This window comes from Thalassobius vesicularis, assembly GCF_004799325.1.
GTDB classification, from domain to species: Bacteria; Pseudomonadota; Alphaproteobacteria; order Rhodobacterales; family Rhodobacteraceae; genus Thalassobius; species Thalassobius vesicularis.
In genome coordinates this window covers 1-56,270 of the sequence record NZ_SSMD01000004.1, presented here as the reverse complement: position 1 = coordinate 56,270, position 56,270 = coordinate 1, and the positions used below count along the sequence as shown (strand labels likewise).

Genomic DNA, 56,270 nt, shown 5'->3' with positions numbered 1-56,270 from the left:
TGCTGACAAAGGCGGTATAGCCGCTGTCCGGATCGGCCAGCATCTTGCGGGCATAGGCCTCGAATTCCGAGACATAGAACTGGTAGTTGGTGAACAGCACGTGGTTCTGGAAATGCTTGGGGTCCGTCGCCGTGTAATGCGACAGCCGCGCCAGTGAATAGTCCACCCGCTGCGCCGTGAACGGTGCCAGCGGCCGCGTCCCATCCGGCGGCAGCGCGTAGGTGCCATTGACGATATCGTCATTCGTGGTGCTCAGGTCCGGCACGTCGAACACGTCGCGCAGCGTGAAACTGGCCGCCCCTTCCTGAGGCACACTCGCCCCCTCGGCCGTCATGGCGAAATGCACCGGCATTGGCGTGTCCGACACGCCCACCACCACCGGCACCCCGTGATTGTGGATCAACAGTCCGATCTGCTGCTCCAGATACCAGCGGAACAGGTCGGGCCGCGTGACCGTCGTCGCATAGGTACCCGGCTCGGCCACGTGGCCAAAGCTCAGACGGCTGTCGATCTTGGCAAAGCTGGTCGTGGTGATCCGCACCTCGGGGTAGAACGCCCGATAGCGCCGGTCCGCGTCCCCCGCCTTCATCGCCTGCGCGAACCGCTCCTGCAGGAACCCGACCGCCCCGCGATACAGCTCCTCCAGCCGGTCCACGGCGGCCTTGGCGTCGTCAAACGCCTCGGGCGCGGGCAGGTCGGGCGTTTCGATCACGGGGTTCAACGGCGTGGGGGTCATGCTCTGTCCTTTTTTGGTGACGTTGACACGGGACAGGCGGCTGTTCAACACTTGCCGCATGAGCGCCCCACCCCCGCATGATCTGAACCGCTTTGTCCTGGCGCAGGCCCGCAACTTTTCCGATGCCGAGCGCGAGGTCGCCACAGGCGCCAAGATCACCCACTGGATGTGGTACGTCTTCCCGCAACTGCGCGGTCTGGGCATATCGAACTTCGCCCAGCTCTACGGTCTGGATGGCGCGCCCGAGGCCCACGCCTACCTCGCGCACCCCATCCTCGGCCCCCGCCTGATCCACATGTGCCACCTGATGCTTTCCCACGCCGGCGCCCCGCCGCAGGACATTCTTGGCCAGATCGACGCGATGAAACTGCGCTCCTGCGCGACGCTGTTCGCCAGCCTCGTCGGCACCGACCCTGTGTTCCAACGCATCCTGGACAGGCTCTACGACGGCCAGCCCTGCACAAAGACTCTGGCGCTTCTGGCCTGACCGGTCCATCCTGCCGATAACGGAGGCACCCATGGACTTCATGACCCTGATCTGGATTTTCTTCCTGGTGACGGCCCTGCAGCCGATGCTGCAAAAACGCCTGCAAGAGGCCCTGCGCCAACGTAAGATCGACGAGATCCAGCGCAAGCGCGGCAGCCGCGTCATCGTGCTGGTGCACCGCCAGGAAACCATGAGCCTGCTCGGCATCCCGCTGGTCCGCTACATCGACGTGCAAGACAGCGAACAAATCCTGCGCGTCATCGACAACACCGAGGACACGACCCCCATCGACCTCGTCCTGCACACGCCCGGTGGCCTGGTGCTGGCGGCAACCCAAATCAGCCGCGCCCTGCGCAAACACAAATCCGACGTGCGCGTGCTGGTGCCCCACTATGCCATGTCCGGCGGCACCCTGATGGCGCTGGCCGCCGACCAGATCGTGATGAATCGCCACGCCGTGCTGGGCCCCATCGACCCCCAGATCGGCGACAGCCCCGCCGCCTCGATCCTGTCCGTCGTGGTGCAAAAATCCCCCGAAAAGGTCGAGGACGACACCCTGATCCTGGCCGACATCGCGCAGAAATCGCTCAACCAGGTCTGGGACGAGGCGGTCGAACTGCTGACCTCGCACATGGACCGCGACAAGGCCGAAAAGGTAGCCGAACAGCTGTCCTCGGGCCAATGGACCCACGACTACCCGATCTCAGCCGAAGAGGCGCTGGAGATGGGCCTGCCGATCAGCACCGACATGCCACAAGAGGTGATGGACCTGATGCGCCTCTACCCGCAGCCCACCAACAAACAAGGCGGGGTCGAGTACTTGCCCCGCAGCAAATAGGGGGGCTGTCTGCCCCCCTCTGCGTTTTCAACGCATTCACCCCCCGAGGATATTTTCAAAAAGAAGAAGGGGCACGTTAAGGTTAACGCACCCCCTTTGCTTCTTTCTGATCCAAATACTCACGGCACCCCGTCACCACGGGCGCGCGGGCCGAGAAGGAGGCTCAGGCGGCGTCGAAATCCAGCACCAGCTTTTCGCTGGTCGGGCGCGCTTGGCAGCCCAGGGTAAAGCCGGCTTCCAGCTCCCACGGCTCCAGCGAGTAGTTGATCGCCATTTCGGCGCTGCCTTCCTCGACCTTGCAGCGGCAGGTGCAGCACATGCCACCCTTGCACGAGTACGGCAGTTCCAGCCCCTGACGCGCGGCGGCATCGACGATGGTTTCGTCCTGCGCACCGAATTCAAAAATGCGGCGGGTGCCGTCCAGGATCACCTCGACCGTGACGCCCTTTTCGGCGGCGGCGGCGGCGGCGGCGGATTTCGGGGCGCGGGGGGCGTCGCCGTCCTCATAGAACCGCTCGAAGTGGATCTTGTCGCGCGCCACACCGGCGCCTTCCAGCGTTGCGGTGACGTCGTCGATCATGTCGCCGGGGCCGCACAGATACACGCCATCGGCGCCCGTCAGATCAATCGCCCCGGCTTTGCCCAGCGCGGCGACTTTCTCGCCCGAGATACGACCGTTCAGCAGGTCCACGTCTTGCGGTTCACGCGACAGGATATGGATCAGCGTAAAGCGATCGGTGTAGCGGTCCTTCAGCGCGTCCAGCGCCTCGCGGAACATGATCGAGCCGGTCGCCCGGTTGCCGTAGACCAGCGTCACCTCGTGCCCCTTGGCCAGTTCATCCGCGGCAATCGACACCATCGGCGTGATGCCCGAGCCTGCCGCGATCAGCACCAGGCGTGCCTCGCCGCGCGGGGTGAAACGGCCCTCGGGCGGCATCACCTGCAGCGTGTCGCCTGCCTTCAGCCCCTGAGCGAAGGTAGAGAATTTGCCGTCCTCGACCTGCTTCACGCCCACGGTCAGCGCCTTGCCGGGCAGGCTGGCGATGGAATACGAGCGGCGCAGGTCCTCGCCGTTGATTTCGGTGCGCAGGGTCAGGTATTGCCCCGGTTTCCAGTCGAACGCGCCGTTCAGGTCGGTCGGCACATCAAAGGTGATCGCCACCGAATCCGGGGTTTCCTTGGCGACGTTCTGGATAGTCAGCTGGTGAAACATCTCGCCAGTCCTCTCAGATACATTTGAAATAGTCGAAGGGTTCGGCACAGGCCTTGCAGCGGTATTGCGCCTTGCAGGCGGTCGAGCCGAACTCGCTCAGTCGTTCCGTATGGGTGCTGCCGCAGCGTGGGCAATGCACGGTGGTTTCGCCGAACAGCTTCAGCCCCTTGCCGGTGGCCTCTTCTGGCGGAGCGATCCCGTACTCGCGCAGCTTGGCGCGGCCCTCGGCGCTGATCCAGTCGGTGGTCCAGGCCGGGGACAGGACGCGCTCGATCTGCACGCGTTCGATGCCCGCATCCAGGATCGCGGTCTCGATCGCCAGTTCGATCGCCAGGGTCGCGGGGCAGCCGGAATAGGTGGGGGTGACCCCCACCCGGCAGACACCGTTTTCGACCCTAACCCAGCGCAAAATGCCCAGATCGGCGACCGTGACACAGGGGACCTCGGGGTCGGGAACCTGTGCTGCGGCCTCCCAGGCGCGCGCCTCCTCCTGCGCGGCCAGGGACATTACCAGCTGGCCCCGGGATGAGCGCGATACAGCGCCTGCATCACCGACAGCATGTGGCCCAGGTCCTCGCCGTGCAGGCCATCGCGGCCGCCGGTCTGGGGATAGGCCACCTCGGGCGTGGTCAGCATCGCTTCGGCGAAGATGTGGTTGATCACCGCATCAAAAGCCGGGCGCATGTCGGCACGTTTCGGCAGGATGCCCGCCGCTTCGGCCTCTGCCGCCGCAGCCGAGCTGACGAACAGCTCGTCCACATACATGGCCAGCGCCTGCACCGCGTCCTTCATCCGGGCGGCGCTTTCCTCGGTGCCGTCACCCAGGCGGATCACCCATTCACCCGCGTGACGGATGTGATAGGCCATCTCTTTCACGGCCTTGCCGGCCACGCCACGGATCACTTCGTCCGAGCTGTTCGCCGCGGCGTCCCAGAACGGCTTCATGAAGGCCGCGAAATACAGCTGGCGCAGCATGGTGTGGGCGAAATCGTCATTGCGACGCTCGACCAGCAGGCAGTTGCGATATTCGCGTTCGTCCCGCAGATAGGCCATGTCGTCCTCGGACTGGCCCTTGCCTTCCAGCTTGCCCGCATAGTCGTACAGCGTGCGCGCGGTGCCGATCAGATCCAGCGCCATGTTGGGCATGGCCAGGTCTTCTTCCAGCAGGGGCGCATGGCCGCACCATTCCGACACCCGGTGACCCAGCACCAGGTTGTCGTCGGCCAGCTCCAAAATCGCCTGATAAAGAGCCATCACATATGCCCCACTTCTTCGGGGATGTCGTAGAAGGTCGGGTGGCGATAGATCTTGTCGGCGGTCGGCTCGAAATTCTCGGCCGCCTGATCGGGGTCGCTGGCGACGATGTCGGCGGACTTCACCACCCAGATCGAGGTGCCCTCACCCCGGCGCGTATACACGTCGCGTGCGGCCTGGATCGCCAGAACCTCGTCCGCAGCGTGGATCGAGCCCACATGTTTATGCGAAAGCCCGTTACGGGGCCGAATGAACACTTCCCAAAGCGGAGTCGTCGTGACCATCTCGCTCTCCTCTCTATGTCTTAGAAACCTTACGGGACGGTGGGCGGGGCGAGGTTGCCAGCGGCAACCAGCGCCCGACCCCGTTCCTTACTCAGCCGCCATCTTGCGCGCGCGGCGCTTCTCGGCATGGGCCAGCGCAGCATCGCGCACCCATTCGCCTTTTTCCCACGCTGCCTTGCGGTCCCGGATACGGTCGCGGTTCATCACGCCCCCACCCTTCACCACGCGCCAGAATTCGCTCCAGTCGATGGGTCCGTGATCGTACCCACCCTTTTCCTCGTTCCACTTGCAATCCGCATCCGGAACAGTCAGCCCCAGGAACTCGGCCTGCGGCACGGTCGCGTCGATGAACTTCTGACGCAGCTCGTCATTGCTGAAGCGCTTGATCTTCCATTTCATCGACTGGTCCGAATGCTCGCTGTCCGCGTCATGCGGGCCGAACATCATCAGGGCGGGCCACCACCAGCGGTTCAGACTGTCCTGCGCCATCGCCTTCTGTTCCGGGGTGCCGCGGGCCAGCGTCATCACGATCTCATAGCCCTGACGCTGGTGGAACGACTCTTCCTTGCAGACGCGGATCATCGCGCGGGCATAGGGCCCGAACGAGCACCGGCACAGCGGGATCTGGTTCATGATCGCCGCGCCATCCACCAGCCAGCCGATGGTGCCGATATCGGCCCAGCTCAGCGTCGGGTAGTTGAAGATCGACGAATACTTGGCTTTGCCCGAGTGCAGTTCCTCGGTCATTTCCTCACGGCTGACGCCCAGCGTCTCGGCGGCCGAGTACAGGTACAGGCCATGCCCGCCCTCGTCCTGCACCTTGGCCAGCAGCGCGGCCTTGCGGCGCAGCGTCGGCGCGCGGGTGATCCAGTTGCCCTCGGGCAGCATCCCCACGATTTCCGAGTGCGCGTGCTGGCCGATCTGGCGCACCAGCGTGCGGCGATAGCCTTCGGGCATCGCGTCGGTCGGTTCGATCTTTTCCTCGGCGTCGATACGCGCCTGGAAACGGTCCAGAAAATCTTGGGATTCGTCGGTGCTTCCGTCAGCACCGATCAGGCCTTGCGAATACATAAGCTAGGTCTCCTCCTGTCGCTTAACCTGTTATATGTTACGAAATTTCGGAAATAAAGAATTTTCGTAACACTTGCTGTCAGAAAGTTTTCAGCGCACTGTCCGCGCATGGCTAAGACATTGATCTCTTTCGGGCATGGCTATTCGGCGGCAGGGCTGGCGCAGCGCCTGTTGCCCCTTGGCTGGACCATATTCGGCACCACCCGCAGCGCAGAACGCGCCGCCGCGATTCGTGAAACCGGGGTTCATCCGGTCGTGCTGGCCGATCCGAACGACCTCGACCAGCAGATCGCCTCTGCCACGCACCTGTTGATCTCGGCTGGCCCCGACGCGAACGGCGACCCGACTCTGGCGCGGTTCCGCGACGCCATCACCTCTGCGCGGCACCTCGAATGGGTGGGCTACCTGTCCACCACCGGCGTTTACGGCGACCATCAGGGCGGCTGGGTCGATGAAAGCACCCCGCTGACCCCCTCCACCCGGCGCGGCCAGTGGCGTGTCGATGCCGAGGCCGAGTGGCAAGCCCTGTCTCTGCCGCTCCACATCTTCCGTCTGGCGGGCATCTACGGCCCTACCCGCGGCCCCTTTGCCAAGGTCCGCAACGGCACCGCCCGCCGCATCATCAAGGACAATCAGGTTTTCAGCCGCATCCATGTCGACGACATCGCGCAGGTGCTGCACGCCTCGATCCAGCGCCCCAATCCCGGCGCCATCTACAATGTCTGCGATAACGAAGCCGCCCCGCCCGAGGACGTCATCGCCCACGCCGCGGTGTTGCTGGGCCTGCCGATCCCCCCGGCCGAACCCTATGAGACCGCCGAGATGACCCCGATGGCCCGCAGTTTCTATGCGGAATCCAAGCGCGTCCGAAACGACCGGATCAAGCAGGAGCTGGGGGTCGAGCTGCTCTACCCCGACTACCGCGCCGGGCTGCAGGCATTGCTGGATCAGGACTAGGCCTTAGCGTAATGCGGCCCCAACGAGCAGTACAACCAGCACCGCCGGCAGGATAATCCCCGTCACGCTACTGGATGCCGTATCGTGCTCGATGATTTCTGGCGTAATGATGGTTGGCGAGACCGTGCTGGACCCGTCCGCCAAGACCGGTCCGTTGCTCAAGAATAGGCCCGCCAGAGCGGCGGACAGCAAAATCCGTTTCATCGAAATACCTCCCACAAAGTTACCTTAGGTAACTCAGGGTCGTCCGATTCCCGGATTCGTGCAAGTTTTTAGGCAAAACGGGGGTTGCCCCCCGCAGAGCTTAGTCAGCCGCGATTGCGACGGCCAGCAGGAACCACAGGCCCATTGCCCAGGTGCCGTTGGACGAGCTGCTTGCCTCGGCTTTCACGACATCGGGTTCGACGCGTGCGGGCGCGGGCGAGCCTGCAAAGGCGGGGGCGGCCAGGGTCACGGCCAGCGACAGGGCGATCAGCTTTTTCATCCGGGTACTCCGATCCGTTCTAAGTGGTCGGGGAAACTATGCGCGCAAAACCGCTTATGGCAACCCTGCGCAGGCGTATTGCGCGGCTGTGACGCGAAAAACCGGCCTAAATCCCGGTGCAAAAGGCCGAATAGGCCTGCGAAGCGGCCAGAAACCCGTCTTCGACCAGCCGCCCGGGCCCTTCATAGACGCGCGGACCCGCGACTCGGATCGTGAAATCCCCGTCACCGGCGGCATCGACTCGGCGGGCATCCTCGGCGTGGTCCCAGGTTCCGGCGGCCACGCTGGCCCGGTCGCGCGCCAGGAAATCCCCGGCCAGTTTGTAGTGCTTCAGCACCAGACTGACATCCGCCACCACGACCCCGCTAGCCGCATGAGGATGCGTCATCAGCCGCACCCCGGCCACGTTGCGCACCAGCGAATGCTTGGTCAGCATGCAGTCCTCGTTGAACAGCAACCGCCGCACCCCGCCTGACAGCATCTGGATCCCCTCGGCCCCAGAGTTGTCGCGCAGGAACCATCCGATCGGGTTGTCCGGCAGGTGATAGGGGTGCCGTTGCAGCCCCTCAAGCGTGTAGCGATCCATCACCGCCCGCGACTGCGCATAATCCAGCCCGCGCGTCTGCGACAGCGGCAGCGGCGCGAACATGTCCAGCATCTGCGAGGTCACAGCCGTGAACCCCTGCCCGTTGCAATAGCGCAGCAACGCATGCAGCCCGAATGGCACCTCGGCCATCTCGTCCGAGTCGACGAACAGCACCCAACCGCCCCGCAGCACCATCCGCGCCGCCACCGCGCGCAGGGGGCATTCGTATTGCTTGGCCGGCAGGGTGTTTTGCAGCACCGTCACGCGGTCGAATCCCCGCGCGATCTCGACCGTCCGGTCGCTGGAGCCATTATCCATGATGATGACATGCGCCGCGCCCAGCGCCTGATGGTGCCGGATGAAATCGGCGACCCAGTATTCGGCGTTCTTCATCAGCGACACGACACCGGCCTGATCCTGCGCCAGATTAACCCGCGCAGGGCCATGCAGCACCTGCATCCGGGCGCGTACCAAGCGATCCGTCCGCGCCTCGCGCAGCTTCAACCGCAAGGCACCCAGCAGACCCATCAGCCCACCTGCCGCCCGATTTGCGCGATGCCCAGCACCTCCAGCACCTTGGCCTCGATGTCTGGGGCGTTCATGCGCGCGACGGCATACATGTCTTCCTGGCTGGCCTGGTCGATGAAGGTATCCGGCAGTACCATCGAGCGGAACTTCAGCCCGGTATCGAACACGCCCTCATCCGCCAACAACTGCGCCACATGGCTGCCAAACCCACCGACCGAGCCTTCCTCGACCGTAATAACCGCCTCATGATCCGCCGCCAGTTGCAGGATCAGCTCGCGGTCCAGCGGCTTGGCGAAACGCGCATCCGCGACAGTCGGCGTGATCCCCTTGGCGCTCAGCGCCTCGGCGGCTTTCATCACTTCGGACAGGCGCGTCCCAAACGACAGGATCGCCACGCGCTTGCCCTGCTGGATCATCCGGCCCTTGCCGATCTCCAGCACCTGCGGTTCCTCAGGCATCTCGACGCCCACGCCTTCGCCACGCGGATAGCGGAAGGCAATCGGGCCTTCGTCATGCGCCGCAGCGGTGGCGACCATATGCGCCAGCTCGGCCTCGTCCGCGGCGGCCATCACCACCATGCCCGGCAGGTTCGCCAGATAGGCCACGTCGAACGCCCCCGCATGGGTCGCGCCATCGGCCCCCACCAGCCCGGCCCGGTCAATCGCGAACCGCACCGGCAGGCGCTGGATCGCCACGTCATGCACCACCTGGTCATAGCCCCGCTGCAGGAACGTGGAATACATCGCGCAGAACGGTTTCAACCCGCCCGCCGCCAGACCGGCGCTAAAGGTCACGCCATGCTGTTCCGCGATCCCCACGTCGAAACAGCGGCTGGGGTAACGCTCGGCAAACAGGTTCAGCCCGGTGCCATCCGGCATCGCCGCCGTCACCGCGCAAATCTTGTCGTCCTTCGCCGCCAGCTTCAGCAGCGTATCGGCAAACACCTTGGTATAGCTCGGCGCGTTCGAGGGCGTCTTTTTCTGCTCGCCCGTCAGCACGTCGAACTTGGCCGTCGCATGGCCCTTGTCCCGTGCGCGCTCGGCCGGGCCATAGCCCTTGCCCTTTTTCGTCAGCACGTGGATCAGAATCGGCCCGTTCGCCCGCGCCTTGACCGTCCGCAGCACCGGCAGCAGCTGGTTCAGGTCGTGCCCATCAATCGGCCCGACGTAAGAGAACCCCAGCTCCTCGAACAGCGTTCCGCCCACGGCCATGCCTTTCAGCATCTCCTTGGCGCGCTTGGCGCCTTCGCGGAACGGTTCCGGCAACAGGCTGACCGCGCCCTTGGCGGCGGCCTTGAACTCCTGGAACGGTTCGCCCGCATACAGCCGCGTCAGGTAGGACGAAAACGCCCCCACCGGCGGCGCAATCGACATCTCATTATCGTTCAGAATCACGAACAGCCGCTTTTTCAGGTGCCCGGCGTTGTTCATCGCCTCGAACGCCATCCCCGCCGACATCGAGCCATCGCCGATCACCGCGATCGCATCGCCCAGCCCGCCATCCGCACTGCCACCCAGATCATGCGCCACCGCAAACCCCAGCGCCGCACTGATCGAGGTCGAGCTATGCCCCGCGCCGAACGGGTCATACACGCTCTCGGATCGCTTGGTGAATCCGCTCAGGCCCCCCTTGGTGCGCAGCGTTCGGATACGGTCGCGCCGCCCGGTCAGGATCTTGTGCGGATAGGACTGGTGCGAGACGTCCCAGATCAGCTTGTCCTTGGGCGTGTCGAACACCGCGTGCAGCGCCACGGTCAGTTCCACCACGCCCAGCCCCGCGCCCAGATGCCCGCCGGTGACAGACACCGCGCTGACCGTTTCGGCGCGCAATTCATCCGCGACCTGCCGCAGCTGAGCATCACTCAGGCGTTTCAGATCCGCAGGCGCGTGCACCTGGTCCAGCAATGGCGTCTTGGGTCGCTCGGACATGGCCCCTCCGGGCTGGCAATTAGCTTTGACGCGAGATAACGAAACGCGCCGCTTCCCGCAAGGTTTCCGCCTCTTCCGCATAGGGTGCCAGCGCCTGGCACGCTTCGTCAATCAAAGCCTGCGCACGGGCCTTGGCGCCCTCCAGCCCCAGCAAGGACACGAATGTCGCCTTGCCGGCCTCGGCATCCTTGCCCACGGCCTTGCCCACGGTTTCGGCATCGCCCTCGACATCCAATATGTCGTCCGCGATCTGAAAGGCCAGCCCCAGCGCCCGTGAATAGGCCCGCAGCGGCGCAACATCCGCCCCCGCCATCACCGGCCCCACCGTCGCCGACCACTCGATCAGCGCGCCCGTCTTGCCCGCCTGCAATTCCGTGATCTGCGCCAACGTCAGCGGCGTGTCAGCGGTTTCGGCAGCAATGTCCAGCGCCTGCCCCAACACCATCCCCTGCGCCCCCACGGCCCGCGCCATGCCCAGCACCAGATCGGCGCGCTGTTGGGCCTCGCCCATCTCGGGGCGCGACAGCAGCTCGAACGCCAGCGATTGCAGCGCATCGCCCGCCAGAACGGCCGTCGCCTCGTCCCATTGCCTGTGCACGGTGGGCAGCCCCCGGCGCAAATCGTCGTCATCCATGCAGGGCAGATCGTCATGCACCAGCGAGTAGGCATGCAACGCCTCGACCGCCGCCGCCGCCCAGATCGCCTGCTCCGGCCCGATCCCGTGCAGCCGCGCCGATTCCAGCACCAGAAAGGCGCGCAACCGCTTGCCCCCCGCGCTGGCATAGCGCATCGCGTCCACGACCGGCACATCGCCCATCGGCGCCATCACGGCGTCCAGATGCGCCTGCACCCGGCTGGCCGCGTCCCTCAGAACCGTCTGGAACACTTAAAAATCGTCCACCTTTTTCAGACCGACCGCATTGCCATCCGCATCCTGAGTGATGACGGCGACCTTTTCCTCGGCCTCATTCAGCGTGGTCGTGCAGCGTTCCTTTAGTTCAGCCCCACGCTGGTACAGCTTGATCGAGTTCTCCAACGTGGCCCTGCCCTGCTCCAGCTCCTCCACGACTTTCTCAAGCTCGGCCATCGCGTCTTCGAACGACATTTCAGTTACGGGGCGGTCGGTCATAAAAGCCTCCTGACAGGTTTCGCCGCCACCATAACGGCGCGGGCGGGCAGGTTCAATTCGCCATCAACGCCTGAACATGCGCCGCCACGCTTGCGCCCAGCGCCTCCAGATCATAGCCGCCCTCCAGCACCGACACGACCCGCCCCCCGGCGACATCGCGCAGCCGCTCGGTCAGCCAGACGTAATCCTCGACCTCCCAGTTCAGCTGCGCCAGCGGATCGGCCCGATGCGCATCGAACCCGGCCGAGATCAACAGCAACCCCGGATCAAACGCCTCCAGCATCGGGAACACCCGCGCCTCGTAGACCCGCCGCATCTCGGCCCCGCCCGAGCCCGGCGCCAACGGCAAGTTCACCACCTGGTCATAGGCCCCACGCTCACCCTCGGCCCCGGTCCCCGGCCACAACGGCGACTGGTGCGAGGAAAAGAACAGCGCGCCCTGCTCATTCCACAGCAGATCCTGCGTGCCATTGCCGTGATGCACGTCGAAATCCACGATGGCGACCCGCTCCACCCCCTGCGCCAAGGCGTGCTTCGCCCCGATCGCGACATTGCCGAACAAACAGAACCCCATCTGCCGCTCGGTCTCGGCATGGTGCCCCGGCGGCCGGCACGCCACAAAGGCATTGCGCATCTCGCCCGCCAGCACCGCATCGACGGCCGCACAAACGCCCCCCACCGCGCGCCGCGCCGCTTGCATGGACCCCGCCGACATCCAGGTATCCTCGTCCAGCGCAACCACGCCGCTCTCCGGCTCCGCCGCCTCGATCCGCCGCAAATACGCCTCGGGATGACACAGCAAGATCTGCGCGTCCGTCCCCAACGGGGCCTCCCTCCGCTCCAGCGCCAACCCCTCCAGCGCCGCCTTGACGGCCCCCAGACGCGCCACCTGCTCGGGATGCCCACGCGGAGTCACATGCCCCAAACAATCGCTATGCATGAACAGACCAGTCGCCAAACCGCCCCTCCCTTCTTTCTGATGAAAAATACTCAATCCGACGGCCGTCGCCCGCTCAGCCCTGCTCGTTCTGGCAGTCGATCGCCCCTTCCAGCGCCACCATCGTGCCGGTCAGGTCGATCACCATCACCTCTCCGCTGTCGTTATACAGCGTCATGGTCTGGCGCGCCGCGATGTCCCACAGGAAATCCGAGTTGTCGAACAGGATGTCCGCACCCGGCACGCCGTCCAGATACATCCCCTTGGCCACGCCGTCATAGGACTGTCCGTCCAGATCGAACGAGATGTCGTACATCTCGCCCTCGACGATATCGCCCCAGTTTTCGTGGAACGCGGTCAGATAGCCCATGCCCTCCAGCCGGTCGAACCCGATCCGCACCAGTACGCCGTTGGTGAACTCGGCCTGGATCAGGCAGCCATTGCCCAGGCTTGGGTCGACCAGAATATCCCAGCCGCCGCCCTCGCCCCAGAACACCAGCTCTTGCGCCTGCACCGGCGCGCACAGCGCCGAGGCCACGGACAGAGCCGCGACGAAACGTTTGAATTCCATGACTTCCTCCCCCTGATCGGGGCGCGCGTGCATGTGCTGGCCCCGTGGGGCCAATCTAGCACGTCTGCCGCAGCCGCAGGGAAAAACCTGCTCAGTCGGGGGCCAGCATATAGCCCGCGCCGCGCACCGTCTGCAAATAGCGCGGCTGCTTGGGGTCGCCCTCGATCTTGCGCCGCAGCCGGGTGATCTGCACGTCCACCGCCCGTTCCTGAGCCTGCCCCCGGTCGCGCCCCAGCTCCTCGACCAGCTTGGTGCGGGTGATCGGCTCGTTCGGGCGGGCGGCAAAGATTCGCATCAGCTGGCTTTCCGTCGCCGTCAGCCGCACCGGGGCGTCGCCCTGCCACAGCTCTCCTCGGTCGATGTCATAGCGGAACGGCCCCAAGGTCAGCACCTTGGGCGCGGTGTCGGCCACCATGACCTCGGGCATCCGCCGCAGAATCGCGTTGATCCGCAGCAACAGCTCTTTTGGCTCGAACGGCTTGGCCAGGTAGTCGTCCGCCCCGGCCTCCAGCCCCTTGATGCGATCCTCGGTCTCGCCCCGCGCGGTCAGCAGCAGGATCGGCGTGCGGATGTCCTGCCGCAAGGCGCGGGTCAGGCTGATCCCGTCCTCGCCCGGCATCATCACGTCCATCACGATCAGGTCGAACTCCAGCCCCGACAGCAGACGCCGCGCATGCGCCGCGTCGCGCGCAGCCGAGACCAGAAAACCGTTCCGGATCAAGTATTTCTGCAACAATCCCCGAATACGCTCATCGTCATCAACGATCAGCAGGTGGGGCTCCACATCACTCATGCACCACTCTCCCTGAGGGCATGATACTTGCGCCGCATGTCGGGGTCCATCATCGCTTCCAGCACCTGACGGAAGCCCGCCACCGCCTGCGGCCCCGCCGCGCGATAGGCCGCCCGCATCCGCGCGCGTTGTGCGTCCGACAGCTTGCGCTCCAGCGCCTCTCCGGCGTCGGTCAGGAACAGGTGCCGCTCGCGCTTGTCGGCAACGCCCACGCGGCTTTCGACCAGCCCGTCCTCGACCAACGAGCGCAGCACGCGGTTCAGCGACTGTTTCGTCACCCCCAACAGGATCAGCAGGTTGTTGACGGTCGTCCCCGGCGCGCGATTGATGAAGTGGATCGCCCGGTGATGCGCCCGCCCATAAGCCAGCCCCGCCAGAATGCGGTCCGGGTCGGCCGTGAACCCCCTGTAGGCGAAATACATCGCCTCGATCCCCTGCCGTAGCTGTTCGTCGGTCAGGAAAAGAAGGTTTTCACCGGTCGTGACGTCAGACATGACTGCCCCTTTTATCGCATACGTGTTCAAATCCTCGCGCCCGGGTCAGCTTAAGTCAGTCTTATTGACATTCCAAGTCTAACTTGATACCGAGTCCAAGGTTTGGCGCAATAAAATGTCCCGTCTGGACGTTACAAGCGCAATTTTCGAAAAGTCTCGCTGCGCTGGAGGAGTGTTTATGTCGACATATGATGATCGTGACGGAAAGATCTGGATGGATGGGCAGATGGTGGATTGGCGCGACGCCAAGGTCCATATCCTGACCCACGCGCTGCACTACGCCTCGTCGGTGTTCGAGGGCGAGCGTTGCTACAACGGCAAGATCTTCCTGTCGCGCAAACACTCCGAGCGTCTGCTGCGTTCCGGTGAAATGATGGACATGCCGATCCCCTACACCGTCGATGAAATCGAGGCCGCCAAGCGCGCGGTGCTGGACGCCAACGGCCTGACCGACGCCTATGTGCGCGTCGTCGCATGGCGTGGTGCCGGCGAAGACATGGGCGTGTCCGCCCGCCGCAACAAGGTCCGCATGGCCGTCACCGCCTGGGAATGGGGCAGCTATTACGGCGACGCCAAGATGAAGGGCGCCAAGCTGGACGTGGCCAAGTGGAAACGCCCCTCGCCCGAGACCATCCCGACTTCGGCCAAGGCTGCCGGTCTTTACATGATCTGCACCATGTCCAAGCACGCCGCCGAGGCCAAGGGCTGCTCGGACGCGATGTTCTTTGACTACCGCGGCTACGTCGCCGAAGCGACCGGCGCCAACATCTTCTTCGTCAAGGACGGAGAGGTCCACACCCCGCTGCCCGACGCGATCCTGAACGGCCTGACCCGCCAGACCGTCATCGGCATGCTGAAGGAAAAGGGCATCACCGTCCACGAGCGCCACATCCTCCCCGAGGAGCTGGACAGCTTCGAGCAGTGCTGGCTGACCGGCTCGGCCGCCGAGGTCACCCCCGTGGGCCAGATCGGCGACTGGACGTTCGAGGTCGGCGCGCTGACCCGCGAAATCTCGGACGCGTACGAGAAACTGGTGCGCAGCTGATCGCACCTGATCCCGACAGCGCCGGCCCCCATGGCCGGCGTTTTCATTTGTAGGTCATAGACCAACAAACTTAGCAGATAGGTTGGATTTCGGTTTTCACTGCCAATATCGACATTGGCGAGTTTAGCGAGCGCTCGAACCAGTTCTGCACCCACTCTTGGGAATGAGAAGTACAAATAAGCCATGTACTCTCAGACAGTTGCTTCCATCCAGAAAAACTACGCACACACTTTTGGGTTTGTGCTTCTGACGTACGCTGAGTTTCTTTCAATACCACGACATATTTTTGCATGGTCATAACCTCTTTGTTCACGCAACCACCCGGTGCGCGTTTGGTTTTACCAATCCTTGACCTTGCAACACGTTTCTGAGCAAACTCAGAACTGTGCCTGGATAGCACTTAGCCAAGGATTGGCGACATTACGTCGGGGGCTTTGCCCTCGACGTTTTTGTTTCCGAGCATCCTACAACGCTGAGACCCTATGTCTTGTGGTGCACTCAGCCCGAGTCACAATTTAGGCGTCCGGGACCTACTCGACAACTTGTAATATGTGGGCATACCCTGTGGTTGCAATCAAGATAACGAGGCGTGACAGCCTCGTTCCCACTCAGAAATCGACGCCGCGCTGCGCCTTGATTCCGGCCTGATAGGGATGCTTCACCTCGGTCATTTCGGTGACCAGATCGGCGTAATCACACAGCAGTTGCGGCGCGTCGCGCCCCGTCAGGATCACGCTGGTCCGGCCCGCGCGGCGCTGCAACCCCTCCAGCACTTGTTCCGGCGTAAGGTACTGATACCGCAGGGCAATATTGATCTCGTCCAGCACGATCAGGTCGTAATTGCCGCTTTCCATCATCTCGCACGCTTTGGCAAAGGCCGCCGTCGCAGCGGCGATATCACGGTCGCGGTCCTGCGTGTCCCAGGTGAAACCCTCGCCCATCGTGTGCCAGTCGATTCCGCCAAGCCGTTGAAAAAATTGGCGTTCTCCGGTGATCCAGCTGCCCTTGATGAACTGCACGACACCCACGGTTTTCTTCCAACCCAGCGCCCGAACGATCACGCCAAAGGCCGACGAGGACTTGCCTTTGCCGTTTCCGGTGTGGATCAGCACCAGCCCGCGATCGGGGTCCTGGGCCTCAGCCACCTTGTCGCGGTGGGCCTTTTGCATCGCCTGCATCTTCTGCTTGTGATCGTCGCTCATGTCGGTCTCCTGTGTCGCGCTGCCCTGATACAACAAAGGCCGGGGATTGCCACCCCGGCCTTCATCTTTTTGAAAACGCTTGGAAAATCAGGACGGGCTCATGCCACGCAGACGTTCCGAGCGGCGGCGCAGCAGCTCGACCGTGGCCAACAGCGCGATCGAGATCAGCACCAGGATCGTCGCCACGGACAGGATCGCCGGGCTGATTTGCTCGCGGATACCGTTCCACATCTGGCGCGGGATCGTTTGTTCATCCAAGCCGCCGACGAACAGCACCACCACCACTTCGTCGAACGAGGTGACGAAGGCGAACAGCGCGCCCGAGATCACGCCCGGCAGGATCAGCGGCATCTGCACGCGGCGGAACGTGGTCACCGGATCGGCGCCCATGCTGGCCGCGGCGCGGGTCAGCGAGTGGTCAAAGCCCACCAGCGTGGCCGTTACCGTGATGATAACAAAGGGAATCCCCAGCGTGGCGTGGGCCAGAACGACGCCCAGATAGGGGATGCCCCAATCCTGGATCGAGATCGCCGAGTAGAAGAAGAACAGACCCGTCGCGACGATGATGATTGGCACGATCATCGGCGAGATCAGGATCGCCATGATGACCCGGCGTGCCGGCATCTCGGGGCGGGACAGGCCCAGTGCGGCCACGGTGCCCAGACCCGTCGCCAGGATCGTCGAGAAGAAACCGATGATGACCGAGTTCTTTGCAGCATTGATCCACGCGGCGTTTTCCCAGGCATCCGCCCACCAACTGGTGTCGCGCGGGGCGTCGGGGGCCAGCATCCCAAAGGTCAGCAGCAGGTCGTACCAGCGCGTCGAGTATCCCTCGGCGTCAAAGGCCAACATCTTGTCGGTAAAGGTAAAATACGGTTCCGCGTTGAAGCTGAGCGGGATCACCACCAGGATCGGCGCGATCAGGAACAGGAAGATCAGACCGCAGATCACCAGGTAGGCGTAGTGCCAGGCTTTCTCCAGCGGATCGGCATAAGACGGAAGTGCCATACGTGTCTCTCCTTAGCCCAGTTTCAGGTTATCGATGCCGATCAGTCGATCGTACAGCCAGTACAGAACCATGACGCAACCCAGCAGGATCGCCGCCAGCGCGGCCGCAAGGGACCAGTTCAGCGATTTCTGCATGTGGAACGCGATCAGGTTCGAGATCAGCTGACCATCCGCGCCACCGACCAGCGCCGGGGTGATGTAGTAGCCAACCGCCAGAATGAACACCAACAGCGCGCCCGCACCGATCCCCGGTGCCGTCTGCGGAAAGTAGATCCGGCGGAACGCGGTCCAGCTGGTTGCACCCAGACTGCGCGCGGCGCGCACATAGGACGGGTTGATCGGACGCATCACCGAGTACAGCGGCAGAACCATGAAAGGCAGCAGGATATGCGTCATCGCAACCATCGTGCCCATCTGGTTATACATCATCTGCAGGCGGTTCTCGTCGCCAAGCAGGCCCATGCCGACCAGGGCATCGTTCACAACCCCTTGGGATTGCAGCAAAATCATCCAGCTTGTTGTTCGCACCAGCAACGAGGTCCAGAACGGCAGCAACACCAGGATCATCAGCAGGTTCGAGTAGCGCAGCGGCAGTGTCGCCAGCAGATGCGCGATCGGATACGCCAGGATAAAGGTCATCAGCGTGATCATGATCGACAGTTTCAGCGTGCGCCAGAACAGCTTCACATAGACCTGACGCGCTTCCTCCACGTTCACGATATTGCCGTTCACATCCTTGGTGCGGTCGATAGCGGCCAGATAGAAATTCGCGGTATAGGCCGAGGTCGCATCGCGCATCACGCGCCACAGCTCGGGGTCGGCCCAGTCTTTGTCCAGCTTGATGATCGCCTCTTTGAAGGGCGGTTTCAGCTTTTCGGCCCCACGCGCGGCCTTGGTGAACATCGAGCGCGAGCCGGATTTTTCATAGTTGATCCGGGTGCCGGCCTGGCCAGCAGCGCGCAGATCCTTCAGGACAACCAAGTCGGCGGCCAGCGCAGCATAGGCGGCCTCGTCCGGTTCGGTGCCCAACGGGTTCGCATCGAACCACGTTTTCAAATTCGTCATGATCGGGGTGCGAACGCCCGAGCCGATATCCTCGTTGACGGTAAACCCTTCGTTATAAAAGGATTTATGCAGCATTTGACCGATCGGCATCACGAACGTGATCAGGATGAAGGCCAGAAGCGGCAGCACCAGAAAGAAAGCCCGGCGTTTTGCATGGGCCTGCGCCTTTGCCAGCGCCCGCTTCAGCGGTTTGCCGTCGGCAGTAGTCAGAAGCTGTCCGTTCGCACTTGCGTCGGTCATCTTGGATTGCACCTTTCCCCGTGGTGGGCCGGGCCTTTGTCGGCCCGTGCCCTGCAGTGATGGGTGCCCCCGGTCAGGCCGGGGGCCTCCGTGCGATTACTTCGCCAGCCAGGCGTTGAAGCGCTCGTTCAGCTCGGCGTCCTTGTCGACCCAGAACTCGAAGTTGTTGACCAGAGCGTTGCTCAGGTTCGCAGCTGCGGTCGGCATGTGGGGTGCCATCTCGGTCTTGCCGTCCGAGTACTTGCCCACCATTGCGCCCGACGACTTACGTGCAGGACCGTACGAGATCCACGAAGCCTGATCGGCCAGACGCTGGGTGTCGGTTGCGAAGGCGATGAACTTCATCGCGTTTTCCTTGTTCGGGGCGCCTTTGGGCACAACGAACAGGTCGAAGTCCATCATCTGGCCGTCCCAGATCACGACCAGCGGCTGGTTTTCAGCAACGGCAGCGTTGAAGATACGGCCGTTATACGCGGTCGACATGGCGACTTCGCCGTCGGCCAGCAGCTGCGGCGGCTGTGCGCCGGCTTCCCACCAGACGATGTCCGACTTGATCTTGTCCAGTGCAGCAAAGGCACGGTCGACGCCTGCATCAGTTTCCAGCAGGGCGTAAACTTCGCCAGCGGGGACGCCATCGCCCATCAGAGCCATTTCCAGGGTCGCCTTGGCCGACTTACGCAGGCCGCGCTTGCCGGGGAACTTGGCGGTGTCGAAGAAATCCGCGATGGTGGTCGGCTTGTCGCCCGAGAACGCGTTCGCGTTGTACGACACGACGGTCGACCACACGATGTTCGCAACAGCGCAATCGGTCAGAGCGCCATCGATGAAGTCTTCGGAGGCGGGGGTGCCATCTGGTGCCGGCGGCAGCATCGACAGATCGATGGTTTCCAGCAGGCCTTCGTCGCACAGACGAACGGCGTCCGAGTATTCCACGTCAGCCACGTCGACCGACACGTTGCCGGCTTCGACCTGTGCCTTGATCGGGGTGCCGGGGTTGTCGGCGTCGATCGAGACGACCTTGATGCCGGTCTCTGCGGTGAACGGCTTGTGGTAGGCTTCCACCTGCGACTTCGTGTAGGCGCCGCCCCACGACATCACGGTGACTTCCTGAGCCTGCGCGGCAAAGGCAACGGCGGTCAGTGCCGATGCCAGAAGTGCAGTCTTGAGCTTCATTATCATAACTCCCTTTGATGCCCGTCGATTGGATTTCAGAGGCGGCGAAACGGGCAACATGTCCACCCCTCCTTGAACATCGCGAACCCGGGCTAGCCGGGTCCGCGAGAAACTCAGGCGTCCAGTGCCCGGCAATCGCCCGGCAGCCAGCCGATCTGGATCTGCTGACCGGGGGTCAGGCGAACCTGGTCGGGGGCGTTACGGGTCTTGACGACGAAATCGTCATTGCCAGCAACCCGCAGACGCGTGCGGAAGATATCGCCCATGTAGATGAACTCCAGCACCTCGGCTTTCAGCGTGTGCGCGCCGGGCTGCAGGCGGTCCTTGTTGAACTCGACACGTTCCGGGCGGATCGAGACGCGGGTCTTTTCGCCCGGCTTCGATACGTTGACCGGCTTGGCGTCGATCAGCTCTCCGTCGGTCAGTTTGACCACGCAGCGATCGGTGCCCTTCATCTCGACAACGGTGCCTTCCAGCGTGTTGTTCTCGCCGATGAACTGCGCGACAAAGCTGTTCTGCGGTTCTTCGTACAGGACATCCGGCGGGGCCAGCTGTTGAATACGGCCATCGTCAAACACGGCGACGCGGTCCGACATGGTCAGCGCCTCGGTCTGGTCGTGGGTCACGTAGACGGTGGTGATGCCCAGCTCGTGCGCCAGACGGGTGATTTCGAACTGCATGTGTTCGCGCAGCTGTTTGTCCAGTGCGCCCAGCGGTTCGTCCATCAGCACCAGCTCGGGCTGGAACACCAGCGCACGGGCCAGCGCGATACGTTGCTGCTGACCGCCCGACAGTTGAGCGGGGCGGCGGTTGCCAAAGGCCCCCATCTGCACCATGTCCAGCGCGCGCTTGATCTTTTCCTCGCGCTCGGACTTGCCCATGCCCCGCACTTCCAGCGGGAAGGACAGGTTTTCGGCCACGGTCATGTGCGGGAACAGAGCATAGTTCTGGAACACCATCCCGATACCGCGCTTGTGCGGCGGGATGTTGTTGATCGGTTTTCCATCCAGCAGGATTTCGCCATGCGTGGCGGTTTCGAACCCGGCCAACATCATCAGACAAGTTGTCTTGCCCGAGCCCGACGGTCCAAGCATCGTCAGGAATTCGCCCTTGGGCATGGATAGGTTCAAATCTTTGACGACAAGTGTTTCGCCGTCATAGCTTTTTTGGACACGGTCAAAGATGACGAAACCGTCTTTCGGCGTTGTGTCAGGCAAGAGACCCCCCGTGGGTTCTGTTTTTTGTTTATTTGCTGAGCATCAGCCAACACGAAGCACGACCGATTTTCAACACCCAAAGCGACCGAATTTCGTGAACTTGCAGGACATCCGCCCGAAAATAGAACGATAAGCAGCCAATTCTCCTGCCACGGCAACGACTCGCCCGGACGGCGTTCTTTGCGCCGTTTTTCCGGACCCACCGCAGGCCGAAGAACAGCGTCAGATTGGCACCCCTTACCCGACGTTCAGGGGTTCGCCGCGACGCTTTTAGGCAATTTCCGACATTTTTTCGCGACACCCTTTGGCCGGGGCAAAGCCTGACCACCCCCACGCAAGGGGCGCTCATGTTTTGGGCGCTTACGCAAGGTTATCTCAGGGGCGCAGCACACCCAGCCGGGACTCGGTCAGCGAGGACACGAAAACGCTGCCGTCAGCGGCCGTCACGGCCCCCGTGGTCAGCGCATAGCCGCCCGAGGGGTCCTGCAATGTCTCCAGCACGGTGCCATCTGCCGCGATTCGCAGCACGAATCCGTAGCGCTCCGGCGCGGGTTTCATCGAGTCAGGCAGCCGCAGAATCGCCCGTCGCAGGCCGGGACGGTCCGAGAGTTTGTCCATCAGAGCGTTGCGCGGGCTGACCAGACCAACCCAGAACGAACCATCCTGTGCCGGGTTGATGTTGTCTGGAAAGCCCGGCAACCGGCCGATTACCAGCTCGCGCTGACTGCCATCGGGGGCATAGCGCCAGACGCTGTAGGTGCCCGTCTCGACGACATAGACGCTGCCGTCTGGCCCCACCGCCAGGCCATTGGGAAAGGTCAGGCCGTCGCTGAACAGCGTCGTCTGCTCGGTCACCGGGTCGTATTTCAACACGCGCCCGTTGTCCGAATGTTCCAACAGGTCCAGCACCGAGGCGCGCAGCGTGCCGCCATTCGCCTCGGCCCCGAAACGGGTCGAGGCATCGGTGAAATAGACGGTGCCATCCTCGGCCACGTCCACATCATCGGCGTAAAGGATTGGCGTGCCATCCGCATGGTCGGCCAGCAGGCGAACGGCCCCGTCCGGCGTGATCGCCAGCAGCCCGCGATAGGCATCCGCAACATAGAGCGTGCCATTCGGCCCGAACTCCAGCCCCAGCGGCCGCCCGTTCGTCTGCGCGAACACCTCGGCCGCGCCGCCGGATTGGGCAAGGCGCAGGATCTCTCCGTCATGGGTGGCGACATACAGCAGGCCGTCAGGCCCGATGGCCACGTCCTCGGGGCCTTTGCGCCCGGCCAGGTCCAGGAATTCCAACTGACCCAGCCGGTCGTTCGGGGCAAACGCGTCGATGTATCCGGGGTTATGGGGGGCTTCCCAGCTTTCTGGCTGCGCAGGCACCGGCCAATAAGCCAAATATCCCGCACAGACCGCCGCGACGATCCCCCAAAGCCCCAAAACAGACCGCATCAACCACTCCTTCAACGGGAGGGCGGTTGTGTGCTTAGTTGGCCGCCTCCCACAAGCCTGCATCCTTAACGCGAGCCATCCCCTCGTCAAGCGACTTTACCGCGCGCTCGATCAGAACATCGACCTCGGCGCGAGTGATCACCAGCGGCGGGCTGATGATCATACGGTCACCGACGTGGCGCATGATCAGGTTGTTGGCAAAGCACCGCTCGCGGCAAATGTAACCCACAGAGCCCGCATCGGCGGCGAACTTGGCGCGGCTTTCTTTGTGCGGCGTCAGCGCGATCGAGCCCATCATGCCCACGATCTTGGCTTCGCCCACCATCGGGTGGTCGGCCAGAGCCTCCCACTTCTGTTTCAGATAGGGGGCGATGTCGTCACGGACGTACTCGACGACCTTTTCCTCTTGCAGGATGTTGATGTTTTCCAGCGCTACGGCAGCGGCCACCGGGTGGGCGTTATAGGTATAGCCGTGGTTGAACTCGCAGGCGCCGATCACACTGGCGACCTCGTCATTCACGATCGAGCCGCCGATCGGCTGATACCCCGAGGACAGCCCCTTGGCGATGGTCATGATATCCGGGGTCCAGCCCACGGTCTCAGAGCCGAACCAGTTGCCGGTACGGCCGAAACCACAGATCACCTCGTCCGCGATCAGCAGGATTTCGTACTTGTCACAAATGCGTTTGATTTCCGGCCAGTAGGTCTCGGGCGGGACGATCACGCCGCCCGCGCCCTGCACCGGTTCCGCGATGAAGGCCGCAACGTTGTCCTCGCCCAGATCGTGGATCGCTTGCTCCAGCTGGCGCGCGCGTTCCAGCCCGAATTCCTCGGGGGACATGTCGCCGCCTTCGGCCCACCAGTTGGGCTGGTCGATGTGATAAACGTCGGGAATCGGCAGGCCGCCTTGTGCGTGCATTCCGCCCATACCGCCCAGCGAGGCCCCGCCCAGAGTCGAGCCATGATAGGCATTCTTCCGGCTGATGATGATTTTTTTGGTCGGTTTGCCTTTTTCCGCCCAGTAGGTGCGCACCATGCGGATGTTGGTGTCATTCGCCTCGGATCCCGAGCCCGCGTAGAACACGTGGTTCAGGTCGCCCGGCGCGACTTCGGCCAGCTTCTGGCTCAGCGCGATGGCGGGGACGTGGGTCGTCATGAAGAAGGTGTTATAATACGGCAGCTCGGCCATCTGGCGGGCGGCGGCCTGCACCAGGCGGTCACGGCCATAGCCCACGTTCACGCACCACAGACCGGCCATGCCGTCGATGATCTTGTTGCCTTCGCTGTCCTGAATCCACACGCCATCGGCGCTGGTAATGACACGCGCGCCCTTGGCGGCCAGCTCGTTCTGGGTCGAGAACGGGTGCATGTGGTGGGCCGCGTCCAGCTTCTGCAGTTCCGCGGTGGGCATGTGATTGGTGATGATCGTCATCTCGGGCCTCGTCTAGTGGGGGATGCGCGAATCCGGCCGCACTGGCCGGTTCGGCGCGCTTGACCCTAGAATATGATCAAATTTGCGACTGTCAATCGAATCAGTCAGAGACCGCATTAGGGGTCAGTACGCCCCTGACTTGCTCCATCCCTTGCAACATGTCCTGCTGACAGGCGCGGGCGGCAGCTTCGGCATCACCGGCGCGCATCGCGGCCAAAAGGTCCTTGTGCAGGTCGGGCAAATTCTGGGTGCCCAAGCGCCCGCAAACCACCCGCAACGAGGGGCCGAACCGCAGCCACAACCCCTCGGCCATTGAGGCCAGGATCGGCGCGTCCGCCATCTGGTAAATGCGGGCGTGGAAACGGTAGTTATACTCCAGATATGCCTGCAGATCGCCCCGGCTGATGGCCTGATCCAGGGCCGCATCCAGACGGGTCAGATCGGCCAGGTCGGCAGGCGTGGCACGCTGCGTGGCACGCGCGCCAAGATCGGACTCAAGCCATTGACGGGCATAGATAATTTCTGCGATATTCTCGGCAGTCAGCAGGGGTACGATGACCCGGCGGTTGCCCTGGAAATCCAGCGCACCCTCGGCGATCAGGCGGCGGATGGCTTCGCGCACCGGGGTCATGCCGGCCTCCAGCCTTTCGGTCAGGCCCTGAATGGTCACCGGCTGACCCGGAGCGATCTCTCCGAACAGGATCTGTTCGCGCAATTTCCGATAGATCAGTTCATGCGCCGGAGGGCGCGCGGACCCTGTTTCTTTGCCGATCACTTTTTGGGCGTTGCCATCCATGCTGCCACTTTTCTCCGCATATGCATCAAACCACTTCTTGCGAGTTTAATGGACCCGTGAAAACATTACCATATTGCCTTGACCGGCAATTTTTGATCAAATTTGGATGAACGGGAAAAAACAGTCCCGAAATCCAAGGGGAGTATACCAATGATGAAACGCCTGCTGACTATGACGGCCGCTGCCGCGCTGTTCGCCGGGGCCGCCACTGCAGAAGAAGTGCGCGTGTACAACTGGTCGGACTATATCGACGAAGAACTGCTGGCCAAATTCGAAGCCGAAACCGGCATCAAACTGATCTACGACGTGTTCGACAGCAACGAAGTCCTCGAGACCAAGCTGCTGGCCGGCGGGTCGGGCTATGACGTGGTGGTGCCCACCGGCACCTTCCTGCAACGCCAGATCCAGGCGGGCGCGTTCCAGAAACTGGACATGGCGCAGCTGCCGAACATCGGCAACATGTGGGACGTGGTCGCCAAGCGCACCGCACAATACGATCCCGGCAACGAATACTCGATCAACTACATGTGGGGCACCACCGGCCTGGGCGTGAACCTGGGCAAGGTCAAAGAGGCCCTGGGCGAAGACGCCCCGATCGACAGCTGGGACCTGGTGTTCAAGCCCGAGAACATGGAAAAGCTGGCCGGCTGCGGCGTGCACTTCCTGGATGCGCCGTCCGAGATGATCCCGGCCGCGCTGAAATACATCGGCGAAGACCCCAACAGCCACGATCCGGACGTGATCGCCAAGGCCGAGGCCGTCTACATGGCCATTCGTCCCTACATCCAGAAATTCAACAGCTCGGAATACATCAACGCGCTGGCCAATGGCGACATCTGTGTGGCCGTGGGTTGGTCGGGTGACGTTCTGCAGGCCCGTGACCGCGCCGCCGAGGCCGACAACGGCGTCGAGATCGCCTACAACGCGCCCAAGGAAGGCGCTCAGATGTGGTTCGACCAGATGGCCATTCCGGTTGATGCTCCGAACGCACACGGCGCGCACGTGTTCCTGAACTTCATCATGGACGCGAACAACATGGCTGCGGCCTCGAACTACGTCTACTACGCCAACGGCAACAAGGCCTCGCAAGAGTTCCTGGCCGAGGACGTGATCGGCGATCCGGCGATCTATCCGTCGCCCGCCGCGCTGGACAACCTGTTCACCACCACGCCCTACGACGCCAAGGTTCAGCGCGTCGTGACCCGTATGTGGACCAAGATCAAGTCGGGCACGTAAGACCCGGACAACCAACAGGCCCGCGCAAACCCTTGCGCGGGCCATTTTTATGACGGGGACACAGGCATGGCACAGACAGTTTTCGCACCCTGGAACGATCCGCAGGCTAAGCCGCTGATCCAGTTCAAGAACGTCACCAAGCGATTTGGCGACTTCACCGCGATCGACAACCTTTCGCAGGATATTTACGAGCGCGAATTCTTCGCCCTGCTCGGCCCGTCGGGCTGCGGCAAGACGACGATGATGCGGATGCTGGCGGGCTTTGAGAACCCGACCGAGGGACAGATCCTGATCGCAGGTCAGGACATGGCGGGCGTCCCCCCGAACGAGCGCGCGGTGAACATGATGTTCCAGTCCTACGCGCTGTTCCCGCACCTGACCGTCTGGGACAACATCGCCTTCGGCCTGAAGCGGATGAACATGCCCAAGGATCAGCTGAACGCCCGCGTCGAGGACATGCTGCGCCTGACCCGCCTGACCAAATTCGCAAAGCGCAAGCCGCACCAGATTTCCGGCGGCCAGCGTCAGCGCGTGGCCCTGGCCCGGTCGCTGGCCCGTGCGCCGAAACTGCTGCTGCTGGACGAACCCCTTGGCGCGCTTGACAAAAAGCTGCGCGAGGAAACCCAGTTCGAACTGATGGACATCCAGGAAAAGACCGGCACCACCTTCGTCATCGTGACCCACGACCAGGAAGAAGCGATGACCGTCGCCAGCCGCGTTGCCGTCATGGACGAAGGCCGCATCATGCAGGTCGCCACCCCCGCCAACATCTACGAAGAGCCGAACTCGGTCTACGTGGCCGACTTCATCGGGGATGTGAACATCATCCAGGGCAAGGCGCACAAGACCAGCGCCGACGGCTATGACATCGCCTGGGCCGAGGGGCATGAACCCTTCCACGCCAAGACCTCGATCCAGCTGGACGAAGGCCAAAACGCCTTCATCGCCATCCGGCCCGAGAAGATCTCGGTCAGCCCCGACAAACCCGAAGGCGCCGTCAACGCCATCAAGGGCCAGATCGTGGACATCGCCTATCTGGGCAACGTGTCCACCTATCACGTTCGCATTCCGGGCGGGCTGGTGATCAAGGCGCAAGCCGCCAACACCCGCCGCCTGTCGCGCCGCGCCTTCACCTGGGAGGACGAGGTCTGGCTCAGCTGGACGCTGACCGGCGGCTCGGTCCTGAGTGAATAAGATGCGGCGCCTGTTCCTCATCTCCGTCCCGTATGTGTGGCTGCTGGCGCTGTTCCTGGTGCCGTTCCTGATCGTGCTGAAAATCGCACTGTCGGACACAGCGCTGGCCATCCCGCCCTACATCCCGACGCTGGACCTGTCGGACGGTTGGGAAGGCATCAAAGCCTTCTTCGCCGAGCTGGATTTCGAGAATTTCGTCTTCCTGACCGAGGATTCGCTCTACTGGAAATCCTACCTCTCCAGCCTTCAGATCGCCGCCATTTCCACCCTGCTGACGCTGCTGGTCGGCTATCCGGTGGCCTACGGCATGGCAATGGCCCCCGACGAATGGCGCCCGACGCTGATGATGCTGGTGATCCTGCCGTTCTGGACCAGCTTTCTGATCCGCGTCTATTCGTGGATGGGCATCCTGTCGCAAGAGGGGTTCCTGAACCAGTTCCTGCTGTGGACCGGGCTGATTTCCGAACCGCTGATGATCCTGAACACCAAGACCGCCGTCTACATCGGCATCGTCTACACCTACCTGCCGTTCATGATCCTGCCGATCTACGCCGCGCTGGAAAAGCTGGACGGATCGCTGCTCGAAGCGGCCGAGGATCTGGGCTGTTCGCGCCTCAAAGCGTTCTGGCTAGTCACGATCCCGCTGTCGAAAAGCGGCATCATCGCCGGGTCGTTCCTGGTCTTCATCCCCGCGCTGGGTGAGTTTGTGATCCCGTCGCTGCTGGGTGGCTCGGGCACGCTGATGATCGGCAAGGTCCTGTGGGAAGAATTCTTCTCGAACCGCGACTGGCCGGTGGCTTCGGCCGTGGCCGTTGTCCTGCTGTTGCTGCTGATCATCCCGATCATCCTGTTCCAGCGGAACGAGCAGAAAGAGCGGGAGAAAGACCAATGAGACGCTTCACCTGGTTCAACGCCACCTCGCTGACCTTCGGCTTTGCCTTCCTCTACATGCCGATGGTGATCCTGATCATCTACAGCTTCAACGCCTCCAAACTGGTGACGGTCTGGGCGGGTTTCTCGACCAAATGGTATGGCGAGTTGCTGTCCAACCAAGCCTTCCTTGATGCCGCATGGGTGACATTGCGCGTCGGCGTGGCCAGCTCGACCCTGGCGACGGTTCTGGGCACGATGGCCGCCTATGTGCTGGTCCGCGCGGGCCGGTTCCACGGCCGCACGCTGTTTTCGGGCATGATCTACGCCCCGCTTGTCATGCCCGAGGTGATCACCGGCCTTTCGCTGCTGCTGCTGTTCATCGGTATCGGTCTGGATCGCGGCATTTTTACCATCATCCTGGCGCACACGACCTTTTCGATGTGCTACGTGTCGGTGGTGGTGTCCTCGCGCCTCGTCAGCTTCGACAAATCGCTAGAGGAGGCCGCGCTGGACCTCGGCTGCTCGCCCTTCACGGCGTTCCGTCTGGTGACCCTGCCGATCATCGCGCCTGCGGTGGTGTCGGGGTGGCTGCTGGCCTTCACCCTGTCGCTGGATGACCTTGTGATCGCGTCGTTTACCGCCGGTCCGTCGGCCACCACCCTGCCGATCAAGATCTTCTCGGCGGTGCGTCTGGGCGTCAGCCCGGAAATCAACGCCCTGTCCACGATCATGATCTCGATCGTCGCCGTCGGGGTGATCAGCGCCTCGATCATCTCCAAGCGCGCGGCGATCAAGCAGCAACAAGAAGAGATGGCAGCCGTCCGGTCATCATGAAACGCATCCTGTCCGATTTCGCCTATGGCGAGGGCCCCAATGCCGCGTGCTATTGGGGCCCTACCGCGCTAGGCCCCCGCGAAACGCCCAAGGCGCAGGGGGAAAACCGCACGCAGGTCGCCATCGTCGGCGGCGGCTTCACCGGCCTGTCCGCCGCGCTGCATCTGGCGCAGGCGGGCGTTTCCGTCCGCGTGCTCGAGGCGGAAACACCCGGCTGGGGCGCTTCGGCGCGCAACGGCGGGTTCTGCTGTCTGGGCGGGACCGCCCTGCCCGGTTCGATGATCCGCAAACGACATGGCGAGGACGGGTTGCACCACTGGCGCGCCACTGAAATCGCCGCGATCGACACCGTGCGCGGCCTGCTGTCCGCCCACCAGATCGAGGCCGAAACCCATTCTGAGGGCGAGACGATCCTCGCCCATTCCGCCCACGCGATGCGGGCACTGCGCAAGGAACAGGCGCAGATCGAGGGCGAATACGGCTTCCAGACCACCCTGCTGGAAAAGGCCGACCTGCCCGCCCACGGCATGAATGGGCGCTATCACGGCGCGCTGACCATGCCGCACGGCTTTGGCCTGAACCCACGCCTGTATGTCGACGGTCTGGCCCGCGCCGCTCTGAAATCCGGGGCCAAGATCCACGCCCACAGCGCCGTCCTGTCCGTCAAGCGCGAGGGGCAGGGCTATCGCCTGGCCACCGCAGCGGCCCGCATCAGGGCCGACAAGGTGATCTTCGCCACCAACGGCTACTCGTCCGAGGACGTGCCCGACTGGATGCGCGGCCGCTTTCTGCCGCTGCAATCCAACGTCATCGTGACCCGTCCGCTGACCGATCAGGAAATCGCCGACGGCTGGCACAGTACCCAGATGGCCTATACCCATCAGACCCTGCTGCATTACTTCCGCCTGATGCCCAACGGGCAATTCCTGTTCGGGATGCGCGGCGGCTTGCTGTCCGGCCCGCGCTCCTTCGCCAATCTGCAAAAACGCATCCGCAAGCAGTTCGAGCGCGCCTTCCCCTTCTGGAAACACGTCGAAACGCCCTACAGCTGGAACGGCGCGCTGGCGTTTTCGCACAAGCTGTCACCGTTTGTCGGCCCGATCCCGGAAATGCCCGGCGCCTTTGCGGGCTTTGCCTATCACGGCAACGGCGTGGCGATGGGCACCCATGCGGGGGCCATTCTGGCGAAGCTGGCGATGGGCCGCGACCCCGGCCCGCATTACCCCGCCATGATGCAGACGGAACCCAAACGCTTCCCGCTGGGCGCGCACCGCCGGATGCTGATGCTGCCCGCCTACATCGCCGCGGCGATCAGCGGCCAGTAACCGCTAGCCCTGCGGCGTCATCCCTTCGCGCGACTTCGAACGCTTCAGCCCCAGCCTGCTTTCGCGCCAGATGATCAACACGCCCGCACTGATCACGATGGCCGCCCCCAGCAGCATCCGGCCCGTCGGCACCTCGGCGAACACGAAATAGCCGATCAGGATGGCGAAAATCATCGAGGCATAGTCGAACGGCGCCACCACCGACGCCCCCGCGAACCGATAAGCCGAGGTCAGGAAAATCTGCCCCAACCCGCCCAGCAGCCCCGCCGTCACCAGCAGCGCCGCCTCTTGCCCGTTGGGCATCACCCAGCCAAACGGCAGCGTCAGCAGCGACAGCGACGTCGCTGTCAGCGAGAAATAGAACACGATGGCCGAGGTCTGCTCGACCTGCACCAGCTTACGCACGTAGATCTGCGCCAGCGCGGCGCAAACCGCCCCCATCAGCGTCAGGATTGCACCCACCGCCTCGGTCATCTGCACGGTTTCCTCGCTCAGCAGGGTCAGGCGCGGAGCCAGGATGATCAGCACCCCCATCAGCCCCAGCGCGACCGAGGCCAGACGGAACACGCCCACCTGCTCGTTCAGGAACATCGCCGCAAAGATGACCACCAGCAGCGGTGCGGCATAGCCGATGGCCGTCACCTCGGGCAGCGGCAGCAGGCCCAGACCGGCGAACATGAACCCCATCGCCGCCGTCCCCATCAATCCGCGCCAGAAATGCGCCAGCCGCGATTGCACTTTCAGCCCGGTGCGCAGATCGCCCCGCACCGCCAGCCAGGCAAAGATCACCGGAATGGCAAAGAACGACCGGAAAAACACCGCCTGACCGGGTGGCACATGCGGGGCCGTCGCCTTGATCAGCGATGACATGATGATGAACAACAGCACCGAGCACAGCTTCAGTGCGATCCCTTTGACTGGTTGCATGGGGTCCCTCTCGCGCGTGGGGACAGGCTGGCGCGTGCGTGGACAAAGGTCAATCCGGCCAAGGCCCTTGAATCTGGGGAAATCCATGCCAAAACGGAATGGCCGCAATGCAACAAAGGGGTCTGCGCCATGTATCCGACGAATTACCTTGTCAGCCGCCTGTCTCTGGGCGCGGATCAGACCCCCAAGAAGGTCTTTGCCACCCGTCCCGGCCTGTCGGACGTGACCTATGCGGAATTGTTCCAAGGCGCGCAGCAACTGGCGCAAAAGCTGATGGGCGCGGGCCTGCAACCGGGTGATCGCGTCGCCGTTCAGGTCGAAAAGACCTTGGAGGCCGTGCAGCTGTATCTGGGCACTGTGCTGGTGGGCGGGATCTTTCTGCCGCTCAACACCGCCTATACGGGGGCCGAGGTCGCCTATTTCGTCGGTGACGCCACCCCGCGCATCCTGGTCTGTGATCCCGCGCGTGTGTCGGAACTGACCCCGCTGGCAGGTGACGCCACCGTCTACACGCTGGACAAGGCAGGCGCCGGGTCGCTGACCGCCGATCTGCCCGCGCTGGACCCCTCGTTTGAACCCGTCGCGCGCGGGGCCAATGATCTGGCCGCGATCCTTTACACCTCGGGCACCACGGGCCGATCCAAGGGCGCGATGCTCAGCCATAAGAACCTCGCCTCCAACTCGGAATCCCTGCGCGACCTGTGGCGCTTCACCGATCAGGACGTGCTGATCCACGCCCTGCCGATCTTCCACACCCACGGCCTGTTCGTGGCCACCAACGTGGCCCTGTTGGCCGGGGCCTCGGTCGTGTTCCTGCCGAAATTCGACGCCGAGGCGATCCTGAACGCCATGCCCCGCGCCACCGCGCTGATGGGCGTGCCCACTTTCTACACCCGCCTGCTGGACAGCCCCCGCCTGACGCTGGAGCAGGCCAAGAACATGCGCCTGTTCATCTCGGGCTCGGCCCCCCTGCTGGTCGACACCCATGAAAAATGGGAGGAACGCACCGGCCACCGCATCCTCGAACGCTACGGGATGACCGAAACCAACATGTCCACCTCGAACCCCTATGATGCCGAGCGTCGCGCTGGCACCGTCGGCTTCCCCCTGCCGGGCGTCGAACTGCGCATCATGGACGAGGGGGCCGAGGTCGCCCAGGGCGAGATCGGCGTCATCGAAGTGCGCGGCGACAACGTGTTCCAGGGCTACTGGCAGATGCCCGAGAAAACCGCCGAAGAGCTGCGCCCCGACGGCTGGTTCATCACCGGCGACCTGGCCACCCGTGACGCCGACGGCTACGTCACCATCGTCGGCCGCGCCAAGGATCTGATCATCACCGGCGGCTTCAACGTCTACCCCAAAGAGCTGGAGTCGCTGATCGACGACATCCCCGGCGTGCTGGAAAGCGCCGTGATCGGCGTCCCGCACAAAGATTTCGGAGAGGCCGTCGTCGCCGTCGTCGTCCCCGCAGACCCCGCCCTGACCCTGAACCAGATCGAGGCCGTCACCGCAACCCAGCTGGCGAAATTCAAGCAGCCGAAGAAAATCATCTTCCTGCCGGAACTGCCTCGCAACACGATGGGCAAAGTCCAGAAAAAGGCCCTGCGCGAGGACTACAGCAGCCTTTTCGCCTGAAAACTCACGGAAAATTGCGCAGCAACCTGTGGCTGGTCTGCACGGATCGGCCATTCGCCGCCGTGCTGCCGACACGTCATCGGCGCGCTTTGGCCGACGCTTTTGGCCCCCCTCCTGCCCATGCAACGGAAACCCTATCTGACCCGTTGAACAAAGAACGGCCCGAATGAAACGGGACCGGAGGCAGTTAGGAAAGGACTGAAAAAATGACCCTGAAACACATTCTGCTGGGCACCATCGGCGCAACCATGATCGCGGCCCCCGCGGCTTTCGCAGGCTCGGTGACCCCCGCACCCGCGGACCCCGTCGTCGCCACCCCGGTGGCTGTCGCGCTGACCGGCGACTGGACCGGCGGTTATGTCGGTGGCCAGATCGGCTTTGGTGACGTGGATGCCGGCGGCAGCGACAGCGGCGCCATCGGCGGCCTGACCATGGGCTATGACCACGACTTCGGCACCTGGGTGCTGGGCGCGGGCATCGACTACGATTTCGCCGACATCACCGCAGGCGGTAACACGCTGGAAAACATGGCCCGCCTGAAAGTCCGCGCTGGTTATGACATGGGTGCCGGTCTGCTCTACGCCACCGCCGGCGCCGCACGCGCCGACATCGACACGCTGGGCAACGACACCGGCTACTTCGCCGGTATGGGCTACGAGCACATGGTGACCGAGAAGATCTCGGTCGGCGGCGAGGTCCTGTACCACGCCTTCGACAACTTCAACGGCTCGGGCACCGACGTCGAGGCAACCACCGCCCAGGTTCGCGCAACTTTCCGCTTCTGATCCCCCCGAAGCGCGCGAACGGGGCGTCCCTCAGGGGGCGCCCTTTTTTACGCGCCGCTTTCTTTGAAAGAAAGCGGTCCGAAATCTTTCAAAGATTTCGGCACCCCCTCAGACGTCCGGCAAGTCCATCGACGCCAGAAACTTCGCCGCATCCAGACGAAAGTCGTTGTAGATCACCTCACCCTCGGCACTGATCACGATAAACCACGGGGTGCCGGCCGTCCGAAAATCCTCCATCACGCTCGGCTGCTCGGCACCCTCAGGCACTGGGTCGTACCCAAACGGAATGCTCAGCCCATAACGCAGCTGGTTCTTCGCCGTCTGATCGCCCGCGTCCTTCTTGGCCGAAGATCTGAACGCAGTCTGGATCGCGGCAAACCCCACGCCTTGCCCGGCCAGCCGATCCACTAGCAGCCGCAATGTCGGAAAACCCCGGCTGTGACAGCCGGGGCACCAGTCCTGAAAACAGAACAGGACCTTCATCCCTTCGCCCAGATCGGCCAGCTGCAGCGGGGCCATCGCCGCCCCATCCGGCCCGATCCAGACTGGCACGCGCAATTCGGGCGCGGGCCGATGGTTAATGCCAAAGCTCATCCGCGCTTCGGCAGCACCCAATCGGGGCGCGCAAAGTGGCAGGTATAGCCATTCGGCAGCCGCTGCAGGTAATCCTGATGCTCTGGCTCGGCATCCCAGAAATCACCCACCGGCTCGACCTCAGTCACCACCTTACCCGGCCACAGGCCGCTCGCCTCCACATCCTTGATCGTGTCCAGCGCGCATTCCTTCTGCGCCTCGTCGACATAGTAAATGGCCGAGCGATAGCTCATCCCCAGATCATTCCCCTGCCGGTTCACCGTGGTCGGGTCGTGGATCTGGAAAAAGAACTCCAGCAGCGCCCGATAGCTGGTCTTGGACGGGTCAAACCAAATCTCGATCCCCTCGGCATGGGTGCCGTGATTGCGATAGGTCGCATTCGGCACGTCCCCGCCCGTGTACCCCACCCGCGTGCGCAACACGCCCGGTTTGTGCCGGATCAGCTCCTGCATCCCCCAGAAACAACCGCCCGCCAGAACTGCGCGTTCTTCCATCACACGTCCTCCACCTGGTTCAAATATTCGCCGTAGCCTTCGGCCTCCATGTCGTCGCGATGCACGAACCGCAAAGAGGCCGAGTTGATGCAATACCGCAGCCCGCCGCGATCCTTGGGCCCGTCCGGGAACACATGCCCCAGATGGCTGTCCCCGTGGGTCGAGCGCACCTCGACCCGCACCATCCCGTGGCTCAGGTCACGCTTCTCAGCGATGTGCGCGGGCTCGATCGGCTTGGTGAAACTGGGCCAACCGCAACCGGATTCGTACTTGTCCGACGAAGCAAACAGCGGCTCCCCGCTCACGATATCCACGTAAATCCCCGGAGCCTTATTGTGCAGCAACCGCCCCGTGCCCGGCCGCTCGGTCCCGCTTTCCTGCGTCACCCAATGCTGCTCGGGCGTCAGCGACGCGATGACATCGGGATTGCGCTCGTATTTGGCCATGTGGTCCTCCGTCCTTGTCAGCAGCATTAAATGGCGCATCCGCGCGATTTTGGAAGGGGGCTTCGCGCTCACCCTTTCGTCAAGACACTGAACCAGCCTCTAACAAGGCTCAATTCGCGCCACAGCCCACCGCGCCGCATCGGCCACCGTGGGATCAGGATCGTCACACAGACCCCGCGCCACCCCGGCCAACGCCACGTCCCCGGAATTGCCGATGGCATAAAGGACATTGCGCACGAACCGATCCCGCCCGATCCGCTTGATCGGACTGCCGCTGAACATCGCCCGAAACGCGGCATCGTCCAGCACCGCCAACTCGGCCAGCCGTGGCGCAATCAACTCGTCACGCGCATGATACCGCACCTCGCGCGCCTCGACGGCGAACTTGTTCCACGGACAAGCGGCCAGACAGTCATCGCAGCCATAGATGCGGTTGCCCAGCATCGCGCGCAGATCCTCGTCCACCGGCCCGTGATGCTCGATCGTCAAGTAAGAGATACAGCGCCGCGCATCCAGCTGATACGGCGCCGGAAAAGCCCCGGTCGGGCACACATCCTGACAGGCGGTGCAACTGCCGCAATGATCCACCTCGGGCGCATCCACCGGCAGCTCCAGCGTGGTGAAGATCGACCCGATAAAGAACCAACTCCCCAGTTCCCGGCTGACCAGATTGGTGTGCTTGCCCTGCCAGCCCAGCCCCGCCGCCTGCCCCAGCGGCTTTTCAGCGACCGGAGCAGTATCGACGAACACCTTCACCTCGCCGCCAGCCTCGGCAATCAGCCACCGCGCCAGCCGCTTCAGCCGCTTCTTGACCAGATCGTGGTAATCGCGGTTCTGCGCATAGACCGAGATCGCCCCCCGGTCCCCCTGCCCGATCACCGCCATCGGATCATGCTCCGGCGTATAGCTCTCGCCCAGCACGATCACCGATTTCGCCTCGGGCCACAGCGCCTGCGGATCGCCGCGCCAGGCCACCCGCTCCTCCATCCAGCGCATCTGCCCGTGCCGCCCAGCCTCAAGAAACGCCGCCAGCCGTCCCGGCACCTGCGGAATCGCATCCGGCGCACAGATCCTGCACGCGTCAAACCCCTCTGCCAAAGCCTGCTGGATCAAACGCGCCTTCATGCCTTCTTCTTTTCCCAAATATCCCGGGGGGAGTCGCCACAGGCGACGGGGGGCTGGCCCCCCTTCCCCGGTTCGGTCTCAGAAATCCAGATCGGCATAGTGCGGCGGGGGCGGAAAGCCCGGGATCTGGTCCGCCAGGATCGAGCGGAACGCCGGCCGCGACTTGATCTTCGCGTACCAATCCTTGACCAACTCGGACCGGTTCCAGTCCACATCGCTGATATAGTCCAGCGACGACAGATGCGCGGCGGCTGCGAAATCGGCCAGCGTCATCACATCACCCGCCAGCCAGCGCCGGTGATCCAGCAGCCAGGCCATGTAGTCCAGGTGATACTTGATCGCCCGCGCGCCGGATTTCACGTTGCCGCTGTCCGGGAACCCGCGCCCCATGACCTTCTTGTTCACCCGCTCGTACAGCAGTTTCGAGGTCACCTCGTTATGGAACTTGTCGTCAAACCAGGCCACCAGGCGGCGCACCTCGTACCGCCCATCCGGGTCTTTCGGCATCAGCGCCGGCTCGGGATAGACCTCTTCCAGGTATTCGCAGATCGCGGCGCTTTCCGTCAGCATCTTGCCATCGATGCGCAGCACGGGCACCTTTCCGGCAGGGTTGCGGCGCAGGAATTCGACCGACTGCTCCCAATAGCGTTCGTCCTCCAGCTTCACCTCGATCCGCTTCTCGGCCAGGCTCAGACGGACCTTGCGGCAGAACGGGGACAGGGGAAAATGATAGAGTTGCGCCATGATACGGGTGTGCTCTGATTGGGGTTGTCTCCCTCAATGCCTGCTTGCCCCCGGATTTTCAATCCTCGAAACAAGCGGCGCGCCCGTCCGCGCGGATCGTGGCCGCCCCGTCGATGATCTGTGCCGTTCTGCGCCGCACCAATTCGTTGGGCTTGCTGGCCGAGCGCACCTTGGGCGACGGCAGCACTGCCGCCAGCCGCGCCGCCTGCACCTCGGACAGCTTTTCCGGGCCCACGCCGAAGTAGTGATGCGCGGCCGCTTCGACGCCGAACACGCCCTCGTCGAACTCGGCCACGTTCAGATAGACCTCCAGGATGCGTTCCTTTGACCACGCCAGCTCGACCATCGGGGTCATCATCGCCTCCAGCGCCTTGCGCAGCCAGCTGCGCCCCTGCCACAGGAACGCGTTCTTCACCACCTGCTGCGTCAGGGTCGAGGCACCGCGGTTCGCCCCCTGTTCGATCGCCGTGCGGATCGCCGCGATGTCAAAGCCGCCATGCAGACAGAAATTCGCATCCTCCGCCGCCACGACCGAGCGTTTCATCACCGGCGCGATCTGCTCCATCTCGACCCATTCGTGGTCCACTTCGCCCAGGCGCAGCTTTTCCTGCCAGATGTACAGCGTGCTGGGCGGGTTCACGATGGAATAGACCACGACCCACAGGAACATCACCCCCAGCATCACCAGGAACCCGCGTGCCAACCAGCGCAACAGGCGCAGAGTCGGCCGAACCGGCAAAACCTCGCGCTTGGGCGGGGCCGGTTTCGCGGCCTTTTTCCGGGCCGCAGGTTTACGCGCTGTTTTAGGTTTCGTCGCCACGAGCACAGCTATAGGCGGCATGGGCCAAGCTGAAAAGCCTTATCCGCAGCCCCCCGCCCTCAACGCAAAAAGGCGCCCCAAAGGGCGCCTTTCGCTTAGGTTGGATGCGGCCTTATTCGGCCGGCATCGCCTTTTCTTCGATGGCCAGCGGATGCGGAATGTGGATCAGCATCTCTTTCGGGCAGACCTGGACAAAGTTGCCTTTCTCGATGTCCCAGTGCTGCAGAATGTCCGCGGCCTTGCGGCTGTTGGTTTCTGCGGCGTGACGCTCGATCAGGCCCTTCAGCTGGTCTTCCCAGTAGGACACGGTCACCGGGCAGGTCACCAGCGTTTCCATGTTCATCATGTCCGCCGCCTTGCCTTCGGGGTCGTACAGGTACGCCATGCCGCCGGTCATGCCCGCGCCAAAGTTCGCACCGATGCTGCCCAGGATCACCGCGACGCCGCCGGTCATGTATTCACACCCGTTCGATCCGCAGCCCTCGATCACCACCTTCGCGCCCGAGTTGCGGACGGCGAAACGCTCGCCTGCGCGGCCAGCCGCGAACAGGTAGCCGTCGGTCGCACCGTACAGGACGGTGTTGCCGATGATGGTGTTCTCGTCCGCCTTCAGCGGGCTTGCCATCGGCGGACGTACCACGACGATACCGCCCGACAGACCCTTGCCGACATAGTCGTTGGCATCGCCCGACACCTCGATCTTCAGACCGGGGGCCGCGAACGCGCCCAGCGACTGGCCGGCCGAGCCGGTCAGCTTGACGTGCAGGTGGTCCGGCTGCAGCGCGTTGCGCATGCCGAAGTTCTTGACGATATGGCTGGACGTACGAGTGCCCACGGTGCGGTGCGTGTTCTGCACGGCATAGGACAGCTGCATCTTCTCGCCATCTTCCAGGAACCGATGCGCGTCGCGCACGATCTCGGCGTCGAGCGTGTCCGGCACGGCATTGCGCGGCTTGTAGCGGTCATAGACGATGTCCTTGGCGCCATCCACGGTCAGCAGCAGCGGGTTCAGGTCCAGATCGTCCAGGTGCGCGTTACCACGGCTGACCTGGCTCAGCAGGTCGGCGCGGCCGATCACCTCATCGATGCTGCGCGCACCGATGCTGGCCAGAATTTCCCGCACTTCCTGCGCGTAGAAGGTGATCAGGTTCACCACCTTGTCCGCCGAGCCGGTGAACTTGGCGCGCAGCGCCTCGTCCTGGGTACACACGCCGACCGGGCAGGTGTTCGACTGGCACTGACGCACCATGATACAGCCCATCGCGATCAGCGCGGCGGTGCCGATGCCGAATTCCTCGGCGCCCATCATGGCGGCCATGACGATGTCACGACCGGTGCGCAGACCACCGTCGGTCCGCAGGGTGACGCGGTCGCGCAGGTTGTTCATCGACAGCACCTGGTGCGCCTCGGTCAGGCCCATTTCCCACGGCAGACCCGCGAACTTGATCGAGGTCGCAGGGCTGGCGCCCGTGCCCCCGTTCCCGCCCGAGATCAGGATGATGTCCGCCTTGGCCTTGGCCACACCGGCGGCAATCGTGCCAACGCCCGAGGACGCCACCAGCTTCACCGTCACCTTGCAGCGCGGGTTGATCTGCTTGAGGTCGTAGATCAGCTGCGCCAGATCCTCGATCGAGTAGATGTCGTGGTGCGGCGGCGGCGAAATCAGCGTCACACCCTTGGTCGAGTGACGCAGACGCGCGATCAGGTCGGTGACTTTCATCCCCGGCAGCTGACCACCCTCACCGGGCTTGGCGCCCTGGGCAACCTTGATCTCCAGCTCTTCGCAGTGGTTCAGGTACTCGGCGGTGACGCCGAACCGACCCGAGGCCACCTGCTTGATCTTCGCCGACGGGTTGTCGCCGTTCGGTTCCGGCACGAAGTGTGCGGGATCTTCCCCACCCTCGCCCGAGTCCGACTTGGCCCCGATACGGTTCATCGCGACGTTCAGCAGCTTGTGCGCTTCGGGCGACAGCGCGCCCAGCGACATGCCCGGCGTCACGAAACGCTTGCGGATCGCGGTGATGCTCTCGACCTCTTCGATCGGGATCGCCTTGCCCAGCGGCTTGATGTCCAGCAGGTCGCGCAGGTGGATCGGCGGGTTCGACCGCATCTTGGCCGAATACTGCTTCCACAGCTCGAACGAGGCGCGGTTGCACGCCTGTTGCAGCAGGTGCATCGTCTGCGCTTCCCACGCGTGGGTTTCACCCGATTTACGCGCCTTGTAGAAGCCGCCGATCGGCAGCACGTCGCGGCCACCCAGCCAGCCCTGCTGGTGGATTTCCTCGACCTTCTTCTGGATGCCGTGGATACCGATGCCGCTGATACGGCTGGTCATGCCCGGGAAATACTCGGCCACCATGGCGCGGGACAGGCCCACCGCCTCGAAGTTCAGACCGCCGCGATAGGACGAGATCACCGAGATCCCCATCTTCGCCATGATCTTCAGCAGACCCTGGTCGATGGCTTCGCGATAGTTGTGCACGTTCTGCGTCAGCGTCCCGTCCAGCAGGCCGCGCGCGATGCGGTCGGCCAGGCTGTCCTCGGCCAGATAGGCGTTCACAACGGTCGCGCCGCAGCCGATCAGCACCGCAAAGTAATGCGGGTCGATGCATTCCGCCGACCGCACGTTGAGCGAGCAGAACGTCCGCAGGCCCTTGCGGGTCAGGTGGCTGTGCACCGCGCTGGTCGCCAGGATCATCGGCATACCGACTTTGCCTTCGGACTGGTGTTCGTCCGTCAGCACCAGATGGCCCGCGCCCGAACGCACCGCATCCTCGGCCTCGGCGCGGATACGCTCCAGACCGACATGCAGGGCTTCCAGATCGGCGCCCGCCGGGAAGGTACAGTCGATTTCCACCAGATCGGCGTTGAACTGACGGGTCAGCTCGTCCCACATCGCGTTGCCGACAAAGGGGCTTTCCAGAACCAGGATCTCGGTCTGGGCGCTGCTTTCGTCCAGCACGTTCTTCAGGTTGCCGAAGCGCGTCTTCAGGCTCATCACGCGGTATTCACGCAACGAGTCGATCGGCGGGTTGGTTACCTGGCTGAAGTTCTGGCGGAAGAAGTGGCTCAGCGGGCGGTACTTGTTCGACAGAACCGCCGACGGGGTGTCGTCGCCCATCGAGGCAATCGCCTCTTTGGCGTCCTCGGCCATCGGGGCCAGGACCTGTTCCAGTTCTTCGATGGTGTAACCGGCCGCGATCTGGCGCTTGCGCAGTTCGGCCCCGGTGAACATCGGCTTTTCTTCCAGACCGGCCAGCGCCTCGTCCAGATCGTTGATCTTGCCGACCCATTCGCCGAAGGGCTGGCTGGCGGCCAGTTTGTCCTTGATCTCGGTGTCGTGGTACAGCTTGCCCTCTTTCATATCGACGGCCAGCAGCTGACCCGGACCCAGGGCGCCTTTTTCCTTCACGGTCGATTCCTTGGTGGGCACCATGCCCGCTTCGGAACCGGCGATCAGCAGGCCCTCGCCGGTGACGACGTAACGCATCGGGCGCAGGCCGTTCCGGTCCAGACCGGCGCAAACCCAGCGGCCATCGGTCATCGCCAGAGCGGCGGGGCCGTCCCACGGCTCCATGACCGAGTTGCAATAGCTGTACATATCGCGCCACGACTGCGGCAGCTCGATCGCCTGCTTGGACCACGACTCGGGCACCAGCATGGTTTTGGCCATCGGCGCGTTACGGCCGGCGCGCACCAGCACCTCGAACACCGAGTCCAGCGCCGCCGAGTCAGACGACCCCGGCTGGATGATCGGCTTGATGTCCTCGGCCAGATCACCGAACGCGGACGAAGCCATGCGGATCTCGTGCGACTTCATCCAGTTGACGTTGCCCTTCAGCGTGTTGATCTCGCCGTTGTGCGCCAGCATGCGGAACGGCTGCGCCAGCCACCACTGCGGGAAGGTGTTGGTCGAATAACGCTGGTGATAGATCGCGAACGCCGATTCAAACCGCTCGTCCTGCAGGTCGGGATAGAAGTCCGACACCTGCTCGGCCAGCATCATGCCCTTGTAGATGATCGACCGGCACGACAGCGAGCACAGGTACAGCTGACCCACGCCAGCAGCGGCAGCCGCTTTCTCGATCCGGCGGCGGATGACGTACAGCTCGCGCTCGAACGCTTCCTCGTCGATGTCCTTTTCGCAGCGGATCAGGATCTGCTCGATCTCGGGGCGGGTTGCGTTGGCTTTCTCACCCAGACAGGCGATGTCCACCGGCACGTGACGCCAGCCATAGATGTAGTGACCCATCCGCAGCACTTCGGATTCCACGATCGTCCGGCAGGTTTCCTGAGCACCAAAGTTGGTGCGCGGCAGGAACACCTGACCCACGGCCATCAGCTTGTCCTTGCTCGGCTCGTGGCCGGTGCGCTTGATCTGGTCGTAGAAGAACGGCACCGGGATCTGCACGTGGATGCCTGCGCCATCACCCGTCTTGCCGTCGGCGTCCACGGCACCGCGGTGCCAGATCGCCCTCAGCGCGGTGATCCCGCTTTCCACGACACGGCGGCTGGGTTTGCCGTCCAGCGACACAACCAGACCCACCCCGCACGAGGAATGCTCTTCCTCGAACGAGTACATGCCGTGCTCGGCCATCCACTGGCGCTTGGCTTCTTCAGCGGCAACCCAGTTTTCGTCGTAGACAGTCATCGTCTTCTCCTTCTCAGGACCTGCTGGGCCCCGTTGCACCGCCGGATGAACCGTTTCCTTTCGGTAAATCCCGCATCCCGGGATCTGGTCATCTTTGGTTTACGTTTACGTCGGCGGATCGGGGGATCCAGGTGGTTCAGGTCAGTATCCTTGCCCTTTGAAAATTCGGGCTGGGGTCAAATCCGAAGGCCCCGGGGTTGTACGAAAATCGTCAAGAATCATACAATTTCCCGGGTTACCCAAATCTTATTCGGCCGCGACGGCGCGGCTGTCGTTCAGGTAGGCCAGCACGGCATCGGCGCAATCGCGACCGTCCTTGATGGCCCACACGACCAGGCTGGCACCGCGCACGATGTCGCCCACCGCATAGACGCCGTCCAGGCTGGTCTTGCCGGTCTTGAACTCGGCCTTGACGGTGCCCCAGCGGGTCACTTCCAGACCGTCCACGCCCCACAGTTTCGGCAGCTCTTCCGGCTCGAAACCCAGCGCCTTGATCACCAAGTCGGCGGGCTCCAGATAGTCGGCGCCTTCGATGATTTCGGGGCTCTGACGACCCGAGGCATCCGGCGCCCCCAAGCGCATTTTCTGGACCTGCACACCGCTGACCGGCTCGCCTTCAAAGCCCTTGGGCGCGGCCAGCCACACGAATTCGACGCCTTCTTCCTCGGCGTTCTGAACCTCGCGCTGCGAGCCGGGCATGTTCGCGCGGTCACGGCGATACAGGCACTTCACGCTTTCTGCGCCCTGGCGGATCGCGGTTCGCACGCAGTCCATCGCGGTGTCGCCGCCGCCGATCACGACGACCTTTTTACCGGCGGCGTTCAGGGTGCCGTCTTCGTATTCCGGAACCTCGTCACCGAAGGACAGCTTGTTCGAAACGGTCAGGTAGTCGATGGCGCGCACGATGCCGGTAGCCTCCGCGCCGGGGCCTTCCAGATCGCGAGTCTTGTAGACGCCGGTCGCGATAACCACTGCATCATGTTTGCCGCGGATCGCGTCAAAGGACAGGTCCTCGCCCACGTTGCAGTTGGTGACGAACTCGACACCCGACTGCGCCAGCTGGTCGATGCGGCGCATCACGACGTCCTTTTCCAGCTTGAAGCCGGGGATGCCATAGGTCAGCAGGCCGCCCGCGCGGTCGTAGCGATCGTAGACGGTGACCTGCAGGCCAGCGCGGCGCAGCATGTCCGCAGCCGCCAGGCCGCCGGGGCCCGCGCCGATGATGCCGACCGACTGGTCACGCTCGGTGGTCACGGCGATCGGCTGTACCCAGCCTTTTTCCCAAGCGGTGTCGGTGATGTACTTTTCGACGGCACCAATGGTGACGGTGCCGTGGCCCGATTGCTCGATCACGCAGTTGCCTTCGCACAGGCGGTCCTGCGGGCAGATGCGGCCGCAGATTTCCGGGAAGGTGTTGGTCGCCTGGCTGATGCCATACGCCTCTTCCAGACGGCCCATCGCGGTCATGCGCAGCCAGTCGGGGATGTTGTTGTGCAGCGGGCAATGCGCCTGGCAATAAGGCACACCGCACTGGCTGCAGCGGCTTGCTTGCTCCTTGGCCTTCGCATCCGCGAATTCGGCATAGATTTCGTGGAAATCCTTGTTACGCTCGTCCGCAGCCCGCTTGGAGGGCATGTCCCGCGTGACGTTCACGAATTTCAGCATCGGTTGCTTAGCCACAGCGCTGCCTTTCTGATAAATAAACAGTCCGCGCCTCTGTAAAACAGGTGCGAAAGAAATAAAAGTCAGAAGAGGTTACCTATATTGAGAAATATTATCGCCAGACGGGCCCGCTAGCCCTGAGTGCGCCGAAAATTAGGTACCAATTGCTACCTTTTTTCAGACTTTTCTTTGTTTCTCAGTCATTTATACCTTTGACCAAAACAACCCGAGGCAACACGTCATGACTCTGCTCCACCTGTTTATTATAGCCGCAATTCAGGGGATTACCGAGTTTCTTCCCATTTCTTCCTCGGGGCACCTGATTCTCTTGCCGAATCTTACGGGCATGCAGGATCAGGGTCAGGCCATCGACGTGGCCGTGCACATGGGCACTCTGGCCGCCGTGGTCCTGTATTTCTGGGCCGATGTGAAAACCGGGTTGGCCGGCGTTCCCCGGATGCTGACGGGCCGGATCGACACCCCCGGCTCGCGGCTGGCGTTCCTGCTTATGATCGCCACGATCCCCGTCATCGTGGTCGGCCTGATCATGAAGCTGACCGGCATCGACGAGATGCTGCGCGGCATTGCCGTGATCGGCTGGACCATGCTGATTTTCGGGATCGTACTGTACTGGGTCGACCAACGGGGCCCCATCGACAAGACCCAGACCGACTGGAACATCAAAGATGCCATCATCATCGGGCTTTGGCAGGCCGTGGCGCTGATCCCCGGCACCTCGCGTTCGGGCATCACGATCACAGCGGCCCGGCATCTGGGCTATGCCCGTCATGACGCGGCAAAGCTGTCGATGCTGATGTCGATCCCGACGATCTTTGCCAGCGGCGCATTGTTGTCGGCGCAGGTCATCAAAGAGGGCAACGCCGAGGTGGCCAAAGAGGGGCTGATCGCTGCGGGCCTGACCTTTGTCTCGGCGCTGCTGGCGCTCAGCCTGATGATGCGCCTGCTGCGCTCGGTCAGCTTCACGCCCTACGTGATCTACCGGGTGATCCTGGGCGTGATCCTGCTCTACATCGCGTACACATAAAAAAGGCGGGCCAAGGCCCGCCTATTTCACATCTGGTGGAACCCTTAGCTGACGCGCAGGTTCTTGGCCGATTCCTTGATCGCGGCGTATTGGCCCGACGGACGGAAGCGCCACAGGTAATCGGACAGGATCGCTTCGGGCGCGGCGGGGTGGATACCCAGATCGGCAAAGGTCTTGGCGCCTTCGCTGACCACGTTGTCCGATTTCAGCGCCTTGACCTGATCGCGGGTCAGAGCGGACTTGAACAGGCCGCCGGTCAGCTTTTGCACGGCGTCAAAGCCAAGCGCCATCAGCGAGCCCGCGAAATACGGCAGGTTCACGATCAGTTTGCGGCGACGGATCACGGTCAGCATGTCCTGAACCAGAGCGCGGAAGGTTTTCACCTCGGGGCCGCCCAGTTCGTAGATGCCTGCGGGGGCCTTGCCCTCGACGCCCAGCACAGCGGCCTGGGCCACATCGTCCACATAGACCGGCTGGAATTTCACATCCGCGCCAACCAGCGGGATGATCGGGCCGAACATGCCGGCGAAGCGGTTATAGAACTGATCCTCGGGCCCGAAGATGACCGAGGGGCGCAGGATCACGGCGTTCGGCATGGCGGCCAGAACGGCAGCCTCGCCAGCGGCCTTGGTGCGCTGGTAGTCGCTGACCGACTCGGCGTCTGCGCCGATGGCCGAGATGTGCACCATGCGGGTGATTCCCTGCTCGGCCGCGATACGCGCGATGCGACCCGCGCCTTCGGCTTGTACGGCATCAAAGGTGTTCTTGCCCAGCTGGTGCATGATACCGACGCAGTTCACCACGGCATCCGCGCCTTGCATCACCGAACGCACGCTGGCGTCATCGCGGATGTTGCACAGAACGGGCTCGACCTGACCGGGAACACCGTAGGGTTTGACATGCATGGCCTCGTTCGGGCGGCGCACGGCGACGCGGACACGCCAGCCGTCTTTGGCCAGTCGCCGCGCAATATAGCGGCCCACAAAGCCCGACCCGCCGTAGATGGTCACGAGTTTCGACATGAGATGACTCCGGCTTGAAAAATGCTACCTGTTCCTAGCGCCAAGGGGGGTTTTCCACAAGAAGATATGCCGTCGCAGAAAAAAGTTGAAAAATCGCGTTGACACTCCCCGACGCCACCTATAAATCGCCCCTCACGACACCTGCCCAGGTGGCGGAATTGGTAGACGCGCTAGTTTCAGGTACTAGTGTCCAAAAGACGTGGAGGTTCGAGTCCTCTCCTGGGCACCATTCCCTCCACAGGGGGAATAAAGTGGCTAACCATCTGTATAAGAATGATATTCCGGCAGATCTGGACCTTGGTCCGGTCGTTGCCATTGACTGTGAAACGATGGGGCTGAACCCGCATCGCGATCGCCTGTGTGTGATCCAGATGTCCGGCGGCGATGGCCATGCCCATATCGTGCAGATCGAAAAGGGTCAGACCGAGGCGCCGAACCTTTGCGCCATGTTGGAGGACCCGAATGTCCTGAAACTGTTCCATTTCGGCCGATTCGACATCGCCGCGATGTACAACGCGTTTGGGGCACTGGCGGCACCGGTGTACTGCACCAAGATCGCCTCGAAACTGGTGCGCACCTTCACCGACCGGCACGGGCTGAAGAACCTGCTGCAAGAGTTGCTGAACACCGACATCTCGAAACAGCAGCAGACCAGCGACTGGGGCGCACCGCAGCTGACCAAGGCGCAGCTGGACTATGCGGCCTCGGACGTGCTGTACCTGCATCAGGTCAAGACCGAGCTGGACCGTATGCTGGAACGCGAAGGCCGCACCGACCTCGCGCAGGCGTGTTTTGATTTCCTGCCCGCCCGTGCCAGACTGGACCTTGCGGGCTGGCCCGAGATCGACATTTTCGCCCACTGATCCGGTAACCTCATGCCGTCGCGCGACTCATACTATTCCTGGCTGGTCAGCTGGCTGAAGATCATCCTGCCCCTTGCGGCGCTGGCGATCCTCTCGACGCTGTTCCTGCTGTCGCGCGGCAAGGATACCGTCAACTCGCTGCCCTATTCCCGCGTTGATCTGCAAGAGCGGATGAAAGAGGGAATCGTCGGCCACCCGCAGTTTTCGGGTGCGACGACGGGCGGCGATCTGGTCAGCTTCACCGCCGAAAGCGCCAAGCCCGACCCGCAGGACAAGTCCCGCGCGATGGCCAGCCATCTGTCGGCGCAACTGGATCTGACCAGCGGCACGCGGATCACGTTCTCCTCGGACACCGCGCTGCTGGACACGTCCGAGGACACCGCCCTGCTGACCGGCGGCGTCGCCGTCACCAGTTCGACAGGGTATGACCTGCGGACCGAGTCGCTGTTCACCTCGATGCGGGAAATCCAAGCCGAGACCGAAGGCACCGTCACCGGCACCGGCCCGGCCGGGTCGTTGGAGGCGGGCAAGATGCTGTTGACCTCGGACCCGGCGTCAGGCGACGCCCATTTGCTTTTCACAAACCGGGTAAAGCTGGTATACCAGCCGCAAAACTAGGATTTTCCGCGTGTTCAAGCTGCGCCAATTTTTCATCAGCACCACTTTGGCAGCCACTTTGCTGTCCGGCCCGGCCTTTGGCGATCTGGCCTTTGGAACCTCGCGCGACACGTCCGACCTGCCCGTTCAGGTCGAGGCGGACGAGCTGTCGGTCGATCAGAAGGACGGCACCGCCACCTTCACCGGCAACGTGAAGATCTCTCAGGGCGAGATGCTGCTGAACGCGGGCAAGGTTCACGTCGTCTATTCCGAGGACAAGAAAAAGATCCTGCGCCTGCTGGCGGATGGTGGCGTGACCCTGGTCAGCGGCCAGGACGCCGCCGAGGCCGCGCAGGCCGATTACGACATCGACGCCGCGACCGTGGTGCTGACGGGCAATGTGCTGGTCACCCAGGGCCAGAACGTCATTTCCGGCGAACGTGTGGTCATTGATCTGGACGCAGGCACCGCGCAAGTTGGCGGACGCGTCCGCACCACGCTTGAGACCAAGGAATAACCCATGGCCAAGCCGCAGCTGAACGTGACCGAAGGGGCCTCGGGCCTGCGGGTGACCCACCTGCGCAAAAGCTACAAGAAGCGTGTGGTGATCCGCGACTTCAGCATGGAGCTGAACCGCGGCGAGGTCGTCGCCCTGCTGGGTCCGAACGGGTCAGGCAAATCCACGACCTTCTACATGATCGCGGGGCTGGTCTATGCCGAGGCGGGACAGGTCACCGTGGACGGCCGCGACATCACCACCCTGCCGATGTATCGCCGCGCCAAGATGGGCATCGGCTATCTGCCGCAAGAGATGTCGATCTTCCGCGGCATGAACGTCGAGGACAATATCGGCGCGATTCTGGATATCTCGGAAAAGGACCGCCACAAGCGCCGCGAACGGCTGGAGGAGCTGCTGGGCGAGTTCTCGATCGAGCATTTGCGCCGCGCCCCCGCGCTGGCCCTGTCAGGCGGTGAACGCCGCCGGGTCGAGATCGCCCGCTGCCTGGCCGCCAACCCGAAATACCTGCTGCTGGACGAACCCTTTGCCGGGGTCGACCCGATCAGCGTGGGCGATATCCGCCATCTGGTGGCCGACCTGAAAAAACGCGGCATCGGCGTTCTGATCACCGATCACAACGTCCGCGAAACGCTGGAAATCGTCGACCGCGCCTATATCCTGCACGACGGTCAGGTGCTGATGTCGGGCACCCCTGCGGATGTAGTGGAAAACGAAAACGTCCGCCGTGTCTATCTGGGCGACAACTTCCGCATCTCCTAAAGATCGCGCGCGAACCCGTCGATTGCGGCACAAATATTTTCCCAAGATCAATTGACAGAGACCCCGCGACTCGCCTCAAATGGGGGCATGACATTCATGGTTCTCGCATCGCTGACGCTGATGGTCTTCTTGCCAAGGCCGGGCCGCGATCAAGCCCATGTAATGTCGAATTCCAGCATTCGGGCATAATAAAACCGGGGGCGACGCGCGCCCGGATAAACCCCGATTTGTCACGCAAAGGAGACAAGATGCGCTATCAAATCAGTGGAAAGCAGATCGATATCGGTGAGGCACTGCAAACCCACGTCAAGGAAGAGCTGGGCGCCGCGGTCAAGAAATACGCAGAGCGCCCGACCGACGCGAACGTCATCTTCTCGAAATCCGCCAGCGAGTTCGTCTGCGAAGCCACCGTGCATCTATCCACCGGTCTGACTGCTCAGGCCAAGGGTCACGCCCACGAAATTTACGCCGCTTTCGAAAGCTGCTGCGAAAAAATGGAGAAGCAGCTGCGCCGCTACAAGCGTCGCCTGAAGGATCACCACCGCGACCGCGAGGAGCCTGTTGAACTTTTCGGCGCGGCGTCTTATATCCTCGCGTCGGACGAAGCCGATGAGGATTCGGAACCAAGCAGCCTGCAGCCGATCATCGTGGCCGAGATGGAAACCAAGATCCCGTCTTTGTCCGTTGGTGAAGCGGTGATGCAAATGGAATTGGCAGGCGCACCGGTTCTGGTTTTCCGGAATGAGGCAAAAAGCGGAGTGAACGTGGTGTATCGCCGGGAAGACGGCAACATCGGCTGGATCGATCCGCAGCAATGAGGTGATCGGGAAACATCCCGTTTTCGGAGCAACGAACCCAATATGAACCTGACGAACATCCTCAAGCCCGAGGCCGTGAAAGTTGTTTCTTCGGCCTCCAGCAAGAAGCGTCTTTTACAGGATCTGGGTGACCTTGCTTACTCTGCGTACGGCCTCAGCGCCCCGGCCGCGGTCGAGGCGCTGCTGGAACGCGAAAGCCTTGGCCCAACTGGTGTGGGCCAAGGTGTTGCACTGCCCCACGCCCGCATGCCGGGCCTGGAAGCGGTCGTTGGCGCGTTTCTTCTGCTGGAAAAGCCGATTGATTTCGACTCGGTTGATCGTCAGCCGGTTGATCTGGTGTTCGCCCTGTTTGCCCCCGAAGACGCAGGTGTCGAGCACCTGAAAGCCTTGGCGCTGGTGTCCCGCACCCTGCGCGAGGCGTCGCTCTGCGCCAAGCTGCGCGCCAACAGCGACCCGGCGACCCTGTACGCCATCCTGACCGAGAACCACTCGGTTCAGGCGGCCTGATCGCTCCAATCCCCAAAGCCAAATCGCAGGTAGTCGCGGCTATAGGCTGAACGCGCCTTTGCCTCGACCTCCTCATCGTAGATCTCGGCCAGCGCAAATGGCTCGTCCGCTCCGGCCATCGCTGGGGTCGGCGCATCCGCCCGCCGGACCTGCGCCGCCAGCAGCGGCAGCATCTGCGGCATTTCCCCTTCGCGCAGCACGAAATCCGGCTGACCGATCCCCGCGAATCCCGCCAGAATCTCGGACTGGCTGGCCCAGTTCGGGTCCAACCGGCTGCTGGTCTGGCCTTGCAGGTTGTCCTGAACGAAGGACAGGAACGCCAGGAACGCCTCGCGGTGGCGGGCCGCGTCATACCCATCGGGTATCCCCGATTGCGGCAGCGGCAGACCATACAGATGGCACAGCATCTTGCGGATACGCGGGAACGACCCCGGGCCGTCATTCAGAATGCGCGAACAGAACACATGATGCGCCCGCGCGACCGGATGACGGAGCACCGTAAAGCTGCGAAACCCCGCATGATCCGAGCGCCACTGCCGCAGGGTTTTCTGGGTGAACCCGTCCTGAACATCCTGCCCGCCGTCCAGATCAGCCATCCACTGCGCCACCTGCGGCACCGGCCCACCGGGCACGGGCATGTACAGCAACGCGGACTGGGCGCAGGCTATGTAACCCGGCACGGCAGCCCCCCGGCGCGGCTCGAAATTCGGGGTGCGAGTCAGGTTGAAGCGGTCAAGGCCAGACAGCGCGCGCTCCATCTCTCCGAAATTCTCGACCTTCTCGGCCAGCGGCTCTGGGTTCTGCTTTTTAAGGCTTTCATCCAGCCCGTCCAGCCGCTCATCAATGCCCAGCCAATTGGCCAGCCCGTTGATGACGCCCAGATCCTGCAAGTCCTCGTAATCCAAATAGAATGCCGTCTGGCCGCTGACCTGCAGAGCGTTGAGGATCTTCAGCTGGAACCCTTGCAATGCAGCCAGGTGCGCCTCGAACTCCTGATCCGAGTACACAGCCGTCCCGCCCTTGCGCCGCTTGACGTTGGTCAGCTTCCACTGCCCGGTCGATTGCGCGATCTTCCAGCTGACATAGCTTTCGGCCGGGTTGCGCGTCAGCACGATCTTGGCACAACGCGGGTCGTTCAGCATCGTGTCCAGAATACGCGGGTCGTGGTCGTGGAAATACCGGAACCCGTGCAGCCCCTCCTGCTGATCGCGCACCGCTTGCAACAGCTGGAACGGGTCGCTTTCACGCTGGGACTGGGTGAACCCCAGCAACGCATCCCGGTTGGGGTAGCCGATGAAATGCGGGTTGAACGCCTCTCCGTGGCAGAACAGACCCGGATAGGCGTTCAGGTTCGTCTCCAGAAAATTCGATCCGGTGCGCATTTCGGCAAACATCACGAAGTAGTCGAACTTTCGGGTCATGGGTCCTCAGCGCACTAGATAAGGTTTACGGGTCAGGGTGTTCGTCGGCACCGGGTCCTGATCAATCGGGAAATCGCCCATCAGATAGGGGTGCATGCCCTGGTTCTTCAGGTTTTGCAGGAATTGCCCGAACCCTTTCAGGTCGGTCATCCGCGGCGCCTCGGTCAACCGAGTGATCCGCTTCGAGCCGATCTCGTCGATGATCGTCTGCAGCGGCTCCATCGGGGATTCGATGAACTCGGCCATCGTCCAGATACGGATACGCGCCTTGGTGTAGGGCGAGCGCAAAGAGTTCAGAAACTCCGCCTCGACCTTCTGCAATTGCGCGGCTTCCTTGCGCAGCTCGGCGAAATCCTTGCCCGACCGGAACAAGGGCACCGCCCAGGCGCCGCTAATGACCGAGATTTGCGCGTTCGGGTCCTTGGCGATGAACCAGCCGATCGGCTGCTTGTCCGCCGGGCCGAATTGCCAGCATTGCCGCTCGCCCCGGGTGTTCCAGATCAGGTTGATCAGAAACGCCTGCGGGTCGTAATCCCGAACCGAGGCGACATCCGACAGCGCCCCGCTCATCACTGTCTGGCCATCCGCGAACTCGGCCCGCTCGGGCGCAAAAAGATGGCCATGCACGCGGGTATCGGTGGCCCGCACCAGCCAGTCGTTGAAATCCTCGAACAGATCGGCAAAGCCCTGGAACACCGAATACCGGCCCGCCGTGACGCCGTTTTCCCAGCCTTCGTTCGGCTTGCGGCTTTGCATGATCAACCCCGGCCGCCCACGCGTGCGCCGCTCGACCGCCTTGGCGAAGATGCGGTCGATCTTGCCGGGCTGGGGTTCCGCCATCTTGCCGCGTCCGTCGGCATCGGTCAGGAACGCCTCGTACAGGCGATCCGCGTGGGGCCAGATTTTCCGGGCCACGAAGCAATCCGACCGACGCAGCAATTGCAGGTGATCGTCATAAAAGATGTGCGGCTTGCCCTGAAAATCGAACTTCGACAGGGTCAGAGAGCGGCTCTCGATCCTTTTCGAATGCAGCCGCGCCAAGGTCTGGAAATAGCTTTCGTCGGGGATCCAGACCTTTTGGAAATACTCGTCATATTCCGGCCGGTCGGTGTCCATCAGGATCGCGGTCAGCGTACGCCGAGTCAGGCACCACCACTGGCTGCCCATATGCGGGGTGATCCCGTTGGGAATGCGGCGCTTGAACCCCAGTTTGCGTTGCAGGTTCACATAGGCATCGAACAGTGGGCGGTGGCGTTTCCACGAGAACGGAAAGCGCATCGTGAACCGCTCCATATCCAGTCCGCCGACCGTCCAGGGCACGTCCGCCGTCGTGGCGCTTTCGATGAAGTCGGTGTCGGGGCGGGCGTCCAGATAGGTTTTCAGCTCGGCCACCGGGCGCAACGGCAGGCACGAGCCCGAGGACAGGTAGACGTGCCGCACATCGGGGTAATGGCCCAGCAACGTCTCGGCCGCGGCCTGCGAGGCAGCCACGATCCCCCATGTCCCCCATTCGCACGCATGCCGGTGCGAGAACCGTACATCCGGCAAATCCGACAGCGCCTTGACGAAGGTGTTGTAGGTCCGCCGATCAACCTTGCGGTCCACATGGATCACCACCGGGCACCCGCCCGCCGCCCAATGCCGCGCCACCTGCTCGGCCCGGCCAAGGGCGGTGTGCACCAGCATGATGACCCCGACCGAGTTCATGCCCAGTTCCCCTTGGACATCAGGCCCAGAATCTCAAGCTGTCGCCAGTTGATGTACTTCTCCGAGAAGCGGCACCACAGATCGGGGTTGTCTTTCAGCTGCTCGGCATAGGCTTTGTATTCCATGCTGGCCGCGTAATGCTGCTGGCGCGTCAGTTCCTCGGCGGCCTTGACGGTGAATGTGTCCAGGAATTTCGTGTGCAGCAGCGCGCCGCTGGCCTTTTCGCCACCCCACTCGTCATAGACCTGGTTCAGACCACGCGGCAGCATCATGTGGGTCGAGCTGATGAACGCGTATTTCCGGTCCCATTTGACCAGCGGAATCTTGTTCAGCGCCGGGGCCTTTGCCGGGGTGTCGGCAAAGAAGATCCGCGTTCTGGGGCCGCCCTGGATCCACAGGTTCCCGAAGAACGCGTTCTTCTTGTAGGTGTAGTTCCCCGCGTCGAACCAGCTGGCAATCTCCAGCGGGTTCTGCCCCTCTTGATAGGGTTGCGCGTCGATGCGGCCCTTGGGGTACATGTCCAGCAACATCGCGCTGAACGACTTGATCGAGGACGCGTCCAGCCAATCCGTCAGCGCCCGCAACGGCCGTGTGTCACAGAACGGATAGACCAGGAATTCGTCTGGATCGACGACCAGAACCCAATGATCATGGCCGTACTTGAATTGCAGCCAGTTCAGCCAATCCACCCCGAACCGCGACCGTTTATAGCTGGCCCCCGTCCGCCAGACCGAGACATCGGGCTGATCTCCCAGATACCGGGCAGACCCGTCCGAGCTGTCGTTATCCACCATCAGAAAGTGGTTCACGCCCAGATCGCGGTAATATTTCAGGAAATAGGGCAGCCGGATTTTCTCGTTCCGCTGGGTCGAGAACAGCAGGATATCCCCGGGTTTGATCGCGCTGGTCCGGTCGGCAACGACGCTCAGCTCTCGCCGTTTGCGGAAAGCACGGATCAGGTAGCGCTTGCGCATCAGGCGTCGTCGATATGTGTCCCGCCAGCTCAACCGTCCCTCCTGCCCGTGCCGTTCTCTGGGTGTCGGACCGCGGGTATCACGTCAGCCTTAATACCGCGTTGAAGTGCTGCTGCCACGTTGGCGGCGTAAACCGCTGCGCCGCGTCAGTCTGCCCGTCTGCCCGAGGGGCCTGCATCATACCCCTGATCGTTCTGAGCCAAAGATACCGATCCTCGATTCCTGCGTAAACGGGAATATCGCCCAGAATTTCTCGGTAGACCGGCAAGTCATTACAGACCACCGGCACCCCCAGCGCCGCGGCCTCGATTGGCGGCAGGCCGTAGCCCTCGGCCAGCGACGGGAACAGCAGCCCGCAACTGCCCTGCAGCAGCGCGGTGATCTGTCCGTCGGTCAGATCGGGGCATTCCAGAATGCGATCCCCCAGCAGCGGGCTGGCATCCAGTCGCGCCAGAAACGCCTCGTTCCGCCAGCCACGGGCCCCGCAAATGACCAGCTGAGGGCAGTCTGCGCCCTTCGCCATCTCCTCCCACAGCTCCAGCAGCAGGGCGTGGTTCTTGCGCGGCTCGATCGTCCCGACCGTGACAAAGTAGGGGGCGGTGGCCACCGAAACCGGCTCACCCTGCGCCAGATCGGCCCCCAGATGCGCGACCAGCTGATCGGGGACCGACCCCCAAGCTTGCATATGGCGCACCACATCCGCGCGTGTCTGATCCGAGTTGCACAGGATCAGATCGGCCTTCGCCCGCACGCGCTTCAGCATCTCCCGGAACGCGCCCTTGGTCTCGGGCCGTTGGGTCTGCGGGAAATCCAGCGGGATCGTGTCGTGGATCATCACCGCGATCCGCATCCCGGCCCCATGCTTGACCGCGAACAAGACCCGGTCCGTCAGGTTTGAATGCCCCACGTTCAGATAAGCCGACCCTTTCGGCAGATGCGTGGCCAGCATCCGCGCCAGACGCGGCGGCAGACAGCGGGCCAACGCCAGTCGCCGCAGGTCCGACTCGACCCGTTTCTGCTGTTCCTCCATGCCGCGCATCACGGCGGACAGGCGATCGGTCGCACCCCAGTCCACCGCCCCGGTCAGCCGTTGGGAAAACCCCGAAAGCCCCTGACGGTCCAGCAACACATAGCCCAGCCGCGTTCGGGTCAGACCGAACACAGGTTCTGCCCGGTCCAGCAAGGCCCGTAGATAGGCCAGTTCGACCCGGTCAACGCCCGTCAGGACACGCCCGGCGCGGCGCGCCAGGCGTGTGACATCCAAAAGGCGGGCAGCAGGTTGCATTTGGGGCAGCGCGTTGGTGGCCGTTCCCGGCAGGCTAGCCAAGGACGGCCCAAACGCAAACCCGAAATACCTTACTGCGCGGCCCTGGAGATTTGAGTGGCGATTTGCAGGTAGTCCATCAGCTCGTCGCGCAGGTCGTCGCGCGACAGGCCGAAGGCTACAGTCGCCTGTAGGAAGCCCGCCTTGGAGCCGCAATCGAAGCGTTCTCCGCGGAACCGCAGGCCGTAGACGCCGTGCCCCTGGGTGATTTCCCGGGCGATCGCGTCGGTCAGCTGGATTTCTCCGCCCGCGCCGGTTTCCTGATTGTCCAGGTTGGTCAGCACGTTAGGGGACAGGATGTAGCGCCCGATCACCGCCAGGTTCGACGGCTCGGTGCCGGGGGCGGGTTTCTCGACCATGCCCTTGACCGACACGACCGAGCCCATGTCCTGATCCACGTCCAGCACGCCATAGGCCGAGACCTTCTCGGGCGGGACCTCCATCGCGGCGACCA

At 63.1% G+C, this 56,270-nt stretch carries 57 protein-coding genes and 1 tRNA gene (1 of these 58 running past the window's edge); 19 read left to right on the top strand and 39 right to left on the bottom strand.

Annotation, left to right across the window (positions count from 1 at the left end):
* Positions 1-736 carry the 5' portion of an AMP nucleosidase gene (locus E7681_RS09205; RefSeq protein ID WP_211089779.1) on the bottom strand. It extends 746 nt beyond the left edge of the window, so 736 of the gene's 1,482 nt are visible here — the first part of the coding sequence; the start codon lies at positions 734-736; its stop codon lies beyond the left edge, outside the window.
* 58 nt (positions 737-794) lie between these two features.
* Here E7681_RS09205 and E7681_RS09200 point away from each other — a divergent pair, with 58 nt between their 5' ends.
* The gene (locus E7681_RS09200; protein ID WP_136338997.1) at positions 795-1,223 is read left to right on the top strand and encodes a DUF1810 domain-containing protein; all 429 of its coding nucleotides are present in this window, start codon (positions 795-797) and stop codon (positions 1,221-1,223) included.
* Positions 1,224-1,254: 31 nt separating this feature from the next.
* Positions 1,255-2,061 carry an SDH family Clp fold serine proteinase gene (locus E7681_RS09195; RefSeq protein WP_136338996.1) on the top strand — a complete coding sequence of 269 codons (807 nt, stop codon included), beginning with the start codon at positions 1,255-1,257 and terminating at the stop codon, positions 2,059-2,061.
* Between the two features lie 163 nt (positions 2,062-2,224).
* On the opposite strand, the gene E7681_RS09190 is transcribed toward E7681_RS09195, so the two are convergent.
* The 5 genes from E7681_RS09190 to paaA all read right to left on the bottom strand — a co-directional run bounded on the left by E7681_RS09190 (position 2,225) and on the right by paaA (position 5,883).
* Positions 2,225-3,274: a 2Fe-2S iron-sulfur cluster-binding protein gene (locus E7681_RS09190; protein ID WP_136338995.1), complete on the bottom strand. Its 1,050-nt coding sequence runs from the start codon at positions 3,272-3,274 to the stop codon at positions 2,225-2,227.
* 13 nt (positions 3,275-3,287) lie between these two features.
* A complete protein-coding gene (gene paaD / locus E7681_RS09185) occupies positions 3,288-3,782 on the bottom strand; it encodes a 1,2-phenylacetyl-CoA epoxidase subunit PaaD (protein WP_136338994.1) in 495 nt (164 codons plus the stop codon).
* Positions 3,782-4,528 carry a 1,2-phenylacetyl-CoA epoxidase subunit PaaC gene (gene paaC, locus E7681_RS09180; RefSeq protein WP_136338993.1) on the bottom strand — a complete coding sequence of 249 codons (747 nt, stop codon included), beginning with the start codon at positions 4,526-4,528 and terminating at the stop codon, positions 3,782-3,784. The genes paaD and paaC overlap by 1 nt, the downstream gene beginning before the upstream one ends.
* The gene (gene paaB, locus E7681_RS09175; RefSeq protein WP_136338992.1) at positions 4,528-4,812 is read right to left on the bottom strand and encodes a 1,2-phenylacetyl-CoA epoxidase subunit PaaB; all 285 of its coding nucleotides are present in this window, start codon (positions 4,810-4,812) and stop codon (positions 4,528-4,530) included. Before paaB ends, paaC begins: the two co-directional genes overlap by 1 nt.
* Positions 4,813-4,899: 87 nt before the next feature.
* Positions 4,900-5,883 carry a 1,2-phenylacetyl-CoA epoxidase subunit PaaA gene (gene paaA / locus E7681_RS09170; RefSeq protein WP_136338991.1) on the bottom strand — a complete coding sequence of 328 codons (984 nt, stop codon included), beginning with the start codon at positions 5,881-5,883 and terminating at the stop codon, positions 4,900-4,902.
* Between the two features lie 108 nt (positions 5,884-5,991).
* On the opposite strand from paaA, the gene E7681_RS09165 reads away from it, so the two are divergent.
* Positions 5,992-6,840, top strand: a complete 849-nt coding sequence (locus tag E7681_RS09165) for an SDR family oxidoreductase (protein WP_136338990.1) — start codon at positions 5,992-5,994, stop codon at positions 6,838-6,840.
* 3 nt (positions 6,841-6,843) lie between these two features.
* Here E7681_RS09165 and E7681_RS09160 read toward each other — a convergent pair whose 3' ends face one another.
* The 10 genes from E7681_RS09160 to E7681_RS09115 all read right to left on the bottom strand — a co-directional run bounded on the left by E7681_RS09160 (position 6,844) and on the right by E7681_RS09115 (position 14,290).
* Entirely contained in the window at positions 6,844-7,044 is a 201-nt protein-coding gene (locus tag E7681_RS09160) for a hypothetical protein (protein ID WP_136338989.1), read from the bottom strand.
* A 100-nt stretch (positions 7,045-7,144) separates the two neighbouring features.
* A complete protein-coding gene (locus E7681_RS09155; protein WP_136338988.1) occupies positions 7,145-7,324 on the bottom strand; it encodes a hypothetical protein in 180 nt (59 codons plus the stop codon).
* A 106-nt stretch (positions 7,325-7,430) separates the two neighbouring features.
* Positions 7,431-8,438, bottom strand: a complete 1,008-nt coding sequence (locus E7681_RS09150) for a glycosyltransferase family 2 protein (RefSeq protein WP_136338987.1) — start codon at positions 8,436-8,438, stop codon at positions 7,431-7,433.
* Complete coding sequence (dxs, locus tag E7681_RS09145) at positions 8,438-10,366, bottom strand: 1-deoxy-D-xylulose-5-phosphate synthase (RefSeq protein WP_136338986.1); 1,929 nt, start codon at positions 10,364-10,366, stop codon at positions 8,438-8,440. The genes E7681_RS09150 and dxs overlap by 1 nt, the downstream gene beginning before the upstream one ends.
* A 19-nt stretch (positions 10,367-10,385) precedes the next feature.
* Positions 10,386-11,252, bottom strand: a complete 867-nt coding sequence (locus E7681_RS09140; protein ID WP_425471380.1) for a polyprenyl synthetase family protein — start codon at positions 11,250-11,252, stop codon at positions 10,386-10,388.
* The gene (locus tag E7681_RS09135) at positions 11,253-11,495 is read right to left on the bottom strand and encodes an exodeoxyribonuclease VII small subunit (protein WP_136338985.1); all 243 of its coding nucleotides are present in this window, start codon (positions 11,493-11,495) and stop codon (positions 11,253-11,255) included. It lies immediately after the preceding gene.
* A 52-nt stretch (positions 11,496-11,547) separates the two neighbouring features.
* Positions 11,548-12,453, bottom strand: coding sequence for a histone deacetylase family protein (locus E7681_RS09130; protein WP_425471379.1), 906 nt, complete (start codon positions 12,451-12,453; stop codon positions 11,548-11,550).
* Between the two features lie 55 nt (positions 12,454-12,508).
* Positions 12,509-13,003 carry a hypothetical protein gene (locus E7681_RS09125; RefSeq protein WP_136338983.1) on the bottom strand — a complete coding sequence of 165 codons (495 nt, stop codon included), beginning with the start codon at positions 13,001-13,003 and terminating at the stop codon, positions 12,509-12,511.
* A gap of 91 nt (positions 13,004-13,094) precedes the next feature.
* Positions 13,095-13,796: a response regulator gene (locus tag E7681_RS09120; protein WP_136338982.1), complete on the bottom strand. Its 702-nt coding sequence runs from the start codon at positions 13,794-13,796 to the stop codon at positions 13,095-13,097.
* Complete coding sequence (locus E7681_RS09115; RefSeq protein WP_136338981.1) at positions 13,793-14,290, bottom strand: MarR family winged helix-turn-helix transcriptional regulator; 498 nt, start codon at positions 14,288-14,290, stop codon at positions 13,793-13,795. Before E7681_RS09115 ends, E7681_RS09120 begins: the two co-directional genes overlap by 4 nt.
* A gap of 178 nt (positions 14,291-14,468) precedes the next feature.
* Between E7681_RS09115 and E7681_RS09110 the strand changes: the two genes are divergently transcribed.
* On the top strand, positions 14,469-15,335 hold the full coding sequence (locus tag E7681_RS09110; RefSeq protein ID WP_136338980.1) for a branched-chain amino acid aminotransferase: 867 nt from the start codon (positions 14,469-14,471) through the stop codon (positions 15,333-15,335).
* Between the two features lie 608 nt (positions 15,336-15,943).
* Here the strand turns inward: E7681_RS09110 and cobO are convergent.
* The 8 genes from cobO to E7681_RS09070 all read right to left on the bottom strand — a co-directional run bounded on the left by cobO (position 15,944) and on the right by E7681_RS09070 (position 24,914).
* Complete coding sequence (gene cobO, locus E7681_RS09105; RefSeq protein ID WP_136338979.1) at positions 15,944-16,537, bottom strand: cob(I)yrinic acid a,c-diamide adenosyltransferase; 594 nt, start codon at positions 16,535-16,537, stop codon at positions 15,944-15,946.
* Positions 16,538-16,624: 87 nt separating this feature from the next.
* Positions 16,625-17,545, bottom strand: coding sequence for an ABC transporter permease (locus E7681_RS09100; protein ID WP_136338978.1), 921 nt, complete (start codon positions 17,543-17,545; stop codon positions 16,625-16,627).
* Between the two features lie 12 nt (positions 17,546-17,557).
* Entirely contained in the window at positions 17,558-18,850 is a 1,293-nt protein-coding gene (locus tag E7681_RS09095) for an ABC transporter permease (RefSeq protein WP_136338977.1), read from the bottom strand.
* Between the two features lie 96 nt (positions 18,851-18,946).
* Positions 18,947-20,023, bottom strand: coding sequence for an ABC transporter substrate-binding protein (locus E7681_RS09090; RefSeq protein WP_136338976.1), 1,077 nt, complete (start codon positions 20,021-20,023; stop codon positions 18,947-18,949).
* Positions 20,024-20,136: 113 nt separating this feature from the next.
* Entirely contained in the window at positions 20,137-21,240 is a 1,104-nt protein-coding gene (locus tag E7681_RS09085; RefSeq protein WP_136338975.1) for an ABC transporter ATP-binding protein, read from the bottom strand.
* 375 nt (positions 21,241-21,615) lie between these two features.
* Positions 21,616-22,686, bottom strand: coding sequence for an SMP-30/gluconolactonase/LRE family protein (locus E7681_RS09080; protein WP_136338974.1), 1,071 nt, complete (start codon positions 22,684-22,686; stop codon positions 21,616-21,618).
* A 34-nt stretch (positions 22,687-22,720) separates the two neighbouring features.
* Entirely contained in the window at positions 22,721-24,118 is a 1,398-nt protein-coding gene (locus E7681_RS09075; protein ID WP_136338973.1) for an aspartate aminotransferase family protein, read from the bottom strand.
* A 100-nt stretch (positions 24,119-24,218) separates the two neighbouring features.
* A complete protein-coding gene (locus E7681_RS09070; RefSeq protein WP_136338972.1) occupies positions 24,219-24,914 on the bottom strand; it encodes a GntR family transcriptional regulator in 696 nt (231 codons plus the stop codon).
* Between the two features lie 150 nt (positions 24,915-25,064).
* Here E7681_RS09070 and E7681_RS09065 point away from each other — a divergent pair, with 150 nt between their 5' ends.
* The 5 genes from E7681_RS09065 (at position 25,065) to E7681_RS09045 (ending at position 30,376) form a co-directional block, all read left to right on the top strand.
* Positions 25,065-26,150 carry a polyamine ABC transporter substrate-binding protein gene (locus E7681_RS09065; RefSeq protein WP_136338971.1) on the top strand — a complete coding sequence of 362 codons (1,086 nt, stop codon included), beginning with the start codon at positions 25,065-25,067 and terminating at the stop codon, positions 26,148-26,150.
* 66 nt (positions 26,151-26,216) lie between these two features.
* The gene (locus tag E7681_RS09060) at positions 26,217-27,344 is read left to right on the top strand and encodes an ABC transporter ATP-binding protein (RefSeq protein ID WP_136338970.1); all 1,128 of its coding nucleotides are present in this window, start codon (positions 26,217-26,219) and stop codon (positions 27,342-27,344) included.
* A 1-nt stretch (position 27,345) separates the two neighbouring features.
* Positions 27,346-28,236: an ABC transporter permease subunit gene (locus E7681_RS09055; protein WP_136338969.1), complete on the top strand. Its 891-nt coding sequence runs from the start codon at positions 27,346-27,348 to the stop codon at positions 28,234-28,236.
* Positions 28,233-29,051 (top strand): ABC transporter permease, encoded by an 819-nt coding sequence (locus tag E7681_RS09050; RefSeq protein ID WP_136338968.1) that lies wholly within the window; start codon positions 28,233-28,235, stop codon positions 29,049-29,051. The genes E7681_RS09055 and E7681_RS09050 overlap by 4 nt, the downstream gene beginning before the upstream one ends.
* Positions 29,048-30,376, top strand: a complete 1,329-nt coding sequence (locus E7681_RS09045) for an NAD(P)/FAD-dependent oxidoreductase (RefSeq protein WP_136338967.1) — start codon at positions 29,048-29,050, stop codon at positions 30,374-30,376. The genes E7681_RS09050 and E7681_RS09045 overlap by 4 nt, the downstream gene beginning before the upstream one ends.
* Before the next feature lie 3 nt (positions 30,377-30,379).
* Here the strand turns inward: E7681_RS09045 and E7681_RS09040 are convergent, their stop codons facing one another.
* Entirely contained in the window at positions 30,380-31,303 is a 924-nt protein-coding gene (locus E7681_RS09040; RefSeq protein WP_136338966.1) for a DMT family transporter, read from the bottom strand.
* 129 nt (positions 31,304-31,432) lie between these two features.
* Here E7681_RS09040 and E7681_RS09035 point away from each other — a divergent pair, with 129 nt between their 5' ends.
* Both E7681_RS09035 and E7681_RS09030 read left to right on the top strand, forming a co-directional pair.
* Positions 31,433-32,938, top strand: a complete 1,506-nt coding sequence (locus E7681_RS09035) for a malonate--CoA ligase (protein WP_136338965.1) — start codon at positions 31,433-31,435, stop codon at positions 32,936-32,938.
* 206 nt (positions 32,939-33,144) lie between these two features.
* The gene (locus E7681_RS09030) at positions 33,145-33,723 is read left to right on the top strand and encodes an outer membrane protein (protein ID WP_136338964.1); all 579 of its coding nucleotides are present in this window, start codon (positions 33,145-33,147) and stop codon (positions 33,721-33,723) included.
* 108 nt (positions 33,724-33,831) lie between these two features.
* On the opposite strand, the gene E7681_RS09025 is transcribed toward E7681_RS09030, so the two are convergent.
* The 8 genes from E7681_RS09025 to E7681_RS08990 all read right to left on the bottom strand — a co-directional run bounded on the left by E7681_RS09025 (position 33,832) and on the right by E7681_RS08990 (position 44,277).
* Entirely contained in the window at positions 33,832-34,317 is a 486-nt protein-coding gene (locus tag E7681_RS09025) for a peroxiredoxin family protein (protein ID WP_136338963.1), read from the bottom strand.
* Positions 34,314-34,811, bottom strand: a complete 498-nt coding sequence (gene msrA / locus E7681_RS09020) for a peptide-methionine (S)-S-oxide reductase MsrA (protein ID WP_136338962.1) — start codon at positions 34,809-34,811, stop codon at positions 34,314-34,316. Before msrA ends, E7681_RS09025 begins: the two co-directional genes overlap by 4 nt.
* Complete coding sequence (gene msrB, locus E7681_RS09015; protein ID WP_136338961.1) at positions 34,811-35,257, bottom strand: peptide-methionine (R)-S-oxide reductase MsrB; 447 nt, start codon at positions 35,255-35,257, stop codon at positions 34,811-34,813. Before msrB ends, msrA begins: the two co-directional genes overlap by 1 nt.
* A gap of 99 nt (positions 35,258-35,356) precedes the next feature.
* Positions 35,357-36,382 carry a tRNA epoxyqueuosine(34) reductase QueG gene (gene queG, locus E7681_RS09010; RefSeq protein WP_136338960.1) on the bottom strand — a complete coding sequence of 342 codons (1,026 nt, stop codon included), beginning with the start codon at positions 36,380-36,382 and terminating at the stop codon, positions 35,357-35,359.
* Between the two features lie 78 nt (positions 36,383-36,460).
* Positions 36,461-37,126 (bottom strand): FtsZ-binding protein FzlA, encoded by a 666-nt coding sequence (gene fzlA / locus E7681_RS09005; protein WP_136338959.1) that lies wholly within the window; start codon positions 37,124-37,126, stop codon positions 36,461-36,463.
* Between the two features lie 58 nt (positions 37,127-37,184).
* Positions 37,185-37,967 carry a monofunctional biosynthetic peptidoglycan transglycosylase gene (gene mtgA / locus E7681_RS09000; RefSeq protein WP_136338958.1) on the bottom strand — a complete coding sequence of 261 codons (783 nt, stop codon included), beginning with the start codon at positions 37,965-37,967 and terminating at the stop codon, positions 37,185-37,187.
* Between the two features lie 91 nt (positions 37,968-38,058).
* The gene (gltB, locus tag E7681_RS08995) at positions 38,059-42,597 is read right to left on the bottom strand and encodes a glutamate synthase large subunit (RefSeq protein ID WP_136338957.1); all 4,539 of its coding nucleotides are present in this window, start codon (positions 42,595-42,597) and stop codon (positions 38,059-38,061) included.
* Between the two features lie 246 nt (positions 42,598-42,843).
* A complete protein-coding gene (locus E7681_RS08990; protein ID WP_136338956.1) occupies positions 42,844-44,277 on the bottom strand; it encodes an NAD(P)-dependent oxidoreductase in 1,434 nt (477 codons plus the stop codon).
* A 223-nt stretch (positions 44,278-44,500) separates the two neighbouring features.
* Between E7681_RS08990 and E7681_RS08985 the strand changes: the two genes are divergently transcribed.
* The gene (locus tag E7681_RS08985; RefSeq protein WP_136338955.1) at positions 44,501-45,304 is read left to right on the top strand and encodes an undecaprenyl-diphosphate phosphatase; all 804 of its coding nucleotides are present in this window, start codon (positions 44,501-44,503) and stop codon (positions 45,302-45,304) included.
* Between the two features lie 44 nt (positions 45,305-45,348).
* Here the strand turns inward: E7681_RS08985 and E7681_RS08980 are convergent, their stop codons facing one another.
* Complete coding sequence (locus E7681_RS08980; RefSeq protein WP_136338954.1) at positions 45,349-46,326, bottom strand: complex I NDUFA9 subunit family protein; 978 nt, start codon at positions 46,324-46,326, stop codon at positions 45,349-45,351.
* Between the two features lie 143 nt (positions 46,327-46,469).
* Between E7681_RS08980 and E7681_RS08975 the strand changes: the two genes are divergently transcribed.
* The 7 genes from E7681_RS08975 (at position 46,470) to E7681_RS08945 (ending at position 50,390) form a co-directional block, all read left to right on the top strand.
* A tRNA-Leu gene (locus E7681_RS08975) sits at positions 46,470-46,555 on the top strand.
* Positions 46,556-46,577: 22 nt separating this feature from the next.
* On the top strand, positions 46,578-47,189 hold the full coding sequence (locus E7681_RS08970) for a ribonuclease D (protein ID WP_136338953.1): 612 nt from the start codon (positions 46,578-46,580) through the stop codon (positions 47,187-47,189).
* Between the two features lie 12 nt (positions 47,190-47,201).
* Positions 47,202-47,807, top strand: a complete 606-nt coding sequence (gene lptC, locus E7681_RS08965) for an LPS export ABC transporter periplasmic protein LptC (protein WP_136338952.1) — start codon at positions 47,202-47,204, stop codon at positions 47,805-47,807.
* 10 nt (positions 47,808-47,817) lie between these two features.
* On the top strand, positions 47,818-48,303 hold the full coding sequence (gene lptA, locus E7681_RS08960; protein WP_246032452.1) for a lipopolysaccharide transport periplasmic protein LptA: 486 nt from the start codon (positions 47,818-47,820) through the stop codon (positions 48,301-48,303).
* Positions 48,304-48,306: 3 nt separating this feature from the next.
* Positions 48,307-49,065 carry an LPS export ABC transporter ATP-binding protein gene (lptB, locus tag E7681_RS08955; RefSeq protein ID WP_136338951.1) on the top strand — a complete coding sequence of 253 codons (759 nt, stop codon included), beginning with the start codon at positions 48,307-48,309 and terminating at the stop codon, positions 49,063-49,065.
* 248 nt (positions 49,066-49,313) lie between these two features.
* Positions 49,314-49,883, top strand: a complete 570-nt coding sequence (gene hpf, locus E7681_RS08950; RefSeq protein WP_136338950.1) for a ribosome hibernation-promoting factor, HPF/YfiA family — start codon at positions 49,314-49,316, stop codon at positions 49,881-49,883.
* Positions 49,884-49,925: 42 nt separating this feature from the next.
* Entirely contained in the window at positions 49,926-50,390 is a 465-nt protein-coding gene (locus E7681_RS08945) for a PTS sugar transporter subunit IIA (RefSeq protein ID WP_136338949.1), read from the top strand.
* On the opposite strand, the gene E7681_RS08940 is transcribed toward E7681_RS08945, so the two are convergent.
* From E7681_RS08940 to E7681_RS08920, 5 genes are all read right to left on the bottom strand, one after another.
* Positions 50,378-51,811 carry a nodulation protein NodH gene (locus tag E7681_RS08940; protein ID WP_136338948.1) on the bottom strand — a complete coding sequence of 478 codons (1,434 nt, stop codon included), beginning with the start codon at positions 51,809-51,811 and terminating at the stop codon, positions 50,378-50,380. The two genes, E7681_RS08945 and E7681_RS08940, sit on opposite strands and share 13 nt — an antisense overlap.
* Before the next feature lie 6 nt (positions 51,812-51,817).
* On the bottom strand, positions 51,818-53,518 hold the full coding sequence (locus E7681_RS08935; RefSeq protein ID WP_136338947.1) for a DUF5927 domain-containing protein: 1,701 nt from the start codon (positions 53,516-53,518) through the stop codon (positions 51,818-51,820).
* Positions 53,515-54,492 carry a glycosyltransferase family 2 protein gene (locus tag E7681_RS08930; protein ID WP_136339337.1) on the bottom strand — a complete coding sequence of 326 codons (978 nt, stop codon included), beginning with the start codon at positions 54,490-54,492 and terminating at the stop codon, positions 53,515-53,517. The genes E7681_RS08935 and E7681_RS08930 overlap by 4 nt, the downstream gene beginning before the upstream one ends.
* Positions 54,493-54,571: 79 nt before the next feature.
* The gene (locus tag E7681_RS08925) at positions 54,572-55,756 is read right to left on the bottom strand and encodes a glycosyltransferase family 4 protein (protein ID WP_246032451.1); all 1,185 of its coding nucleotides are present in this window, start codon (positions 55,754-55,756) and stop codon (positions 54,572-54,574) included.
* A 92-nt stretch (positions 55,757-55,848) separates the two neighbouring features.
* A partial coding sequence (locus tag E7681_RS08920; protein WP_246032450.1) for a sugar phosphate nucleotidyltransferase occupies positions 55,849-56,270 on the bottom strand: 422 nt, incomplete at its 5' end.

Excerpts from the sequence above, each read along its gene's own strand:
- E7681_RS09200 (WP_136338997.1), top strand. The coding sequence starts at position 795 with ATGAGCGCCCCACCCCCGCATGATCTGAACCGCTTTGTCCTGGCGCAG.
- msrB (WP_136338961.1), bottom strand. The coding sequence starts at position 35,257 with ATGGCCAAATACGAGCGCAATCCCGATGTCATCGCGTCGCTGACGCCC.
- fzlA (WP_136338959.1), bottom strand. The coding sequence starts at position 37,126 with ATGGCGCAACTCTATCATTTTCCCCTGTCCCCGTTCTGCCGCAAGGTC.
- paaC (WP_136338993.1), bottom strand. The coding sequence starts at position 4,528 with ATGGCTCTTTATCAGGCGATTTTGGAGCTGGCCGACGACAACCTGGTG.
- gltB (WP_136338957.1), bottom strand. The coding sequence starts at position 42,597 with ATGACTGTCTACGACGAAAACTGGGTTGCCGCTGAAGAAGCCAAGCGC.
- E7681_RS09075 (WP_136338973.1), bottom strand. The coding sequence starts at position 24,118 with ATGACGATCATCACCAATCACATGCCCACCGCGGAACTGCAGAAGCTG.
- dxs (WP_136338986.1), bottom strand. The coding sequence starts at position 10,366 with ATGTCCGAGCGACCCAAGACGCCATTGCTGGACCAGGTGCACGCGCCT.
- E7681_RS09155 (WP_136338988.1), bottom strand. The coding sequence starts at position 7,324 with ATGAAAAAGCTGATCGCCCTGTCGCTGGCCGTGACCCTGGCCGCCCCC.
- paaB (WP_136338992.1), bottom strand. The coding sequence starts at position 4,812 with ATGGTCACGACGACTCCGCTTTGGGAAGTGTTCATTCGGCCCCGTAAC.
- E7681_RS09150 (WP_136338987.1), bottom strand. The coding sequence starts at position 8,438 with ATGGGTCTGCTGGGTGCCTTGCGGTTGAAGCTGCGCGAGGCGCGGACG.
- E7681_RS08945 (WP_136338949.1), top strand. The coding sequence starts at position 49,926 with ATGAACCTGACGAACATCCTCAAGCCCGAGGCCGTGAAAGTTGTTTCT.
- E7681_RS08985 (WP_136338955.1), top strand. The coding sequence starts at position 44,501 with ATGACTCTGCTCCACCTGTTTATTATAGCCGCAATTCAGGGGATTACC.
- paaD (WP_136338994.1), bottom strand. The coding sequence starts at position 3,782 with ATGTCCCTGGCCGCGCAGGAGGAGGCGCGCGCCTGGGAGGCCGCAGCA.
- lptB (WP_136338951.1), top strand. The coding sequence starts at position 48,307 with ATGGCCAAGCCGCAGCTGAACGTGACCGAAGGGGCCTCGGGCCTGCGG.
- E7681_RS08940 (WP_136338948.1), bottom strand. The coding sequence starts at position 51,811 with ATGACCCGAAAGTTCGACTACTTCGTGATGTTTGCCGAAATGCGCACC.
- paaA (WP_136338991.1), bottom strand. The coding sequence starts at position 5,883 with ATGTATTCGCAAGGCCTGATCGGTGCTGACGGAAGCACCGACGAATCC.
- E7681_RS08935 (WP_136338947.1), bottom strand. The coding sequence starts at position 53,518 with ATGAACTCGGTCGGGGTCATCATGCTGGTGCACACCGCCCTTGGCCGG.
- hpf (WP_136338950.1), top strand. The coding sequence starts at position 49,314 with ATGCGCTATCAAATCAGTGGAAAGCAGATCGATATCGGTGAGGCACTG.
- lptC (WP_136338952.1), top strand. The coding sequence starts at position 47,202 with ATGCCGTCGCGCGACTCATACTATTCCTGGCTGGTCAGCTGGCTGAAG.
- E7681_RS09165 (WP_136338990.1), top strand. The coding sequence starts at position 5,992 with ATGGCTAAGACATTGATCTCTTTCGGGCATGGCTATTCGGCGGCAGGG.
- E7681_RS09030 (WP_136338964.1), top strand. The coding sequence starts at position 33,145 with ATGACCCTGAAACACATTCTGCTGGGCACCATCGGCGCAACCATGATC.
- E7681_RS09025 (WP_136338963.1), bottom strand. The coding sequence starts at position 34,317 with ATGAGCTTTGGCATTAACCATCGGCCCGCGCCCGAATTGCGCGTGCCA.
- queG (WP_136338960.1), bottom strand. The coding sequence starts at position 36,382 with ATGAAGGCGCGTTTGATCCAGCAGGCTTTGGCAGAGGGGTTTGACGCG.
- E7681_RS09190 (WP_136338995.1), bottom strand. The coding sequence starts at position 3,274 with ATGTTTCACCAGCTGACTATCCAGAACGTCGCCAAGGAAACCCCGGAT.
- E7681_RS09135 (WP_136338985.1), bottom strand. The coding sequence starts at position 11,495 with ATGACCGACCGCCCCGTAACTGAAATGTCGTTCGAAGACGCGATGGCC.
- cobO (WP_136338979.1), bottom strand. The coding sequence starts at position 16,537 with ATGAGCGACGATCACAAGCAGAAGATGCAGGCGATGCAAAAGGCCCAC.
- E7681_RS09070 (WP_136338972.1), bottom strand. The coding sequence starts at position 24,914 with ATGGATGGCAACGCCCAAAAAGTGATCGGCAAAGAAACAGGGTCCGCG.
- E7681_RS09090 (WP_136338976.1), bottom strand. The coding sequence starts at position 20,023 with ATGAAGCTCAAGACTGCACTTCTGGCATCGGCACTGACCGCCGTTGCC.
- E7681_RS09125 (WP_136338983.1), bottom strand. The coding sequence starts at position 13,003 with ATGGAATTCAAACGTTTCGTCGCGGCTCTGTCCGTGGCCTCGGCGCTG.
- E7681_RS09080 (WP_136338974.1), bottom strand. The coding sequence starts at position 22,686 with ATGCGGTCTGTTTTGGGGCTTTGGGGGATCGTCGCGGCGGTCTGTGCG.
- E7681_RS09065 (WP_136338971.1), top strand. The coding sequence starts at position 25,065 with ATGATGAAACGCCTGCTGACTATGACGGCCGCTGCCGCGCTGTTCGCC.
- E7681_RS09100 (WP_136338978.1), bottom strand. The coding sequence starts at position 17,545 with ATGGCACTTCCGTCTTATGCCGATCCGCTGGAGAAAGCCTGGCACTAC.
- E7681_RS09035 (WP_136338965.1), top strand. The coding sequence starts at position 31,433 with ATGTATCCGACGAATTACCTTGTCAGCCGCCTGTCTCTGGGCGCGGAT.
- E7681_RS09050 (WP_136338968.1), top strand. The coding sequence starts at position 28,233 with ATGAGACGCTTCACCTGGTTCAACGCCACCTCGCTGACCTTCGGCTTT.
- E7681_RS09060 (WP_136338970.1), top strand. The coding sequence starts at position 26,217 with ATGGCACAGACAGTTTTCGCACCCTGGAACGATCCGCAGGCTAAGCCG.
- mtgA (WP_136338958.1), bottom strand. The coding sequence starts at position 37,967 with ATGCCGCCTATAGCTGTGCTCGTGGCGACGAAACCTAAAACAGCGCGT.
- E7681_RS09095 (WP_136338977.1), bottom strand. The coding sequence starts at position 18,850 with ATGACCGACGCAAGTGCGAACGGACAGCTTCTGACTACTGCCGACGGC.
- E7681_RS09045 (WP_136338967.1), top strand. The coding sequence starts at position 29,048 with ATGAAACGCATCCTGTCCGATTTCGCCTATGGCGAGGGCCCCAATGCC.
- E7681_RS09120 (WP_136338982.1), bottom strand. The coding sequence starts at position 13,796 with ATGAGTGATGTGGAGCCCCACCTGCTGATCGTTGATGACGATGAGCGT.
- E7681_RS08930 (WP_136339337.1), bottom strand. The coding sequence starts at position 54,492 with ATGCGCAAGCGCTACCTGATCCGTGCTTTCCGCAAACGGCGAGAGCTG.
- E7681_RS09040 (WP_136338966.1), bottom strand. The coding sequence starts at position 31,303 with ATGCAACCAGTCAAAGGGATCGCACTGAAGCTGTGCTCGGTGCTGTTG.
- E7681_RS09160 (WP_136338989.1), bottom strand. The coding sequence starts at position 7,044 with ATGAAACGGATTTTGCTGTCCGCCGCTCTGGCGGGCCTATTCTTGAGC.
- E7681_RS08980 (WP_136338954.1), bottom strand. The coding sequence starts at position 46,326 with ATGTCGAAACTCGTGACCATCTACGGCGGGTCGGGCTTTGTGGGCCGC.
- E7681_RS09115 (WP_136338981.1), bottom strand. The coding sequence starts at position 14,290 with ATGTCTGACGTCACGACCGGTGAAAACCTTCTTTTCCTGACCGACGAA.
- E7681_RS09110 (WP_136338980.1), top strand. The coding sequence starts at position 14,469 with ATGTCGACATATGATGATCGTGACGGAAAGATCTGGATGGATGGGCAG.
- E7681_RS09195 (WP_136338996.1), top strand. The coding sequence starts at position 1,255 with ATGGACTTCATGACCCTGATCTGGATTTTCTTCCTGGTGACGGCCCTG.
- msrA (WP_136338962.1), bottom strand. The coding sequence starts at position 34,811 with ATGGAAGAACGCGCAGTTCTGGCGGGCGGTTGTTTCTGGGGGATGCAG.
- E7681_RS09055 (WP_136338969.1), top strand. The coding sequence starts at position 27,346 with ATGCGGCGCCTGTTCCTCATCTCCGTCCCGTATGTGTGGCTGCTGGCG.